Annotated in this window: 27 protein-coding genes; 10 read left to right on the forward strand and 17 right to left on the reverse strand. The window is 74.0% G+C overall.

Annotation, left to right across the window (positions count from 1 at the left end):
• Positions 1-57: 57 nt before the first annotated feature.
• From AB0B40_RS11735 to AB0B40_RS11755, 5 genes are all read right to left on the reverse strand, one after another.
• Complete coding sequence (locus AB0B40_RS11735; protein ID WP_362263796.1) at positions 58-636, reverse strand: hypothetical protein; 579 nt, start codon at positions 634-636, stop codon at positions 58-60.
• A gap of 124 nt (positions 637-760) precedes the next feature.
• A complete protein-coding gene (locus AB0B40_RS11740) occupies positions 761-1,963 on the reverse strand; it encodes a PP2C family protein-serine/threonine phosphatase (RefSeq protein WP_362263797.1) in 1,203 nt (400 codons plus the stop codon).
• A complete protein-coding gene (locus AB0B40_RS11745) occupies positions 1,960-3,063 on the reverse strand; it encodes an FUSC family protein (protein ID WP_362263798.1) in 1,104 nt (367 codons plus the stop codon). Before AB0B40_RS11745 ends, AB0B40_RS11740 begins: the two co-directional genes overlap by 4 nt.
• Positions 3,064-3,241: 178 nt before the next feature.
• Positions 3,242-3,655: an SRPBCC family protein gene (locus AB0B40_RS11750; protein ID WP_362263799.1), complete on the reverse strand. Its 414-nt coding sequence runs from the start codon at positions 3,653-3,655 to the stop codon at positions 3,242-3,244.
• A 122-nt stretch (positions 3,656-3,777) separates the two neighbouring features.
• Complete coding sequence (locus AB0B40_RS11755; protein WP_345055512.1) at positions 3,778-4,620, reverse strand: serine hydrolase; 843 nt, start codon at positions 4,618-4,620, stop codon at positions 3,778-3,780.
• Positions 4,621-4,847: 227 nt separating this feature from the next.
• Between AB0B40_RS11755 and AB0B40_RS11760 the strand changes: the two genes are divergently transcribed.
• The 4 genes from AB0B40_RS11760 (at position 4,848) to AB0B40_RS11775 (ending at position 8,722) form a co-directional block, all read left to right on the forward strand.
• Positions 4,848-5,885, forward strand: coding sequence for a permease (locus AB0B40_RS11760; RefSeq protein WP_345055514.1), 1,038 nt, complete (start codon positions 4,848-4,850; stop codon positions 5,883-5,885).
• Positions 5,882-6,733: a TIGR03943 family protein gene (locus AB0B40_RS11765; RefSeq protein WP_362263800.1), complete on the forward strand. Its 852-nt coding sequence runs from the start codon at positions 5,882-5,884 to the stop codon at positions 6,731-6,733. Before AB0B40_RS11760 ends, AB0B40_RS11765 begins: the two co-directional genes overlap by 4 nt.
• Before the next feature lie 129 nt (positions 6,734-6,862).
• A complete protein-coding gene (locus tag AB0B40_RS11770) occupies positions 6,863-7,465 on the forward strand; it encodes a hypothetical protein (RefSeq protein ID WP_345055518.1) in 603 nt (200 codons plus the stop codon).
• A gap of 192 nt (positions 7,466-7,657) precedes the next feature.
• Positions 7,658-8,722 (forward strand): YihY/virulence factor BrkB family protein, encoded by a 1,065-nt coding sequence (locus AB0B40_RS11775; RefSeq protein ID WP_362263801.1) that lies wholly within the window; start codon positions 7,658-7,660, stop codon positions 8,720-8,722.
• A 205-nt stretch (positions 8,723-8,927) separates the two neighbouring features.
• Here the strand turns inward: AB0B40_RS11775 and cpt are convergent, their stop codons facing one another.
• Positions 8,928-9,461, reverse strand: coding sequence for a chloramphenicol phosphotransferase CPT (gene cpt / locus AB0B40_RS11780; protein WP_345048033.1), 534 nt, complete (start codon positions 9,459-9,461; stop codon positions 8,928-8,930).
• Between the two features lie 241 nt (positions 9,462-9,702).
• Here cpt and AB0B40_RS11785 point away from each other — a divergent pair, with 241 nt between their 5' ends.
• On the forward strand, positions 9,703-10,599 hold the full coding sequence (locus AB0B40_RS11785) for an NAD(P)-dependent oxidoreductase (protein ID WP_362263802.1): 897 nt from the start codon (positions 9,703-9,705) through the stop codon (positions 10,597-10,599).
• 161 nt (positions 10,600-10,760) lie between these two features.
• Here AB0B40_RS11785 and AB0B40_RS11790 read toward each other — a convergent pair whose 3' ends face one another.
• Positions 10,761-11,390, reverse strand: a complete 630-nt coding sequence (locus AB0B40_RS11790; RefSeq protein WP_362263803.1) for a hypothetical protein — start codon at positions 11,388-11,390, stop codon at positions 10,761-10,763.
• Between the two features lie 432 nt (positions 11,391-11,822).
• Between AB0B40_RS11790 and AB0B40_RS11795 the strand changes: the two genes are divergently transcribed.
• Entirely contained in the window at positions 11,823-13,052 is a 1,230-nt protein-coding gene (locus AB0B40_RS11795) for a glycoside hydrolase family 88 protein (protein WP_345048037.1), read from the forward strand.
• Positions 13,053-13,181: 129 nt separating this feature from the next.
• Positions 13,182-13,808, forward strand: coding sequence for a pyridoxamine 5'-phosphate oxidase family protein (locus AB0B40_RS11800; RefSeq protein WP_345048038.1), 627 nt, complete (start codon positions 13,182-13,184; stop codon positions 13,806-13,808).
• 59 nt (positions 13,809-13,867) lie between these two features.
• On the opposite strand, the gene AB0B40_RS11805 is transcribed toward AB0B40_RS11800, so the two are convergent.
• The 10 genes from AB0B40_RS11805 to AB0B40_RS11850 all read right to left on the reverse strand — a co-directional run bounded on the left by AB0B40_RS11805 (position 13,868) and on the right by AB0B40_RS11850 (position 28,400).
• Positions 13,868-15,082 (reverse strand): M20 family metallopeptidase, encoded by a 1,215-nt coding sequence (locus AB0B40_RS11805; protein ID WP_362263804.1) that lies wholly within the window; start codon positions 15,080-15,082, stop codon positions 13,868-13,870.
• The gene (locus AB0B40_RS11810) at positions 15,079-16,134 is read right to left on the reverse strand and encodes a methyltransferase (protein WP_345048043.1); all 1,056 of its coding nucleotides are present in this window, start codon (positions 16,132-16,134) and stop codon (positions 15,079-15,081) included. The genes AB0B40_RS11805 and AB0B40_RS11810 overlap by 4 nt, the downstream gene beginning before the upstream one ends.
• Positions 16,131-16,895 (reverse strand): 4'-phosphopantetheinyl transferase superfamily protein, encoded by a 765-nt coding sequence (locus AB0B40_RS11815; protein ID WP_362263805.1) that lies wholly within the window; start codon positions 16,893-16,895, stop codon positions 16,131-16,133. The genes AB0B40_RS11810 and AB0B40_RS11815 overlap by 4 nt, the downstream gene beginning before the upstream one ends.
• A gap of 7 nt (positions 16,896-16,902) precedes the next feature.
• Positions 16,903-17,823: a DMT family transporter gene (locus AB0B40_RS11820; protein WP_345048045.1), complete on the reverse strand. Its 921-nt coding sequence runs from the start codon at positions 17,821-17,823 to the stop codon at positions 16,903-16,905.
• Positions 17,820-23,174, reverse strand: a complete 5,355-nt coding sequence (locus tag AB0B40_RS11825; protein WP_362263806.1) for an amino acid adenylation domain-containing protein — start codon at positions 23,172-23,174, stop codon at positions 17,820-17,822. Before AB0B40_RS11825 ends, AB0B40_RS11820 begins: the two co-directional genes overlap by 4 nt.
• Positions 23,171-24,019, reverse strand: coding sequence for an aminoacyl--tRNA ligase-related protein (locus AB0B40_RS11830; protein WP_345048048.1), 849 nt, complete (start codon positions 24,017-24,019; stop codon positions 23,171-23,173). The genes AB0B40_RS11825 and AB0B40_RS11830 overlap by 4 nt, the downstream gene beginning before the upstream one ends.
• Complete coding sequence (locus tag AB0B40_RS11835; RefSeq protein WP_362263807.1) at positions 24,012-24,278, reverse strand: acyl carrier protein; 267 nt, start codon at positions 24,276-24,278, stop codon at positions 24,012-24,014. The genes AB0B40_RS11830 and AB0B40_RS11835 overlap by 8 nt, the downstream gene beginning before the upstream one ends.
• Entirely contained in the window at positions 24,278-25,159 is an 882-nt protein-coding gene (locus AB0B40_RS11840) for a diiron oxygenase (protein WP_362263808.1), read from the reverse strand. The genes AB0B40_RS11835 and AB0B40_RS11840 overlap by 1 nt, the downstream gene beginning before the upstream one ends.
• A gap of 71 nt (positions 25,160-25,230) precedes the next feature.
• On the reverse strand, positions 25,231-27,231 hold the full coding sequence (locus AB0B40_RS11845) for an AMP-binding protein (protein WP_362263809.1): 2,001 nt from the start codon (positions 27,229-27,231) through the stop codon (positions 25,231-25,233).
• 482 nt (positions 27,232-27,713) lie between these two features.
• Positions 27,714-28,400 carry a GAF and ANTAR domain-containing protein gene (locus tag AB0B40_RS11850; protein WP_345048054.1) on the reverse strand — a complete coding sequence of 229 codons (687 nt, stop codon included), beginning with the start codon at positions 28,398-28,400 and terminating at the stop codon, positions 27,714-27,716.
• Positions 28,401-28,775: 375 nt separating this feature from the next.
• Here AB0B40_RS11850 and AB0B40_RS11855 point away from each other — a divergent pair, with 375 nt between their 5' ends.
• The 3 genes from AB0B40_RS11855 to AB0B40_RS11865 form a co-directional block, all read left to right on the forward strand.
• Entirely contained in the window at positions 28,776-34,235 is a 5,460-nt protein-coding gene (locus AB0B40_RS11855) for an SDR family NAD(P)-dependent oxidoreductase (RefSeq protein ID WP_362263810.1), read from the forward strand.
• Positions 34,235-38,989: a type I polyketide synthase gene (locus tag AB0B40_RS11860; protein WP_362263811.1), complete on the forward strand. Its 4,755-nt coding sequence runs from the start codon at positions 34,235-34,237 to the stop codon at positions 38,987-38,989. The genes AB0B40_RS11855 and AB0B40_RS11860 overlap by 1 nt, the downstream gene beginning before the upstream one ends.
• A gap of 67 nt (positions 38,990-39,056) precedes the next feature.
• The coding region (locus AB0B40_RS11865; RefSeq protein ID WP_362263812.1) for a type I polyketide synthase at positions 39,057-45,105 on the forward strand (6,049 nt) is incomplete at its 3' end.

Below are 45,105 nucleotides of genomic sequence, written 5' to 3' on the forward strand. Positions count from 1 at the left end.
GTGGTGGGTTGGCGGGGCTGGCGCCTGGGCCCCGGCGGTGGGCTGGCCGGGCCGGGCTCAGCGCAGCAGCAGGTAGTGCGTGACGAGGGACTGGGCCCGGTCCGCGCCGATGCCCAGGGCCCGGCCGAGCGCCTCCCATCGCTGGTCGCCGTTCTCCTCGAGCACGCAGGCCGCCTCCCGGCCGGCCCGCTGGCTCAGCCGGTCCAGCGCGGCGACGGCACGCAGCGCGGCGGCCGGCGCGTCCTCGGCCAGCGGGATCAGCCGGTCCTCCAGGGCGCTCAGCAGGTGGGCCAGGTCGGCCGGCAGCGGCACCGTCCGCCGCTCGACCGTCCGGATGTGCTCGTCCCAGTCCCGGCGCGGTCCCGACACGTCCAGGTCCTCCAGGCCGTCATCGGCCGGCTCGCCCCACGGGACCGGGATGCCCGGCCCCCGCCAGCCGCAGCTGCACGAGGCGCGTACGGCCGCCGCCTTCGGCCTGCCCATGGTGCCGTCGTACGCCCACCACTCGCTGGTCCGGTACGTCCCGGCGCCGCTGCCGAGGTCGAAGTACGCGTGCTTGGGTTCACTGCCGTCGTCCAGGACGGCGCCCACGATGCCCTCGTGGGACTCCCCGAACTCCTCGGTCGTCCAGCCCACGGCCGCACCCCTCCCCTCGCCGGCTACGCCCTGCCCATCATCGGCCCCAGCGCGCCCGGCCGGACGGCGGACGGGTGAAAGCGTCCGAAACCGGGCCTGTCACGGCCGGGGGCGCCGCCGCCGGTCACGGCTCGACCGGCGGCTCGGGCAGCCGTTCCAGCGCGACCAGCGCCGCGTCGTCGCCGAGGTCGCCGCGTGCATGGCGCACCAGGTCCCGGCGCAGACCGGCCACCATCGCCTCCAGGGGCCGGCCGGCGTGGGCCTCGGCACGGGCGGCCAGGTCGAGGAATCGGCCCCAGCGGTCCCGGGCCTCGATGAATCCGTCCGTGTACAGCAGCAGCCGGTCGCCGGGGCCGAACGGCACGCTCTGGACGGCAGGTGCCGTCTCCAGCAGGTCACCGAGCCCGAGCGGAGCGCCGGGCAGGTCGGGCAGCAGGCCGCGCACCCGGCCCGCGTGCACCAGGAACGGCTCGGGGTGCCCGCAGTGCACCAGCCGCGCCACGGGCTCGCCGGGCGGAAACTCCACCAGCAGCGCGGTCGCGAACCGCTCCGTGAACAGGGTCCCCGGCGCCCCGTCCGAAGGGTCGCCGTCCAGGATGTCGTCCACGGCCGCGATCTGCCGCTTGGCACGCTCGTCCAGCCGTTCGGCGACCCGGGTCAACGAGGCTTCCACCTGGGCCAGTTCACGGAACGCGCCGAGCAGGGCGGCCGAGGCCCCGACGGCGGGCAGCCCCTTGCCCCGGACGTCGCCGACCAGGATCCGGATGCCGTACGGCGTCCGCAGCGCCTCGTAGAAGTCGCCGCCGATCCTCGCCTCCGACTCGGCCGGCAGATACGCGCCACGCAGCGCCAGCGCGCCGAGCCGGTGGGGGAGGGGGTGCATCAGCGCCCGTTGCGCCGTCTCGGCCACGGAGCGGACCTGCTGCAACTGGCGTTCCCGGCGCCGGCGCAGGGAGCAGGTGGCGAGCGAGGTCAGCCCGACCACGAACAGGCTGATCAGCACCACGTCCGAGTCCGGTTGCCCCCACTGGCCCGCGACCGCCTGGAGCAGGGCGGTCACGGCCAGGGCGACGCAGCCCAGGGCGGCGGTGGCCCACAGCGGGAGCAGCACCGAGGCCAGGACGGGCACGGCGACCATGACCGGTGAGACGTGCAGCCAGCGGGGCGTGAGCAGGTCGGTGAGGGCGACGGCCGTCATCAGCAGGACGGGGGCCGCCGTCGACAGCGGACGGGAACCGGCGAGACGGTCGCGCGGGGTCCGGGCCGGCGGGCGCGGACCGGTGTCGGCGTGGGCGGTGGGCGCAGTGGTGGTGCGGTGGAAGGTCATCGGCGCAGGGAGGTCCGTAGCGGGTTGCGTACCCGGTGGGTGCGGAGGGGCGGGGCGGGTGCCGGGGCCGACAGGCAGGACAGGGCCGACTCCAGGTGGCGGAGCAGGCGGTCGGATCCGGCGTCGCCGGCCGGGGGACCGCAGCCGGCGGTGCCGAGCCGGGTCAGGGCCTGCCGTGCGGCGGGCAGGGCGGGGTGCGGCCGGCCGCCCCGGCAGGAGTAGGCGCACAGGGCGGTCGTCCGCAGCAACCGTGTGTACGGCCGCGCGAAGGCCCCGCCGGAGCCGCCGGCCGCCCCGGGGTGCGCGTCGAGGACCCGGCCCGTGGCGGTGAGCTGGTGTGCGACGTCGGTCAGGGCCCGCAGCACCCGGTGGTCCAGGTACCAGCGGCGGCGCCGGGCGGCCGGCCGGACGTTCCACCGCACGCTCTCGTGGGCCTCGTCCACCGCGGTGCGGGCGCGCTCCAGTGCCGTGCCGAGCTGTTGCTCCCAGCCGGGCCCGAGCACGTCGCGAGGCCGCTCGCGCCGTACGACCGTGTCGGCGAGGCCGTCGAGACAGCGGGCCACCAGCACCCGCAGCTCCTCCAGCGCCCGCTCGGCGGTCCGCACGCGCACCGCGGGCAGCAGCAGCGCGCTGCACGCCAGTCCGAAGGCGATGCCCAGCACGATCTCCGCCAGGTGGGAGGCCAGCTCACCGGGGTGACGGCCACGCACCAGGGCGAAGGTGACGAGCGCGGTCGCCGGCACATGCACGCCGTAGTGCCCGAGGAATCCGCGTCGGCCCAGCAGCACGGAGACGAGGACGACCAGGACCAGCCCCGCCATACCGGGGCGGGCGTACAGGGCGCCGGGTAGGGCGACGAGGACGCCGAGCAGGCAGCCCGCGCCGTACCGCACGGCGGCGGAGGCCGTGCGCACCACCGTCGTCTCGACGACGAGCAGCGCCGCGACGGCGCCCGCGTACGGGTCGGGTGTGTGCAGCAGCGTCGTACAGGTCTGCCATGTCAGCCCGGCGGCCACGGTCGCCCGGGCGGCCTCGGGGCCGTCGGCGCGTGCGACGCGTCGGATCCGTGCCGACAGGGCGGACCACCGTGCACCGCGCATGCCGTTCCTCGCCCCTTCCTCGTCGGTCCCGCAGGCCGCTCCGTCGGCCTGGCAAGGCCGCCCAGGATAATCGGACAAATGGGGCGTGAGGCAAATGGTGTCGGCGGTTCACACGGTGGCCCTGTTTCCAGGGCACGGTCGACGGGCGCGGCGGTTCGCGGGGCGACGCGGCGGGGTGTCAGCCGGCCGGGTTGTCGACCCGCATCCGCACCTGGTCCTCCAGTCGCCGCAGGCTGCCGTCCAGGGCGTCGTGGACCGCCTGTTCGCCCGGGTCGTGGCCGGCGTCGAAGAAGGACAGGTGCACGGTCACCTCGCTGACGCCGCTGCCGATGCCCGCCACCTGGAGCCAGCCGGTGTAGCTGCCCTGCTCGCGGGTGCCCCACTCCAGCCGCATCTGGTCCGGCTCGGACCGCAGGAGGGCGGCCGTGTCGTGGCCGGAACGGTCCTCGTGCACGGTCACGGAGGGCGGGTCCTCGACGGCCACGTGCAGGTCGTCCGGCAGCCAGGCGTCGAGCTGGTCCACATTGGCCGCCTGGTCGAAGACGTGCTCGGGCTGCGCGGGCATCGTGCGGGAACGTTCGTACTCGGCCATCGTGGGCACCGCCCTCCGGTCGGAAGTCGTACCCCGACCGCGTGCCCCTTCCGCGGCGGCCGAAAAGCCGGGGAGTGGTTCACCCCGGTGCTCCGCGTCCCCTCGGCCGGCGGCCGAGGCCCTCAGGCGACCGCCGAGCGCGCCGTGCGCTCCACCAGGCTCACGCCGTCGTTCATGGACGCGCTGCCGTCGGTCAGGACGGCGACGAGATACCGGTGCCCCTCGGCCGTGACCTGGCCGACGCTGTTGACGTCCCAGCGGCCGGTGGTGCTGCGCTGCAGCCAGCCGTTCTTCAGTGCCTTACCGGAGCCCGGGGCGCCGATCGCAGAGACGCCCCAGGTCTGCTCGGGCGCGACATGACTCATCAGGGTGCGCACATAGGTACGGGACTGCGCGTCGAGCCCGCCGGAGCCCGCGTGTGCCGCGCCGCCGGAGTCGAAGACGGCCCGCAGCAGCCGTATCTGGTCGCCGGCGGTCGTCCGGGTCAGGCCCCACTTGCCGCCCGGTCCGCCCGTCGTCGAACTCAGTCCCAGTCGCTTGTTGGCGGCCGCCAGCCCGGGGGCCCGGCCGATCTGCCGCCACAGGGTGTCGGCCGCCGTGTTGTCGCTGCGCCGGATCATCGGCTCGGCGAGATCCCGCTCCCGCGCGGAGAGGTGCCGTCCGGCGTCCTGCGCCTGGAGCAGCAGTGCCGCGAGGATGTCGACCTTGACGATGCTGGCGGTGTCGTACGCCCGGTCCACGCCGTGGATCACCGGGGTGCTGCCGGTGGCGTCCAGGTCGAGCACGGCCGCCGTGGCGTGTGCCGGGGCCTTGCCGGACGAAGGGGAGGTGACGGACGCGGCGGACGGTGCGGTCGCGGCGGCTGCCGGGGGCGGGTGCAGAAGGCCGGTGGAGAGGAGGGCGGCGGCCGCGGCCACGAGGGCGCCGGCCTGGGTCCGTGCGGTGCGGGAGGGGCGGGACGACATGGGTCACGAACGTAGACAAGAAGTGCGCCCGGCGACGTGGCCGCCGTCACCTCGGGCGCCTGTTCGCCCCGGTTTGTGAGAAGAGCCACCGAAAGGAAGGGCGCGAGGGGTGCGGGGCGACCGATGGGGCGCATTGTGCCGACGGGTCGTCTCCGCGGCGGCGTGTACGCGGGCCCGGGCCGCCCTCCTCGCCTATCGTCGGCCAGACACCGACATCCGGAGTGATCATGGAAAAAACGGATGACCTGGTTGGTGTGGCGGACGGCGTGGCGGCCGTACCCCTCGGTCCGTCCCTGCGCCGCGTCCGGCCGTGGCCACTCGGCGCCGCCTTCGCGCTCAGCGCCGCCGTCGCGGCCCTGCTCCTCCTGGCCGGCACCCAGTGGCTGAGCGACCCCGCCGTCCAGGCATGGCGCACCGTCAGCCTGGCCATCACCGTCCAGGCACTTCCCTTCCTGCTCCTCGGCACGGCACTGTCCGGCGCCATCAACGCCTTCGTCCCGGCCGACCTGTTCACCCGGGTGCTGCCGAAGCGGGCCGTCCTCGCCGTACCGGTCGCCGGTGCCGCCGGCGCGATCCTGCCGGGCTGCGAGTGCGCCTCCGTCCCCGTCGCCAGCAGCCTGATCCGCCGGGGGGTGACACCGGCCGCCGCCTTCTCCTTCCTGCTCTCCGCGCCGGCCATCAACCCCGTGGTGCTCACGGCCACCGCCGTCGCCTTCCCGGGCAACCCCGCGATGGTCGCCGCCCGGCTGATCGCCTCCCTCGCCACGGCGGCCGCCATGGGCTGGCTGTGGCTCTGGCTGGGCAGGGAGGAGTGGCTGCGCCCCCTGCTGCGACAGCGGCACACCGGCCACGAGCACGGTCACAGCCGCTGGACCGAGTTCCGGCTCGGCTTCCAGCACGACTTCCTGCACGCCGGCGGCTTCCTCGTACTCGGCGCCATGGCCGCCGCCACCTTCAATGTCACCGTGCCGGGTTCCGTCCTCGACGCCTTCTCCGGCTCGCCCTGGCTGTCGGTGCTCTTCCTGGCGGCCCTCGCGGTACTGCTGGCCGTCTGCTCCGAGGCCGACGCCTTCGTCGCGGCCTCTCTCACCGGCTTCTCGCCGACCGCCCGGCTGGCCTTCCTGGTGGTCGGCCCGATGGTGGACCTGAAGCTGATCGCGCTGCAGGCCGGTACCTTCGGCCGTGCCTTCGCCTGGCGGTTCTCCACGGCGACCACCGTCGTGGCGATCGCCGCGAGCGTCCTGATCGGAGGCGCGCTGCTGTGAGACGCCCTGTCCAGACCCTGCTCCTGGCGCTGACCGGCAGCGGCCTGCTCCACGTGGCACTCTTCACCGACACCTATCTGCGCTACGTCAAGGCCGGGTTGCGTCCGCTGCTGATCGTGTCCGGGGTCGTCCTGCTGCTGCTCGGCCTGGCGGCGGCGGTCACCCGCGTCGGACGGCGGCCCGCCTCCGGTGACGGCGACGGCGAGGAGCACGCGCGCGGGAACGGCCGCGTCCTCGCCGCCGACCACGCCCAGCCGCACGACCACCCCCACGGGCAGGGCGACGCGCACGGCCACGACCACGGGCAGGGCGACGCGCACGGCCACGACCACACCGGCACCCCGCGCATCGCCTGGCTGCTGTTCCTCCCCGCGTTCAGCCTGCTCTGCTACGCCCCGCCCGCGCTCGGCGCGTACACCGCGGCCCGCGCGAACAACAAGCCGGTCGCCGTGCAGAAGAAGGAGTTCGCCCCGCTGCCCGGTACCTCGCCCGTGCCACTGACCCTCACGGACTTCACCAGGCGCGTCCAGCAGGACCGCAGCCGTGCCGTCCAGGGCCGTACCGTACGGCTGACCGGCTTCGTCACCCCGGCCGGCGACGACGGGGGCTGGTACCTGACCCGCATCATCTTCTCCTGTTGCGCGGCGGACTCGCAGACGGTCAAGGTGCGTGTGTACGGCAGGGAGGCGCCGCCCGCCGACACCTGGCTGGCGGTGACCGGCACCTGGCACCCGCACGGCAGTCTGGGCACGCGGAGCGCGGAGCCGGCACTCGACGTGCGGGACGCCAGACCCGTCGCCCAGCCGGTGAACGCCTACACCGACGACCTTCCGCTCACCCCGTCCTAGCCTGCGGCGGACGACCGGCCGGGACAGGTGCACGATGGTGGGGTGACGCTCGCTCCGGGAGCGGGGCCAGGACACCTCGGGGGACCGCCCCGGTCTCGGGCCGCCGGTGCGCGAGAGGAGGCGGTGACGATGACACGGACACCTCCCACGACGGTCACCCGGGTGCGCCTGTGGCGATGGCGGCGCAACCCGCTCCGGCGGCACAGCGATGTCGTCGAAGCCTGGATCGTCCTCGCCGGCTGGGTGCTGGCCCTGGCCGTCGGGGTCCTCGCCGGTCTGCTGGCGGCCCGGACCTCCGAGTCGGGGTTCGCGGACCGGCAGGCCCGGGTGCACCCCGTGACCGCCGTGGTCACCGACGACGCGGCGCGGGCCCCGAGCGCCGGCAGCGGGTACGGCGACGGCCGGGTACGGGCCGCCGTGCGATGGACGGACGCGGACGGCTCGGTGCACACCGACCGGGCCAAGGTCTCCCCGGGCGTCCCCGCCGGAAGCCGCGTGACGGTGTGGACGAACCGGGCCGACCGGGTCGTGCCCGCCCCCCTCGCCGGATCGGCGGCCGACCTGCAGGCGGCCCTCACCGGCGCCCTCGTCGCCCCGGCGGCCGGCGCGCTGGTGTGGTGCGCGGGATGGCTGGTCCGCGGCCGGCTCATCCGGCGGCGGATGGCCGAGTGGGACGCGGAGTGGAGGCAGATCGGACCCCGGTGGGGGAATCTCAGCGGAGGCAGAGGCTGACCACGGCCGACGGCGCCGGACGGTCCCCCGGGGACCGGGTTCCCAACCCGGCGGGCCCGCACCGGCGTCGGCCCGCCGCCTCCCCGCCCCGGCGGCCGCGGAACCCCGGACCGGGTGCTTGAGGACGCCGGGCCGGGTGCTTGAGGACGCCTGCCGGGTTACGAGGACGCCCTGCCGGGTTACCCGGGCGGTATGGCGAAGCTGCACGTACCACTGCGACATCACCGCCAGGCCGCCGACGAGGCGCCGGCGCAGGCCGTACCCGCGCCGGAGGACGCCGGCCCCGGAGAGGAGGTCGAGCGGCGGGCGCCTGACACCCCCGTGAAGCTCCCCCGCGGGGCGTGGGCCGCGGCCTTCAAGGGCGCCCTGCGCGAGTTCAAGGACGACGAGCTGACCGACCGGGCCGCCGCACTCACCTACTACGCCGTCCTCGCCCTGTTCCCGGCCCTGCTCGTGCTGGTCTCCCTGCTGGCCGTCGCCGGCAGGTCGGTCACCGACCGGGTGCTGGCCAACCTGCGCAACCTCGCTCCCGGACCCGCCCGGGACATCGTCACCCGCTCCGTCGAGCAGCTGCAGGGCAGCGCCGGGACCGGCTCGATCGTGGCCCTGATCGGCATCGTGCTGGCCGTGTGGTCGGCGTCCGGCTATGTGGCCGCCTTCATCCGCGCCGCCAACGCCGTCTACGACATGCCCGAGGGCCGCCCGGTGTGGAAGATCCTCCCGGTGCGCGTCGGCGTCACGGTCGTCCTGATGGTCCTCGCCGTGGTCAGCGCGCTGATCGTGGTCTTCACCGGCGGCCTGGCCCGGCGCGCCGGGCAGGCGATCGGGGCCGGTGACGCGGCGCTGACGGCGTGGTCGATCGCGAAGTGGCCGGTGCTGGTCCTGCTCGTCACCGTGATGATCGCGATCCTGTACTGGGCGACCCCGAACGCCAAGGTCAAGGGCTTCACCTGGGTCACCCCCGGCAGCCTCCTCGCCCTGCTCATCTGGATGGCCGCCTCCGCCGGATTCGCCTTCTACGTCGCCAACTTCGCCTCCTACAACAAGACCTACGGCACCATGGCCGGCGTCATCGTCTTCCTGGTCTGGCTGTGGATCACCAACCTGGCCATCCTGCTGGGGCTGGAGTTCGACGCGGAGGCCGTACGGCAGCGGGCCATCGCCGGCGGCCATCCGCCCGAGGCCGAGCCCTACACCCAGCCGCGCGACACCAGGACGTGGAACGAGGAGGACGTGCGCCGCATGGACGGCACCTGACCGTACGACGGTCGCTCGCACCGGCGCCCCGGGGCGAGCGGCCGGCACGCGGGCACAGGCCGTCCGCCCGCTCCCCCGAACACCGGGGACGACGGGACGGTACGTGAGCCGCGGCGGGACATGACGGCTGCGCTCGGCCTCCCGGGGCTCGGGGTGGTGGCTGGTCTGGGCTCTTCGGGGGTCGCGGCGGTGGCCGGTCCGCGCGTCAGCCGACGTGCGCGGCGATGGTCAGCGCGCACTCCAGGGACTCGGCGCGGGTCGTGTCCACCTGGAGGTCGTAGGACACCCCCGCGTGCACCAGGCCGGCCTGGGATGCGGCCATGCCCTCGGCCCGGTCCCCCCGGGCGATCTCACGTCCCGCGGCGACCGCCGGATCGCAGCGGACGCCCACCCACAGCACGGACAGTCCGTCCAGGGCCCCGCGCCACCGGTCCTGGGAGGCCGCCCCGCCGAGGAAGACGTCGTCGACGACGACCTTGGCGCCCGCGCGGACGGTCGCCGCGACACCCTCCATCCACGCCGCCTCCAGCGCCCGGAACGCCGGCCCGACGTGCACCCCGCCGTCCGTGGCGAGCTCGATCCCGCCGTCCGGCCCGCGCAGCTTCGCGGGCAGGGCGTCGACGAGCGAGTCGATGCCGAACGCGAGCCACGGGTCCGGCAGTACGGCCTGCAGACAGCGCACGATCCCGGACTTCCCCGCGCTGGAACCACCGTTGAGAATGATCACTTGAGTCGTCACCGTGCCACGGTACGGAGGTCCATGGCGCGCCGGCCGTCCGGGTGGTGCGGTTCCGTGCCCTTCGCGTCCCGCGGAGGGCGGGGAGGGCGGCACGCCGGAGGAGCGGCCGACGCGCCCCGCACGGCCGGCCGGGGGAAGATCTGTCCGGTCGCCCGGATCCGTATCCTCACCAGGGGAGGCGGCCCGGCCGGCCCGCGCGCCCGGACCGCCCGAGCCCCGCAGACTCCAGGAAGTTGACGTCATGACCGACAAACGCACCGTAAGTGTCCTGGGCACCGGCATCATGGGTGCCGCCATGGCCCGCAATCTCGTGCGCGCCGGACACACCGTCCGCGCCTGGAACCGCACCCGCGCCAAGGCCGAACCGCTCGCCGCCGACGGCGCGCACGTCGCCGACACCCCCGCCGAGGCGGTCGAGGGCGCCGACGTCGTCCTGACCATGCTCTACGACGGTCAGGCCGCCCTGGACGTCATGCGCGAGGCCGCCCCCGCGCTGCGCTCCGGCGCCGCCTGGGTGCAGTCCACCACCGCCGGTATCGAGAGCGTCGGTGAGCTGGCCGCCTTCGCCCGCGAGCACGACCTCGTCTTCTTCGACGCGCCGGTACTCGGCACCCGTCAGCCGGCCGAGGCCGGTCAGCTCCTCGTCCTCGCCGCGGGGCCCGGTGAGCACCGCGCCGCCGCGACCCCGGTCTTCGACGCGGTCGGTACCCGCACGGTGTGGACCGGCGAGGACGGCGCGGCCGGTACCGCGACCCGGCTGAAACTCGTCGCCAACAGCTGGGTCATCGCGGCCACGGCCGCGGTCGGTGAGGTGCTGGCCCTGGCGCAGGCGCTGGGCGTGGACCCGCAGAAGTTCTTCGACGCCATCGGCGGCGGCCCGCTGGACATGGGGTACCTGCACGCCAAGGCGCAGCTCATCCTCGACGACCGGCTGACCCCGCCGCAGTTCGCCGTGACCACGGCCGCCAAGGATGCCCGGCTCATCGTCCGGGCGGGCGAGGAGAACGGGGTTCGCCTGGACGTGGCCGCCGCCGGCGCGGAACGTCTGGAGCGGGCCGCCGCGCAGGGCCACGGTGACGAGGACATGGCCGCCGCCTACTTCGCCAGCTTCGACACCACCGACCGGCCTGCCACCTGAGAGTGCCCGGGCACGTCCGAGCCGTGTCCGCCGCCGGCTGAACGGCCGCCGCACGCAACGGCGTCGTCTTCGCCGCCCGGCGCCGGCCCCCGCGAACACTGCGCCGCCGTCATCGGGCCGCGACACGACGTCCCGCCGGCGGGGGCGGGAGGCGGCCGGTCTCACTCGGTGGTGTCGGTGTCCTCCGGCTTCTCCCGGGTCGATTCGTCCGGCACGGTGTAGAAGACGGACGAGCCCTGCTTGCTGCGGTGGGCGAGGTTCCGGGCGACGAGGTTCTCCAGGGTCGTGCGGACGACCTTGGTCTGGACCCCGCGGTCGGGGTGTGCCCGGCCCAGCGCCTCGGCGACCTCGGCGGCGGAGCGCGGTTCGCTCTGCTCGGCAAGGTGCCGACGGACGAGTTCGATGAGCGTGGGCTGGGAGGTCTCAGAACCCGCCTTCGCCTTCGCCTTCGCCGCCTCCGGGTCGTTCGGCGCCACCGGTTTGCTGGCCGCCGCCGCCGTGCCGGCCGCCGCCGTGCCGGCCGCCACCTTGCCGGCCGCCGGTTTGGCCGCCGCCTTGCCGGCCGCCGCCTTCCTGGCTTCGGTGCGCCGTGTGCCGCCGCTCTTCTTCCGGGGAGACGGTACGGCCGCGCTGTCGGCCGGTGCGGTGATGCCGAGTGCCTGCCGCATGTTCAGCAGAATGGAGCGGTCGTGCTGCAGTGCGGTCAACTGCTCTTGCAGGGACGCGATTTCGGACGTGATGCGGTCCTGTTCCTTGAGGTTGCGATCGAGGTCGTTCGTCACCTGGCTCACGTACTGAGAGGCCAATTCGGTGACGGGTCCAGCGCTTTCCGGCATCTTTTCCTCCGCTTTCCCTCCCGCTCCTGACGGGGCGGCATCTGGATGATACGGGCGGGTCGACCTGTTTTCACCGTTGGTGAGGTCCGAACGACCGACCGACGGCCCACTCCGACGCGGGGAGTTGAACACGTGGCAAGTCGGCCGACCCCGCGCGGGTCGTAGCCGGCGGAGCCGAACCGCAGTCCGGCGTACTTCACCCACTGACCGGACATGTTCCCCCTCCGCTGTGGACGCCGTCATCGTGCCGCTCGATCGAGCGGAGGGGAAGGTCGCCGTTCTCGCTGTTCACATTCATGAATAATGCTCAGGTGGGTGTACACGCTCGGAGATGGTGTGCAAAGCTCGGCCGACTTCTCTCGGGCACGGCGGAGTTGGAGGGTGGGCATGAGTGTTTCCCGGCGGGTGTTGCTGGCCACGGTGGCAGGTGCGGCGACCGTGGGCGCGTCCGCGGTGCCGGCCGCGGGTGCGGCGGAACGGCAGGACGCGGGAGGGAGCCTGCAAACCCTCCGTGCCGCCGCGGACTACGCCGTGGAGAAGGTCCGGACCGTCGCACCCGGCGTGACGGGCTTTCCGGTCGGCACCAAGTTCGAGAAGTGGACGTACTCGCGCAACGGGGACTGGGTGGGCGGTTTCTGGCCCGGGACGCTGTGGATGGCGTGGCTGTACAGCGAGGACGACGCCTTCCGCGCCTGGGCGGTCGAGTCGGCCCGCAACCTCGCCCCGCGTCAGTACGACACGAGCACGCACGACCTCGGCTTCCTCTTCTACCCGTCCTGGGTCACCGCCTGGCGCCTGACCGGCGACGACGAGTGGCGCACGGGTGCGATCCGGGCGGCGGACTCCCTGATACGGCGGTACAACCCGCGCGGCAGGTTCATCCGGGCCTGGGGCGTCCTGACGGACACCGCCAACGCCGGCCGGGTCATCATGGACACGATCATGAACCTCGATCTGCTGGCCTTCGCGAGCCGGCAGACCGGCGACGACAGGTACCTGGACATCGCCGTGGAGCACGCGAGGACCGCCCAGCGCGTCTTCCCCCGCCCGGACGGATCCACCCCGCACGTGTACGACTTCGACCCGGACACCGGCAGGGCCATCGGTCCCGGCACGGTGCAGGGCTACAGCCCCGCCTCGTGCTGGTCGCGCGGACAGGCGTGGGGCATCTACGGCTTCACCACGATGTACCGCAGGACCGGTGAGACGGAGTTCCGCGACACCGCGCGCAGACTCGCGGACTTCGCCATCGGGGCACTGAGCGCGGATCACGTCCCGGTCTGGGACTACCGTGCGCCCCAGCAGCCGCACGACGTCAAGGACGCCTCCGCGGGCGCCGTCATGGCGTGCGGTCTGCTCGACCTGTACGCCGCGACGGGCCGGCCTGCCTACCGCGACGTGGCACTGCGGCTGCTCACCGCGCTGTCGGACACGTGTCTGACGCGGAACTCCTCCCGGGCCGAGGCGGTCGTGGCCCGCTGCACCCGCAACCGCCCGGCCGAGGACGGGATCGAGATCTCGCTGCCCTATGCCGACTACTACCTGCTCGAAGGGATCCTCCGCGTGCTCCGGCCCGCCGAGGTCGACCGGGCGATCGACCTGTCCCAGCACGGGTGACACCGAACGCCGACCCGTGTGACGGGTGTTCACCGAAGTCATGGAGACATCCGGGGCATCTGAACTACGCTGTGCTCCACCGCGCTTACCGCGTGCCGAGCTGTTTTCTCGGAATGGAGGCAGCGCCGCATGAGCCGCTACGCCCAGGTGGCCTTCACGCAGAACGTCCGACGTGTCCAGGAGGAGCGGGGAAGCGCCACCGCCATGGAGCGGCTTCTCACCGGAAACCCGGGGCGCGCCGACCGCATGGGTGTCGCGGAGGCTGAATTCATCGGCGCCCGCGACGGGTTCTATCTCGCCACCGTCAGTGAAACGGGCTGGCCGTACATCCAGTTCCGCGGCGGCCCGCCGGGATTCGTGCACGTCCTGGACGAGGCGACGCTGGCCTTGCTCGATGTGCGCGGGAACCGCCAGTACATCACGGCCGGAAACCTTCGCGGAAACGACCGGGTGGCGCTGTTCTTCATGGATTACGCACACCGTACCCGGCTGAAAGTCCTCGGCCGGGCCGAGATCCGTGATCCCGGGGAATTCCCCGAACTGCGCGGCCGGGCGGGGGACACGCGCACCGAAGGGCAGGTGGAGTCGCTTCTCGTCGTACGCGTCGAGGGTTTCGCCTGGAACTGCGCCAAGCACATCACCCCGCGGTTCTCCGAGGCCGAACTCGCGGGCGCGCTGGAGCGGGTGTACGAGCGCATCGACGAACTGGAGCAGGAGAACCGGGAACTGCGGTCGCGGCTCGGAGCACGGGACTGATCCGCGCCCCGAGCCGCAACGGCGTCCCCGGCTGTGCCGTCCGGCCCGGCCCGCCGATGTCAGCCGGCCGCGGCCAGCCGTTCCCCGGCCAGGGCGGCGAGGAGCCGGGCGCCGTCCCCGAGCACCTCACTGTCGAAGACGGCGTCCGGGCTGTGGTTGAAGCTCGCCTTCGCCGGGTCGCGGTCGGGCGGGCAGGCACCGAGGAAGAGCATGGCCCCCGGCACCTCATCGAGGACGAAGGAGAAGTCCTCCGAGGGACTCAGCGCGTTCGGCGCCCAGATGAGCCTGCCCGGCCCCAGCAGCCTCTCGACCGCACCGGCGGCGAAGTCCGCCTCGGCCGGGTCCACCACCGTGACCGGGTAGTCCATGGAGTGGTCCACCGTCACCGTGACCCCATGGGCCGCGGCGACCCCCTCCACCACCCGGGTCACCCCGTCGAGGACCTTCGCCTTGGCGGCCGGACCGAAGGTCCGGATGCCGATCTTCAACTCCGCCTCGTCCGGAATGACATTGGCCGACGTACCCGCGTGGATACTGCCGACCGACAGCAGCACCGGGTCGAAGGGGTCGAAGCCCCGGCTCGCGAACGTCTGCAGCGCCAGGGTCATCTCGCACGCGGCCGGAACCGGGTCCTTGAGCAGGTGCGGCTGGGAGTCGTGACCGCCCCGGCCCCGCACGGTCACGTTCAGCACGTCGCCACCCGCCAGCAGCGGGCCCTTGCGGGTCAGCAGCCATCCGGCCGGCAGCATCGAGGAGGCGACGTGGATCGCGTAGGCCGCGACCGGGCGCCGTCCGGCGGCGTCCAGCACCCCTTCCTCGATCATCAGCCGCGCACCGTGGTGTCCCTCCTCACCCGGCTGGAACATGAGGACCACGTCACCGCGCAGCCCGTCCCGCTCCCGGGCGAGCAGCCGGGCCGCGCCGACCAGCATGGCCGTGTGCAGGTCGTGCCCGCAGGCGTGCATCCGGCCCTCGGTCTTGGAGGCGTAGGGCACTCCGCTCGTCTCCGTCAGCGGCAGCGCGTCCATGTCGGCGCGCAGCAGCACCACGGGCCGGTCGCCGTGGCCCGCGTCCGCACCCCCGCCGCGCAGCACCGCGGTGACGGAGGACAGACCGGTGCCCGTCGTGATCTCCAGGGGCAGGCCGTCGAGCGCCGCGAGCACCTTCGCCTGCGTCCGCGGCAGTTCCAGCCCGAGTTCCGGCTCCCGGTGGAGGTCCTCACGCAGCCGTACGAGATCCTCCACCAGGCCCTGGTCGGGCTCCCGGGCGGTCACTTGACCGCCGTGACGATGCCGTGCGGGGTGATGGCCTCGGTGCAGCGGGTGCGCCGCACCTGGTCGAACCCGACCTCCTTCAGCGACTTCTCGTAGCCCTCCCAGGAGTAGAGCATCCCGCCCTCACCCGCCACCGCCGCGAAGAAGGGGCTGGCCAGGGCTGCCATGAGGGGACCGTCGTAGTTGTCCTCGGACATGGAGTTCAGGATCATCACCCGGCCGCCCTCGGGCAGCACGGCGTGCGCGTGGCCCAGCAGCACACGGATGCGGTCCTGCGGCCAGATCTGGAGCTGGTGCACGAACATCACCGTGTCGTGCCCCTCGGGATAGTCACCGGCGAAGATGTCGCCCTCGACGACCTTCACGCGGTCGCTGAGTCCCGCCTCCTCCACCCGCTTGCGGGCGAGGTCGACCACCTTCGGGATCTCCAGGACCGTGACCTCCACCTCCGGGTGGGCACTGGCCACCGCGATGGCCATCGTCGCGTCCCCGCCGCCGACGTCGAGGATGCGCCGGGAGGAGCTGAAGTCGCCGTACTTGATCAGGTGCTTGCTTGCCACGGCCGACCAGGTGCCCATGAAGTGGTAGAAGACCTTCAGCAGTTCGGGGTCCTGGCTGAGCCGGTGGTAGACCGTGGCGCCGTCGCCCGGGTACCGCCGCAGCCCGATGTTGCTGTTGGCCCGCAGCGACTCGGTGAAGTCGACGAGGCCCGGGTAGGTCACGTACGCCTCGAACCCGATGACCGCCTTGACGAGTTCCCAGTGGCCGCCGGTGAACAGGTCCGAGATGGACTTGGCGTTGGAGTACCCCTCCTCGGTCCGCTCCACCAGCCGCAGCGAGGTGACACCGAGCAGCAGGATGTCCAGGGAGCGCTCGGCGAGCCCCAGTTCGGTGCCGATCCGCTCACGAGGCGTACCGGGGTTGCGCTCCAGCAGGTCGAAGAGGCCGAGTTCGACCCCGGCGCGGGTGAACTGGAAGGCGTTGTGCCCGAGCAGCACGGTGGTCAGGGCGTCCGGGACGACGCTCTCGGGCTGGGTCTGTACCTCGGTCATGGTTCTTCTCCCTGGGATGCGAGGGTGTCGATCAGGTCGTCGAGGGTGAGCGACTGCATGCCGGAGGCGGCCGTGGGACCGGGGCCGGCCAGAGGACCGGGAGCGGTGACGGCGACCGCGCCGACCACATCGGCCGGCACGTCGGGCAGGTCGTACAGGAGGTGCCGGCCGAGCCGGTACGGCCGGTCCCGGCGGGCGGGGTGCGGCGGCAGGTGCGAGAGGTCCACGCCCGCCATCCCGGGCAGGCCCCGCGCGGTCAGCTTGACCAGCGCCTCCTTCCGTACCCACAGGCGCAGGAGCGCCGTGCGGGGAGCGGGCGAGCCGCGGACACGGTCGATCTCGCCGCCGGTCAGGAAGTGCCCGAACCCGCGATGGCCGGGCGCACCGCCGCGGGCGGCCGGTCCCGACAGCCGCTCGATGTCGATGCCGACGGGTTGATCGGCGGCCGAGGCCGCCACCACCCCGTCCGCGTACGAGAAGCTGACCGCGCAGCGGCCGTCCTTGACACGGGGCCGGCCGTGCGGGCCCGTACAGACCGGACACCGCTGCTCCAGTGCGACGTCCCGGGCGCGGCCGCCGGTCCGCCGTGCCACGCACAGCCGGGCCAGCAGGCGCGCGGCGAGGAAGTCCGCCCGCGCCCGCTCGGTGCGCGCGGCGGCGCGACGACGGCGCTCGGCGGCCGTCAGGACCGCCGCGTCCGCACCCGGCAGGGCCAGCAGCCGTTCCGTCTCCGTGACCGCGACGGTCAGGGCCGTCGTCACGGGTTCCTCACTTCTTGCGCTGGCTGTAGACGACACCGGCGAGCGACAGCGCGCCGCCGGCGACCGCCAGCCACGGCGGCGTCTCGTCGAGGATCAGCCAGGCCAGGGTCACCGCGATCGGCGGGGAGAGGTAGGTGAGCGCGCCCATCTTCCCCGCGGTGGAGCGGGCCAGCGCGTACCCCCAGGTGGTGAAGGCGACCGAGGTGGGGAAGACCCCGAGGTACAGCGTCCAGCCGATCGCCTTGCCGCTCGCGTGAGAGAGGTTGTCGATCAGCTGGGGCAGGAACGGCAGGCAGAGCACGGCGCCGACGACGCAGGCCAGCCAAGTGATCACCAGCGCCGAGCTGTTGGCCAGCAGCGGCTTCTCGGTGACCACGCCACCCGCGTAGGCGGCGGCGGCCAGCAGGGCCAGCGCGCTGCCCGCGCCGGCCTCCAGACCCTTGCTGGAGGTCGCGAAGCCGATCAGCACCACACCGGCCAGGGCGACGATCCCGCCGACGACCAGCGGGCGCGGGAAGCCCTCCCGGAGCAGGAAGCCGGCCAGTACGGCGATCAGCACCGGCCCCAGACTGATGATCATGGACGTGGTGCCCGCGTCGATGCGCTGCTCGGCGGCGTTGAGCGCGACGTTGTAGATGCCGAACCACAGCAGACCGCACAGGAAGAGCCGCGGCAGGTCCGCGCGGGGCGGCAGCGGGACCTTGCGGACCAGCACGACGGTGCCCAGCAGCACCGCCCCGATGAACAGCCGCGCCAACGTCAGCGCGCCGGGGTCGAGGTCCTTGCCGGCCGCGCGGATGCCGATGAACGCGGAAGCCCACAGGAAGACGGTGAGCAGCCCGGCGGCGACCGCGAGGGGTGGCGTGCCCGAGGACGGGGTGGGAGTCTCCGGTGAAGCGGTCCCCTGATTGGCTTGCGCAGAGGTCACGGATGTTCACTTCCTTGTCGGTCTAAGGGGACGGTTCGCTCGGATGTGTCCAGGGCCGCCGCCAGCCGCTCGGCGACCTGGGCGACGTGGGGCGGGCGCAGCAGGGTGAAGTGGTTGCCGGGGAGCGTCGTCTCCTCACGGACACCGCCCCGGGTCTGCCGTGCCCAGGACGCGCGGTGTGCGCGCAGCCGGTCGCGGGCCCACCAGAGCGTGAGGGGGGCGTCGACGACCGACGGCCGATGGGCGAGCACCAGGCGCTCGTGCCGTTCGGCCAGTTCCGCCTGCCGTAGCAGGGCCTCGGCGGGAAGCGCCCGCGAGCCGCGCTCCTCCGCCCAGCCGGCCAGCAGCTTCAGCCGCTCCGCCAGCGGCAGGCCGCGCAGCCGGTCGCGGAGGGCCGAGGTGTCCTCGGCGGTGACGTCGAGTCCGGCCAGCAGGTCCGCCAGGGCGACGGCCGGCGCGAGCAGCGGGTCGGGCTCGCCGTGCCCGGGGACGGCGGAGTCGAGCAGCGCGACCAGCCCGACCTGTTCGCCCGCGGCCTCCAGCCCGGCCGCCACCTCGACCGCCAGCGCTCCGCCCATGGACCAGCCCGCGAGGTGGTAGGGGCCGCCCGGCCGGCGCTCCCGGATGACGTCCACGTACTGGGCCGCCATCGCAGCGAGGCTGTCGGCCTCGGCCTCTCCCGACAGCGCACGCGACCGGATGCCCAGCACCTCCCGGCCGCCGGGCAGCAGCGCGACCAGCTGCCGGTACGCCATCACGTCCCCGCCCGCGGGGTGCAGCAGGAAGAGCGGCGCGGGTGTGACCGGCGCCCGCAGCGACAGGACCAGCGAGTGCTCGGAGCCCGCCGAGACCAGTTCGGCGAACCGGGCCACCGTGGGCGCCTCGAACAGCGCGGTGAGGGGCAGCCGTACGCCGAAACGGCGGGCCACCGCCGCCATGAGGCGCGCCGCGAGCAGTGAGTGGCCACCGAGTTCGAAGAAGTCGTCGTCTAGCCCGATGGTGTCCGGCTCGCGCCCGAGGAGTTCGGCCCACAGCCCGGCCACGGTGCGCTGGAGAGCGGTCCGTGCCGTGCGGCCCGGGGCACCCGCGGCGGATGCCGGGGCGGACGCCGGCAGCGCCGCGCGGTCGAGCTTGCCGTTGGCGGTCATGGGCAGGGCGGCCAGGGGCACGAAGGCGGAGGGCACCATGTAGTCCGGCAGGGAGCGTCCCAGGAAGGCGCGCAGCTCCCGCGGTTCGGGCGGCTCGCCGCCGGCCACCGGTACGACGTACGCCACCAGGCGGTCCTCGGCCAGGCGCACCGCGGCGGCCCGCACGGACGGGTGGGCGGCCAGCCGTGTCTCGATCTCGCCGAGTTCGACGCGGTAGCCGCGCAGCTTGACCTGGCCGTCGGCGCGGCCGATGAACTCAAGGGCGCCGTCGGTGCGTTGGCGTACCAGGTCACCGGTCCGGTACAGCCGGCCGCCGGGCCGGCGCGGGTCGGTCACGAACCGCCGCGCGGTCAGTTCGTCGCGGCCCCGGTAGCCGGCCGCGAGCTGCACCCCGCCGATGTGCAGCTCACCCGCGATGCCGGCGGGCAGCGGGGCCAGCCGGTCGTCGAGTACGTCCAGCGTGGTGTTGGCGACCGGGCGGCCGATGGGCACGGAGCCCGTGGCGTCCTCGGGCCGGCACTGCCACGCAGACACGTCGACGGAGGCCTCGGTGGGGCCGTACAGGTTGTGCAACTCCACGGCGGGCGGCGGGAAGACCTCGAAGAACCGCTGGACGAGGTCGGGCGGCAGCGCCTCGCCGCTGGCGATCACCCGGCGGAGGGAGCCGCAGCGGGAGGCCGCTGGGTCGGAGAGGAAGATCCGCAGCATGGACGGGACGAAGTGCACGGTCGTCACCGTCTCGCGGCGGATCACCTCGGCCAGGTAGCCCGGGTCCCGGTGGCCGCCGGGACGTGCCACGACGAGGCGCGCACCGGTCATGAGCGGCCAGAAGAACTCCCACACGGACACGTCGAAGGTGAACGGCGTCTTCTGCAGGACGGTGTCGGCCGCGGTGAGCCCGTACGTCTCCTGCATCCACAGCAGGCGGTTGCAGATGCCCCGGTGGGTCAGCATGACGCACTTGGGAGTGCCCGTGGACCCCGACGTGTAGATCAGGTAGGCCAGTTGGCCGGGCTCGACCACGGCCTCCGGCTCCCCGTCCTCCGGTTCCGGCTCCGCCTCCTCGGCGGCGTCCACCCGTAAGGCCGGGACGTCGCCGGGTATGTCGTCCGGTGACCCGGTGGTGAGCACCAGCCGGGCGCCCGCGTCGGAGAGCATGAACGCCGTGCGCTCGGCGGGGGTGGCCGGATCGAGCGGCAGATAGGCGCCGCCCGCCTTGAGGACCGCGAGGAGGCTGACGACCAGTTCCAGGGAGCGTTCCATGTGCACGGCCACCGTCGCACCGACCGTGCGGCGGCCGTCCCCGAGGGCCCGGCGGATCCGCCGGGCCAGCCGGCCGGCCGCCGAGTCCAGCTCCGCGTACGTGAGCGCGCGGTCCTCGAAGACGAGGGCGGTCGCGTCGGGGGTACGGCGTGCCTGCCGCTCGATGTGCGTGTGCAGCGGTGTGCCGAGGTCGTACGGCCGGGCGGTGTCGTTCCAGGAGTCGAGCTGCTTCAGTTCCTCGTCCGACAGCATCCGCGCAGCGCAGACCGCCGAATCGGGGCGGGTCAGCAGGGCGTCGAGCAGCGCGAGGTAGTGGCCTGTGGTGCGTTCGCGCCGGGTCTCGTCGAAGCAGGCGGTGTTGAAGTCGAAGTCGAGCACGAAGCGGGGCGGGGCGGTGGGTCCCCGGTGCAGCTCACGGACCTGCAGGGTGAGCCGGTCGGGGGAGTGCCCGGTGTCGATGAGGTCGAAGTCGACGGTGCCCCCGAAGCCTTCGAAGACCGCGTTCTGGTAGTTGAGGTAGACGTCGTAGAGGCGGGCGCCGCCGCGGTGCCGGGGTACGTGGTCCTGGTGGCGGGCCGCTTCCAGGAAGGCCCGCTGCGTCTCCCGGGCCAGCAGCCGCAGCGGGGTGTCGCCGGTGACCCGCAACTGCAGCGGCAGCACGTTCATGAACAGACCGGCCGTGCTCCGGAACTCGGCCGGCCGGTTGGCGAACGGGGTCCCCACCCGCAGGAGTTCGCCGCCGCCGATGCGATGGAGGTAGGCGAACAGGGCGGTGGCGAACGCGACGGCGGCCGAGGCGTGGCCCTCCGCGCGGGCGAACTCGGCGATACGGCCGCTGCGTTCGGCACCGAGGTCGAGGGTGAGCCGGGCGGTGCGGGTCGTGCCGGCCACGTCCTCCTCCCTGCCGTAGAACGCGAGCCGTTCCACCGGTTCGGCCAGCGTCCTGCGCCAGTGGCGTTCTGCCCTGCCGCGGCGGTCGGAGCCGCCCGGCGACCGCTCGTGGTCGACGTACGCCTGGAACGGCGGCAGCGGCGCGGCGGCGTCGAGGTCTCCCAGCCGGTCGAGGTCGTAGTACTCGGACAGGGTGCGCAGGAACAGGGACATCGACCAGGCGTCGCACACCAGGTGGTCCACATTGAGGTACCAGGCGTACACGGAGCCGCTCAGTCTGAGCAGCGCGGAGTCGAACACGGAGCGTTCCGGGTCGAGTCCTGAGGCGCTGCGCCGTCGTGCCCAGCGCAGGGCGGCCTCGCGGGGGTCCGGGTCGCCGGTCAGGTCCACCAGGGGTACCGGCGCCGCTGCCGCGTCGGCCACCCGCCGCAGCGGGACCCCGTCCACCTCGTGGAAGGTGCTGCGCAGAGCGTCGCTGTGGTCCACCAGGCGCTGGAAGGCACGCTGGAAGCGGTCGTGTTCCAGCGGGGCCGTGATGGTGTAGAGGGCGGTGACGTTCTCGTAGTACAGCCGGACGTCCCCGGCCGTCTTCTTCCCGAACCAGAGGGCGAGCTGACTGCCGGTCAGGTTGGTCTCGGGGGCCGGGCCGCCGGTGACGGCGACCGCGTCCGGTGAGCGGACGGCCTGGCGGACCGCCTCCTGGAACTCCTCGGCCCACCGGGAGACGGTGCCGGCGTCGAACAGGTCGGTGCGGTACTCGAAGCAGCCGAGCAACTCACCGTCCTGCTCGCGCATGTGCAGGCTGAGTTCGAGGGGCGACACACCGAGGTCGAAGTCGTCCGGAGCGGCCGGGGTGACGGACACGCCCCCCGCCCTCCGGCCTGCGATGACGGCGGGCTGGAGCGAGAAGGCGGTCTGGCGCAGCACCGTACGACCCGGCAGCCGGGGCGGGTTCGTCTCCCGCACGATGTCCCCGAACGGCATGTCGTGGGCCAGCGCACCGCTGAGCGCCTCACCGGTGTGCCGCGTCGTCCGCGCGAACGTCCCGCCGGGCCGCAGCCGCAACCGCAGCGGCAGGGTGTTCACGAAGAGACCGATCAGCCCCTCCTCGCCGGAGCCCCGGCGCTCGTCCACTGGGGCACCGACGACGAAGTCCAGCCCGCCGGTGATCCTGTGCAGGGTGACGGCGTACGCGGCGAGCAGGAGGCCGTACACGGTGGCCCGGTCACGGCCGGCCGCCGCGCGCAGCTCCTGGTGCAGGCCGGCGGGAATCCGGAAGCCGTGGCGGGCACCCCCGAACGCCTCCTGCACGGGCCGCGGGCGGTCGGTGGGGAGTTCGAGGACCGGAAGGGGGCCGGACAGCTCGCCACGCCAGTACGCGACCGACCGGTCACGCTCCTCCTCACCCGGGCGGCGCCGGCCGGCCGGCGGCGCGGGCGGGGGCGGCAGGGGGGACGGCTTCCCCTGCGAGAGGGCCCCGTAGAGCGCGGTGACTTCCGAGGTGAAGACGCCCATCGACCAGCCGTCGCAGACCAGATGGTGCGCGACGACCGTCAGGACGTGCCGCTCGGCCGTCAGCCGGTAGAGCGTGAAGCGCACCGGCGGGGCCAGGTCCAGTGCGAACGGGCGCCTGCCGTCCTCCGCGTGCAGGGCGCGCGCCCGGCGCTCCCGCTGCGTCGGTGGCAGCTCGCCGAGGTCCACCAGGGGAAGTTCGGCCGGCTGGGGCGCGACGACGTGCCGTACGGGGCGGCCGTCCTGTTCGCGGAAGGTGCTGCGCAGCGACTCGTGCCGGGCGGTGATCTCGGTCAGGGCGGTGCGCAGGGCCTCGATGTCGAGCGGCCCCTCCAGGTGCAGGGCGGCGGAGAGATGGTGGGCCGGGCTGCCGGGGGCGAGGCGCTGGAGCAGCCACAGCCGCTGCTGTGCGTCGGAGACGGCGGTGGGATCGGCGGGCCGGTCGGCGGGCGCGGCCGAGCGCTGCCGCAGCCGGGCCATGACGTGCGCGCGCTCCGGTCCGGACAGCTCCGCCAGGCGTCCCAGCAGATCGCTCACGAAGCCGCCCCCGCCACCCGCTCCATGATGTCGTCGATGTTCCCGTGCGTCTCCAGCAGTGCCGCGATCCACCGCTCCAGACCGAAGGCGACACACCCGGTGTAGGCCGCCGCGCCGTCGGCCAGCGAGATGCCGCAGCGCTCACCGAAGAAGTTGCGGTGGAAGTTCAGAGACCCGATGGCCAGCTCGCCCGCGTGCACGAACTCCTCCTTGACCGGGAAGAGCTGCGCGAGCAGGGCGCGCCCGCCGCCCTTCTCGAAGAAGGGGTCCGACGCCGGCTGGACCGCCAGGTCCAGCCCCAGCCGGGCGGCGAACTCCACCACCTTCGGCCGGAACGCGGCCAGATGGTCCGAGACGGCCTCCCGGGGCCCCAGACACACGATCTCCCGCATGGTGAAGCCGTGCAGCCGGCGCAGCCCGTCGTAGTGGTCCTCGTTGCGGAAGCACTTGGCGACGGTGGTGACATGGCGGGGGCCGGTGAGGGTGGCGGAGCGGTGGTGCAGGTAGACGTTGTAGCAGGCCGCGGAGACCAGCCCGTACCGGCTCTCGCCCAGGCGGCCGGCGGGCAGCGCCCCGCCGTCCCCGGCCATTTCCGCCTCTGGGGCCTTGGGCCCCTTCTCCGCCGGGAGTTGCAACGGAGCGGTCATCAGCGCGAGGTGCGGGAAGTTGTCGAAGTAGTCGATGGCGGCCAGGTCCGCGGTGCCGATGACCGCGGGGAACAGCATCGGGACGGCGCCGCACTCGCGGGCCCAGTCCTGGAACCGTTCGTCCAGCAGGTCCATGAGTCGGACGAGTTCCGGGCCGAGCGTGACGAGACCGCCCCGCGCCGTGTAGAGGTCACTCATGGCTCACCGTGTCCGCGCCGGGGGAGTCCGCCAGGACCCTGTCGCGGATGCCGCTCAGGGTCCGGAACGCGACGACGTTCTCCGCGGTCAGTTCCAGCTCGTGGCCGGCCAGCTCCTCCAACAGCAGCAGCAGCTGGGGGAAGTCGAGGGAGTCGATGAGACGGCTGTCGATGAGGTCCTCGTCCCAGCCGATCGCGGTGACCTCCGGATTGCGCGCCAGCAGCCAGGACCGCACCTGCTCGATCACGTCGGAACCCATCAGGCCACCGCCCCCTGGAACGGAGACCCGGTGATGATCTCCTGGCTCACCAGGAACCGGGTGACGCGCTTGAAGAACGTCTCGTGGTGGGCGACACGCGCCGGGTCCCGCAGCAACTCCTCACGGAAGGCGAAAGCCTCGGGGATTCCGGCGTCCCGGTACACCGTCGGGTTGTAGAGCGACTGCGCGCTCGCGGTGATGTAGCGCCGGAGGTACAGGTCGAGACGCGTCCGCAGCTCCTGGTCGCCGCGCGCCCGCAGGGGCTCGTACAGGAGCCCGACGAGCTTGCGTCCCATGATGATGTGCCGCCACTCGTCGTCGTGGTGAACCTGGTTGACCTCCCGGATCAGGGGGTGCAGCAGCGTGTCGCGCCCCATCCTGATGTTGAAGTGGTCGACCAGCTCCTCGAAGATGAGGATGCGGGCGAAGACGAGGAAGTTGGCCACAGCGGCGTCCTCCTCGGCCGTGGCGACCGGCAGCGACTTGTCCGGGTAGATCTTGCCGCCGTAGCGCAGACAGAACTGCGCGAAGAACCACATGTGTCCGTTCTCCTCGCCCAGGAAGCGGTGGAAGAACTCGGAGGGCAGCTCGAAGCCCCGGGTGTGGATACGCCGGGTGACCTCGATGAGCAGCTCACGTATGCCGTGGATGTTGAGGCTGAAGAAGTTGACGCTCTCCCACTTGCTCAGCCTCATGAGCACTTTGTCGTCCAGTTCCCGGGCGTGCCGTGTTCCCGCCACGGTGAGCAGGTCGGGCGTCATCCACCACTGCTCCTCGGCGAGTTCGTCGACCCAGTCGAAGCGCGTATAGGGGCTGTAGTGGTGGTCGGTTGAGTCGGCGACCAGTTTGTCCAGCGTTTCCACCACGTCCGTGGTATCCATGTGCTCCCCTGCCGGGATCGACGTGCGTCGGGAACGGTGAGCCCTCGGTCGAAGGCGTGTGCGTGCGCTGTTCAGCCGTTGTCACTGCGCGCGATCAGGCCGGTGACCTGTTCGTCGTCCACGGTCAGCGGTCTGCTCTCCAGCAGCTCGGCCAGCTTCGCGACCGTCGACGCCTGGAAGAGGTCGCCGGCCGTGACACGTACCGGCAGCTCCGCCTCGATGCGTACGGCGAGCTGGGACAGGAGGAGGGACTGCGCGCCCGAGGCGAAGAAGTCGTCGTGGATCCCGACCTCGGCCTGGCCGAGCAACTCGGCCCAGATACGGGCGATCAGCGACTCCAGGGGTGTGCGCGGAGGAACGGCGGCCTGCGCGCCGGGTGCCGTCGCGCCGCCGGGCCGCCAGCCGCCGGTCCGCGACAGGGTTCCGGACAGGTACGCCTCCCGTGTGGCGCGCCGCTGGATCTTGCCGCTGGAGGTCTTGGGGATACTGCGGGGCGGTATGAGCACGAGTTCGTGGAGGTCGGCATCGCAGTCCTCGCGCACCGCCTGGCGGGTGGCGAGGGCGACGGCCTCGGTGTCCGCGCCGTCCGCGGCCTCGAACACCAGGACCAGCCGCTCCTCACCGTCCACGGGAACGGTGAAGGCCGCCCCGCATCCGGGCCGCAGGGCGGGGTGACTCCGCTCGGCGGCGCCCTCCACGTCGTGCGGATACACATTGCGGCCACGCAGGATGAGCAGGTCCTTCAGCCGGCCCGTGACCGCGAGCGCGCCCTTCTCGTCCAGCGCGCCCAGGTCGCCGGTGCGCAGATACGGCCCGCGCCCGTCCGGCAGGGTGGCGCCGAACAGCGCCGTGCTCTCGGCGGGGCGGCCCCAGTAGCCCTGGGAGACGCTGGGCCCCGACACCCAGACCTCTCCGACCTGCCCGGCCGCGGCCGGCGCGAGGGTGGCGGTGTCCACCACGACGACGGACTGGTCGCCGCGAGCCGTGCCGCAGGCGATCCTGGACACGCCCTCGACCGGGAAGCGGCGCACCCCCTCACCGAGCGGGTCGGCGGTCACCAGCAGGGTCGCCTCCGCCAGGCCGTAACTGGGGCGGAAGGCAGCGGGATCGAAGCCGACAGGGGTGAACCGCTCGGTGAACCGCTCGACCGTCTCCACGCGGACCGGTTCCGCACCGTTCACCGCCGCACACCAGGACGACAAATCGAGTGACGCCCGCTGCCGGTCGTCGATCTTTCGCAGACACAGTTCGTATCCGAAATTCGGAGACGGGCTGATCGTGCCCCGGTGCACGGAGATTGCTTTCAGCCAGCGGTACGGCTTCTGAAGGAAATGCAGCGGAGACATGAGAACGCCGGGAAAGCCGCCGTAAAGAGGCTCCAATATGGCGCCGATAAGGCCCATGTCGTGATACGGGGGAAGCCAGCTGACCATGACGTCGTGAGCGGTCCCGGCAAACGACCGGTAGATGGCCCGCAGATTGTGGACGAGGTTCGCGTGCGTCAGCATGACGCCGCGCGGAAGGCGGGTCGAGCCGGAGGTGTACTGGAGGAAGGCCAGATCGCCCGGCCTCGCGGTGACGGGGTCGGAGCCGGCGCCGGACGCGCTCGGCGCACCCGCCCGCGGAACCCCGGTCCCCGTCGCGTCGGTCGCGATCCACTCCAGTGGGGCGTCCAGCGCGGACCGGGTGAGCGGCAGCAGATCCTTCGTGGTCAGGGCGATGCTCGCCCCGGCGTCGGCGACGATGGCGTTCAGCCGGCCGAGGCCGCGCGCGTCCTGGGGCGGGTAGGCCGGTACGGCCACGACGCCCGCGAGCAGACATCCGAAGAACGCGGTGATGTAGTCGAGGCCCGGAGGGAAGAGGAGCAGCGCCCGCTCGCCCGGCTCGTGCGCCGTGCGCAGCGTGCCCGCCACCTCCGCGGCGGCGGTGTACAGGTGCCGATAGCTGATCTCGCGTACGTCGTCCTCGCCGTCGGCGAGGAAAACGTATGCGGTGCCGTGAGGATTCCCTACTGCTCTGTCCCGGAGTATATGAACAAGAGTAGGAGGCGTCGGCGACGGGATTGCGGGCATACTGACCGCCCCTCCGGACGTGATAAGACCGTTTCGTTCAGTTACCTGCTGGCCGCACGAGGGGTCACACTAAAACCCGGTTCAGGCCGCGTCAATCCGGTGGCCGAGGCCGTGCGGAGCGGTCGCCGAAATTCTGCCACCCGAGTCGGCGAATAGATCTTGCTTGAACGTTGCCCGAATGTTTCGCGGCCCGCCGCGGGCACCCGTACCGCATTGCGGAGGGACTGGTGGGCACGGGGGTGCGAAGTGCCGTTCCCGCAGGCAGGGCCGACAGCCTTGGCCAACGGTGCGGGCACCGGACCTGTCTCCTCGCCGCTCCGCACGCTCCCGACGGGCCCGTATACGGCCCGTTCCGCACGTCCCACCCGGGTCAGGGGCATGTCTGAAACATGACAGGAGACCCGAGGGGGCGAGGTGTGCCCGTGGCTCACGAGTCCCGGGACGCGCCGGTGTCTTCAGGCCGGCGGACGCCGGGGCGCCGTCTACAAGCCACCCCGCTCGCACACCCGGCGGGCGACCTCCCGCAGTTTGATGTTCCGCTCCTGCGAGTAGCGGCGCAGCACGTCGAACGCCTGGTCCTCGCTGAGGTGGTGGCCGCCCATGAGGATGCCCATGGCCTCGCCGATCGTGTGGCGGGTGGCGACGGCCTGCTGCATCTGGGCATGGGTGCGCGCGCTGGAGAACGCGACCGCGGCATGGGAGGCCAGCAGCCAGCCGGCCGTCTCACTGACGTCGGTGAACGCACCGGCTCTGCGTGAGTAGCAGTTCAGCGCGCCGAGGTCCTCGTCCTCGGTGTAGAGCAGAAACCCCATCATGCTGCCCAGCCCGAGAGCCCGGGCCTGGGCGGAGAAGGCGGCCCAGCGGGGCTGTTCGGCCGTGAAGTCGGCGATGCGGAAGACGTGCTCGCCCGCCCGGCCGCGAGCGGCGTCGAAGCAGGGGCCCTCGCGCAGGCGCTCCTGCAGCCGGTCACTGTCGACGACCACCTGGTCGGTCGGGGCCAGCGTCTCCACCTCCAGCCCGCGCAGGACCAGGATGCCGGCCGCGTCGCACCCCTCCACCAGCTCGGTCGCCGACGACGTGATGCTCCGCAGCGTATCCGCGATCGACTTCTGTGCCAGCAGCGACCGCGCCATGGAAGCCATCTGCTGCGCGAACCCACACCAGTCCATGAGGTGCTCCGTCTCGCCCGCCGCGCCTGCCTCCGGCCACACTCTCACGCACCGTGCACACCACGCCCGGCGCCACGACCGCCCAGCGGTGCCGAGCGGGCGGGCAGACGGCCGGACCGGTCTGCGCGGGCGCCGCCATCGCGCTCGTCGCGCTGCGCTGACCCCGGAGTACGACCGCCGCGGCAGCCGCCGCGAGGAGATCGTCGCCCGGGACCCCTTACCCGGCCGCAGGGGTCCCCTGGGGGCCGTAGGGGTGTCTTGCGTCATCGCCGCCTGCCTAGCCTCCGACAACGGAGGGGAAGCGGACCGGAAACCGTCCGGAGGCGATCCGCACGGCCCAGGCCCTCACTTCGATCTCGATCGGATGGCGCGCTGGTGAACAACGAAGAGCAACTGCTCGACTACCTCAAGCGGACCACCGCGGAACTGCGGGAGGCACGGCGGCGGCTGCGTGAGAACGAACAACGCGCACACGGCCCCGTCGCCGTGGTCGGCATCGGCTGCCGCTACCCGGGTGGCGTCACCACTCCCGAGGAACTGTGGGACCTGGTCGCGTCCGGCACCGACGCGGTGTCCGACTTCCCGGCCGACCGGGGATGGGACGTGGACGCCCTCTACGACCCCGACCCGGAGCGGCCCGGCAGGACCTACGCCCGCACCGGCGGATTCCTGCACGACGCCGCCGACTTCGACTACGACTTCTTCGGCATCAGCCCCCGCGAGGCCCTCGCCATGGACCCGCAGCAGCGACTGCTGCTGGAGACCGCCCACGAGGCCTTCGAGCGGGCCGGCATCGTCCCGGCCGCCCTGCGCGGCAGCCGCACCGGCGTGTTCGCCGGCGTGATGTACAACGACTACGCCAACCGGCTCACCTCCGTACCCGACGACCTCGACGGCTACCTCGCCAACGGCAGCGCCGCCAGCATCGCCTCCGGGCGCGTCGCCTACACCTTCGGCCTCGAAGGCCCGGTGGTCACCGTCGACACCGCCTGTTCCTCCTCCCTGGTCGCCCTGCACTGGGCGGTGCGGGCGCTGCAGTCGGGCGAGTGCTCGCTCGCCCTCGCCGGCGGCGTCACCGTGATGTCCACGCCGGAGACGTTCATCGACTTCAGCCGCCAGCGCGGACTCGCCCCGGACGGGCGCTGCAAGGCGTTCGCGGCGGCGGCCGACGGCACCGGCTGGGGCGAGGGCGCCGGCATGCTGCTGCTGGAACGGCTCGCCGACGCCCAGCGCAACGGCCACCCGGTGCTCGCGGTCGTCCGGGGCAGCGCCGTCAACTCCGACGGCGCCAGCAGCCGCCTGACCGCGCCCAACGGCCCCTCCCAGCAGCGCGTCATCCGGCAGGCGCTGGCCGGTGCCGGGCTCACCGCCGCCGACGTCGACGTGGTCGAGGCACACGGCACCGGAACCTCCCTCGGTGACCCCATCGAGGCCCAGGCCCTGCTCGCAACCTACGGCCAGGACCGCGCGCAGCCGCTGCTGCTGGGCTCGGTCAAGTCCAACCTCGGGCACACCCAGGCCGCCGCGGGCGTCGCCGGGGTCATCAAGATGGTGCTGGCCATGCGGCACGGTGAAGTGCCCCCGACGCTCCACGTCGACGCCCCCACCGACCAGGTGGACTGGAGCGCGGGAGCCGTCGAGCTGGCCCTTGAGCGGCGCCCGTGGCCCGGCACCGGAAGGCCCCGCCGCGCCGCCGTCTCCTCCTTCGGCATCAGCGGCACCAACGCCCACGTCATCCTCGAACAGCCGCCCGCCGAGCCGGTTCCGGCCGAGGACGGGGGCGGCCGGCGCGCGCGGGACGGCGCCTGGCTTCCCTGGATCGTCTCGGGCCGTACCCGCCAGGCCCTCACCGGACAGATCGCCCGTCTCCGCGGCCACCTCGACGCGCACCCCGGCACCCGCCCGGCCGACCTGGGTCTGTCACTGGCCACCACCCGCGCCCGCTTCGAGCACCGCGCCGTCGCGGTCGGCCGGGACACCGGCGAACTGCTCGCCGGGCTCGCCGCCGCGGCGCCGCTCACCCGGGCGGGCGGCAAGACGGCCTTCCTGTTCACCGGCCAGGGAGCGCAGCGGCCCGGCATGGGCCGGGCCCTGCACCGGGCCTTCCCGGTGTACGCCGAGGCGTTCGACGCGGTGTGCGCGCTCGCCGACCGGAGCCTGGAGAAGCCGCTCGCCGAGGTGATCGACACCGACGCCGCCCTGCTGACCCGTACCGACTACGCGCAGATCGCCCTCTTCGCCACCGAAGTGGCCCTGTACCGCATGCTGGAGTCCTGGGGGGTGACCCCCGACTACCTGGCCGGACACTCCGTCGGCGAACTGTCCGCCGCCCATGTCGCCGGGGTGCTGTCCCTGCCGGACGCCGTCCGGCTCGTACTCGCTCGCGGCACCCTGATGGCGGCCCTGCCCGCGGGCGGCGCCATGGCGGCGCTGCGCGCCACCGAGGAGGACGTGGCTCCCCACCTGGACGACCGGGTCGGCCTCGCCGCCGTCAACGGCCCCCGCTCCGTGGTGATCTCCGGTGCCGAGGACGCCGTGGACGCCCTCGCGGCCCGCTTCGGCAACGGCAAGCGGCTGAAGGTCTCGCACGCCTTCCACTCGCCCCTGATGGAGCCGATGCTGGCCGACTTCGCCGAGGCCGCGGCCCGCTGCTCCTTCGAGGCGGCGCGGATCCCGATCGTCTCCACGCTCACCGGTGCCCTCGCCGACCCCGGCCTGACGGCCACCGCCGGCTACTGGGTCGAGCACGTCCGCCGGCCCGTCCGCTTCGCTCCCGCCATGACCGCCCTGCACGAGCTGGGCGTCCGGGCGTTCCTCGAAGTCGGCCCGGACGCCGCCCTCACCGCCCTGGCCGTGGACTGCGTGCCCGAGGACAGCGTGACCGTCGCCGGACTGCGCCGCGACGGCGACGAGGAACGGGACCTGGTCACGGCCGTGGCCCGGCTGCACGCGGCCGGCACCGCCGTGGACTGGGCGGCGTTCTTCGCCCCGCACGCCGCCCGGCACACCGGCCTGCCCACCTACGCCTTCCAGCGCGAACGCCTCTGGCTCGAGGCCACCGCCGGCGGCAGCGGCGACGCCGACGGCCTCGGGCAGAACGCCACCGGCCATCCGTTGCTGACCGCCGCGACCGATCTGCCCGACAGCGGGGGAGCGGTGCTCACCGGCCGGCTCTCCCGCGCCTCTCATCCGTGGCTCGCCGACCACGCCGTGCACGGCACGGTGCTGCTGCCCGGTACCGCCTTCGTCGAGATGGCGCTCCAGGCGGCGGAGCGCACCGGCTGCGACACCGTCGAGGAACTCACCCTGCACGCCCCGCTGATCCTGCCCGAGCAGGGCGCGCTGGCCGTGCAGGTGGCCGTAGGCGGCGAACGCGACGGACGGCGCGAGCTGACCGTCTGGTCCCGCCGTGCCGGCGCCCCCGACGCCGCGTGGACACGCAACGCCGCCGGCGTCGTGTCCGGGACGGACGAGGGGAGCCCGGTCTCCTTGACCGACTGGCCGCCCCAGGACGCCGAACCCGTGGACCTGGACGGCCTCTACCCCGGCCTGGCCCGCACCGGCTACGGCTACGGCGAGGTCTTCCAGGGCCTGCGCGCCATGTGGCGCCGGGGTGAGGAGCTGTTCGCCGAGGCGGCCCTGCCCGAGAGCGCCCGCGCCACCGCCACCGCCTTCGGGGTGCACCCGGCGCTCCTGGACGCGGTCCTGCACGTCAACCTGCTGGATCTGCCCGGGGGCCAGGCGGTACTGCCGTTCGCCTGGGGCGGTGTCACCCTGCACGCGGCCGGCACCGACACCCTGCGCCTGCGTCTGTCCCCGTCCGGCGCCGACGCCGTCACCCTCGCCCTCGCCGACGCCACCGGCGCGCCCGTCGCGACCGTGCGCAGCCTCGTGGCCCGCCCCGTCTCCGCCGAGCAGCTCGCCGGGGACGGTGACGACCCGCTGTACCGGGTCGACCTCGTCCCGGCGCCCACCCCGGCGACCGCCGCGGACACCCCCGCCCTGGCGGTGTGCGGCCTGCCGGACACCGGCACGGCCGACACCGGCCGCGGTGATACCGGCACGGCCGACACCGGTACGGCCGACACCGGCCTCGACGCGCCCCACCACGCCGACCTGGCCGCCCTCGCCGCCGCCGGCCCGGTGCCCGGCCTGGTGGTGCTGGCCGTACCGGCCGCCCCCGACGTCGTGCCGGACCTGCCCGGCCTGGTCCGGGAGCGGGTGAACGCCGCACTGGACACACTGCGCGCCTGGCCGGCCGACGAGCGCTGTGCCGACCGCCGGCTCGCCGTACTGCTGCGCACCGGCGACCTCACCCACGCCCCCCTCTACGGACTCGTACGCGCGGCCCAGGCCGAGAACCCCGGCCGCTTCCTGCTGATCGACACTGACGCCAGTGCCGCACCGGGCCCCGCCCTCGCCGCCGCGCTCGCCTCCGGCGAACCGGAGGTCGCGGTCCGGGACGGCGAGGTGCGGGTGCCGCGGCTGGCCCGCGCCAAGCCCGGCGGCCCGGCCGCCTGGGACCCGGACGGCACCGTCCTCATCACCGGCGGCACCGGCGGCCTCGGTGCCCTGATCGCCCGTCACCTGGTCACCGAGCACGGCGTACGGCGCCTGCTGCTGGCCGGCCGGCGCGGCGCGGACGCCCCCGGAGCCGCCGAACTGCGCGACAGCCTCGCGGAGTCGGGCGCCGAGGTCACACTCGCCCGGTGCGACGCCGCCGACCGCGGCGAGCTGGCCGCGCTGCTCGCCGGGCACGACGTACGGGCCGTGGTGCACGCCGCCGGCGTCGTCGACAACGGTGTGCTGGCCACCCTCGGCCCGGACAAGGTCGACCGGGTGCTGCGGCCCAAGGTGGACGCCGCCTGGAACCTGCACGAACTGACCCGCGACAAGGACCTGTCGGCGTTCGTCCTGCTGTCCTCCACCGCGGGTTGGCTGGTCGGCGGGGGCCAGGCCAACTACGCCGCCGCCAACACCTTCCTCGACGGCCTCGCCGCCCACCGCCGCTCGCTCGGACTGCCCGCCGTCTCCCTCGCCTACGGCCTGTGGTCCGGCTCCGGCGGCATGAGCGCCGGCATCGGCGCCGCCGACCTGGAACGGCTGCGCCGGCTCGGACTGCCGCCGCTGACGCCCGCCCAGGGACTGCGCACCTTCGACGCCGGCCTCGGCGCCGAGGACGCCGTACTGGTGCCCGTCCGCCTGGACGCCGCCGCGGTGCGCGCCCGGCCCGACGGCGTACCCGCGCTCCTGCGCGGCCTGGTACGGCCCGCCCGGCGACGCGGTGCCGAGCCCGGCGCGGGCGCCCCCGCCGACTCCTGGCGGGCCCGGCTGGCGCCGCTGGCCGACGCCGAACGCGACCGCGCCCTGCTGGAGCTGGTCCGCACCCACGTCGCCGGTGTGCTCGGGCACCCCTCGTCCGAATCGGTGGACCCCGGCCGCGCCTTCCAGGAGATGGGCTTCGACTCGCTCGCCGCCGTCGAACTGCGCAACCTCCTCGCCGGCGCCACCGGCCTCACCCTCCCGGCCACGCTGGTCTTCGACCAGCCCACGCCCCTCACCCTCGCCGCACACCTCAAGACCGCGCTCGTGCCCGGACCGGCCGACCAGGCCCGGTCCGCGCTGGCCGAGCTGGACCGCCTCGAGGCGGCCCTGCACGCCCTGCCCGACCAGGACGGCAGCCACACCCGCGTCACCGCCCGACTCGAAGCGCTGCTGCGCAGCTGGCAGGACACCCACGGACGGCACACCGCGCCCGAGGGACCGGAGGACTTCCGGGACGCCAGCGACGACGAACTCTTCGCCAGGATCGACAACGAACTGGGAGCCCAGTGATGGAAGACTCGGCCACGGCCGGCAAGCTCCGCGACTACCTCAAGCGGGCCACGACCGAGCTGGAGCGCAGCCGCCGCCGCGTACGGGAGCTGGAGGAGCAGGACCGCGAGCCCGTCGCCATCATCGGCATGGGCTGCCGCTACCCCGGCGGGGTGCGCACCCCGGAGGACCTGTGGCGGATCGTCGACGAGGGCATCGACGTCGTCACCGAGTTCCCCACCGACCGCGGCTGGGACGTCGAGGCGATCTACGACCCCGAGCCCGGCGCCCCCGGCAAGTCCTACGTCCGCCACGGCGGCTTCCTGCACGACGCCGCCGAGTGCGACCCCGCGTTCTTCGGCATCAGCCCCAAGGACGCGCCCGGCACCGACCCGCAGCAGCGGCTGCTGCTGGAGGTCACCTGGGAGGCGTTCGAGCGCGCGGGCATCGACCCCACCACGGTCAAGGGTTCCCCGACCGGTGTCTTCGTCGGGCTGATGCACCACGACTACATCGGCGGCACCATCTCCGGCAGCATCGTCTCCGGCCGCATCGCCTACACCCTGGGCCTGGAGGGCCCCGCGGTCACCATGGACACCGCCTGCTCCTCCTCCCTGGTCGCGCTGCACTCGGCGATCCAGTCGCTGCGCAAGGGGGAGTGCTCCCTGGCCCTGGCGGGCGGCGCCGCCGTCATGGCCAGCCCCGAGATGTTCATCGAGTTCAGCGAGCGCCGCGCGCTGTCCCCCGACGGCCGCTGCCACTCCTTCTCCGACGACGCGGCGGGCGCCGCCTGGGCCGAGGGCGCCGGCATGCTGCTCGTGGAGCGGCTCTCCGACGCGCTGCGCAACGGCCACGAGGTGCTCGCCGTCGTCCGCGGCTCAGCCGTCAACCAGGACGGCGCCTCCAACGGCCTGACCGCGCCCAGCGGCCCCGCCCAGATCAGGGTCATCCAGCAGGCCCTCGCCGACGCCCGGCTCGCCCCGCACCACATCGACGCGGTCGAGGCGCACGGCACCGGCACCACCCTCGGCGACCCCATCGAGGCCCAGGCCGTCATCGCCGCCTACGGGCAGGACCGGCCCGGGAACCAGCCGCTCTGGCTCGGCTCCATCAAGTCCAACATGGGCCACCCGCAGGCCGCCGCCGGTGTCGGCGCCGTCATCAAGATGGTCATGGCGATGCGCCACGGCACCCTGCCGCGCACCCTGCACGTCGAGACGCCGAGCACCGCCGTCGACTGGAGCGCGGGCGACGTCCGGCTGCTCACCGAGGCCCAGCCCTGGGACACCCCCGACGGACGCCCCCGGCGCGCCGGTGTCTCCTCCTTCGGCATCTCCGGCACCAACGCCCACACCATCCTGGAGCAGGCTCCGCCCGTCGCGACCGACCCGGCCGCCCCGGAGCGCGCCGCGCTGCCCGTCGTACCGTGGGTGCTGTCCGGCAAGGGCTCCGACGCCGTCCAGCGGCAGGCGGAGCGGCTGCTCGCCGCCGCCGCCGACCTCGACCCGTACGACGTCGGGCACTCACTGGCCACCACGCGCACCGTGTTCCCCCACCGGGCCGCCGTCACCGGCCGCGACCGGGACGAGCTGCTGGCCGGTCTGCGCGCCGTCGCCGACGGCACCCATGCCGCGGTGGCGGCCCCCGAACCCGGCCGCCTCGGCATGCTGTTCTCCGGCCAGGGCTCCCAGCGGCCCGGCATGGGCCGCACCCTGCACGCCGCGTTCCCGGTGTTCGCCGCCGCCTTCGACGAGATCTGCGCCGCCTTCGACGCCCACCTGGACCGTCCGCTGCGCGAGGTGATGTTTGACGAGGACGCCGACCCCGCCACGTCGCCGCTGAACCAGACCATGTACACCCAGGCGGCCCTGTTCACCTTCGAGACCGCCCTGTACCGGCTGCTGGAGCACTGGGGTGTCCGCCCGGACCTGCTCGCCGGGCACTCCATCGGCGAGGTCGTCGCCGCGCACGTCGCCGGCGTCCTGGAGCTGGCGGACGCGGTCGCCCTGGTCGCCGCCCGCGGCCGGCTGATGCAGGAACTCCCGGCCGGCGGCGCGATGGTGTCCCTGCTGGCCACCGAGGCCGAGATCACGCCGCTGCTCACCGACGGCGTCGACATCGCCGCCGTCAACGGCCCGCGCGCGGTGGTCGTCTCCGGTGACGAGGACGCCGTGCTCGCGGTCGCCGCGCGGGTGGAGAAGTCCACCCGGCTGAAGGTGTCGCACGCCTTCCACTCCCGCCGCATGGACCCCATGCTCGACGCCTTCCGTGAGGTGCTGTCGGGACTCACCTTCCACGAGCCCGCCCTGCCGGTCGTCTCCAACGTCACCGGCCGCATGGCCGACGAGCTGACGTCCCCCGACTACTGGGTACGGCACGTCCGCGAGGCCGTCCGCTTCCACGACGGCGTCACCTCGCTGGCCGCCGAGGGCGCCACCCGCTTCCTGGAGGTCGGCCCCGACGCGGTGCTCACCAACATGGCGCAGGACGTCGTGCCCGACGTCATCGGCACCCAGCGGCGCGACCGCGCCGAGGACGCCGCCCTCGTCGACGCCGTCTGCCGCCTGCACCTGACCGGCACCGGCCCCGACTGGTCGGTGGTGTTCGCCGGGGGCCGCAAGGTCGACCTGCCCACCTACCCCTTCCGCCGCGACCGGCACTGGGAGGACGCCCCCATCCTCCAGGCCGAGCGCTCGGCGGCGGCCCGTGCGGGCGGTGACGCCGCCGACCCGTTCTGGGAACTGGTCCGGGACCAGGACGTGCCCGCGGTCGCCGCCACGCTCGGTGTCGCCGACGAGACGTCCGTCGCCGCCGTCGTACCGGCCCTCGCGGCCTGGCACGAGCAGCGGCAGGCCCACGCCACCGCCGACCGCTGGCGGCACCGCGTCGCCTGGGAACCCCTGGCACCCGCCGCCACCCCGGCACTCGGCGGCCACTGGCTGGCGGTCGTCCCCGCCGGCGACGACCCCTGGACGACCGCTGTCCTGGCCGGACTCACCGACCACGGTCTCACCGTCGACACCCTCACGGCCCCCGGCACGGCCGGCCGCACGGAACTCGCCGGGCTGCTCGCCGGCCGCGGTGCCGCCGACGGCGTCCTGTCCCTGCTGGCGCCCGGCACCGAACCGGCCGCCACCGCCGCCCTCGTACAGGCCCTCGGGGACGCCGGGATCACCGCCCCGCTGTGGTGCGTCACGCGCGACGCCGTCGCCCACGGGCCCGCCGCCGCGGTCACCGGCTTCGCCCAGGCCCCCGTGTGGGGCCTCGGCCGGGTCGCCGCCCTGGAACACCCCGACCGCTGGGGCGGACTGGTCGACCTGCCCGCCGAGACCGGCCCGCAGACCATCGCCCGGCTGGCCGCGCTCCTCGGCGACGCCGGTGGCGAGGACCAGGTCGTCATCCGCGAGTCCGGTGCCTACGGCCGCCGGCTGGAGCACGCCCCGGCCCGCGCCGGCGCCCCCTGGAAGCCGTCCGGCACGGTACTGGTCACCGGTGCCACCGGAGCCGTCGGCGCGGCCGTCGCCCGGTGGCTCGCCGCCGAGGGCGCCGACCACCTGCTGCTGACCTCGCGCCGCGGCACGGACGCGCCCGGCGCCGCCGACCTCGTCCGCGAACTCACCGACAGCGGTGCCGAAGTGACCCTCGCCGCGTGCGACGTCGCCGACCGGCAGGCGCTGGCCGCGCTGCTGGACTCCGTACCCGAGGAGCACCCCCTCACCGCCGTGCTGCACCTGGCCGGCGTACTCGACGACGGTGTCCTGGACTCGCTCACCCCCGAACGGTTCACCGGCGTCCTCGCCCCCAAGGCGGACGCCGCCCGCCACCTGCACGAGCTGACCGCGGACCGGGACCTGACGGCGTTCGTGCTCTTCTCCTCCCTGACCGCCACCGTGGGCGGCGCGGGACAGGCCAACTACGCCGCCGCCAACGCCTTCCTCGACGCCCTCGCGGAGCACCGGCGCGCGGCCGGGCTGCCCGCCACCTCGGTGGCCTGGGGCCCGTGGGGCGGCGAGGGCATGGCCGCCCACGGCACCGTCCGCTCGGCCGCCCGCGCGATGGGCATGTCCCTCCTCGCCCCCGACCGGGCGCTCACCGCGCTGCAGCGCGCCCTGGACGGCGGCGACACCACCGTCACCGTCGCCGACGTCGACTGGTCCGTGTTCGCGCCCGCGTTCACCTCGTCCCGGCCCAGCGCCCTGCTGTCCTCCCTGCCCGAGACGCGGCGCGGCACGGGCGGCCCCGCCGACGCGGGGGCGGCCGACGGCTTCGCCGAGAAGCTCGCAGGCCTCACCGGCGGCGAACGCGAGCGCGCCCTGCAGGAGCTGGTGTGCGGCCAGGCCGCCGCGGTCCTCGGCTACGCCGGCGCCGACGCGGTCGAGCCGACCACCGCCTTCCGCGACCTCGGCTTCGACTCCCTCACCTCCGTCGACCTGCGCAACCGGATCAGCAGCGCCGCCGGGGTGCCGCTGCCGGCCACCCTCATCTTCGACTACGCCACCCCCGCCGCCCTCGCCAAGCACCTGGGCACCGAACTCGCGGGCGCCGACACCTCCGTGGACTCGGTCGTCGCCGAACTCGACCGGGTCGCCACCCGGCTCGGCGGCCTCACCGCCGAGGACATCGAGCAGGGCCGCATCACCACCCGCCTCCAGTCGCTGCTCACCGAGCTGAACAAGACCCTCGGCCAGGATGCCGCCGCCGTCGCCGGACGGCTGGAGGAAGCCTCCGCCGACGACGTCTTCGCCTTCATCGACAACGAACTCGGCTCGGCGTGAGGCGACCCTCCCACGACACCCCGGCCCCACCGCAGCCCACCTCTTCGCACAGGAGTGGCGACACCCGATGACCAACGACGAAAAGCTGCTCTCCTACCTCAAGCGGGTCTCCACCGATCTGGCCCAGACCCGTCAGCGGCTGCGCGAGGTGGAGACCCAGGACCGGGAACCCATCGCCATCGTCGGGATGAGCTGCCGCTTCCCCGGCGGCGTCACCACCCCGGAGGAGTTCTGGCGGCTCGTCCACGACGGCACCGACGCCATCGGTGACTTCCCCGACGACCGGGGCTGGGACGTCGACGCGCTCTACGACCCCGACCCGGACGCCACCGGCAAGAGCTACGTCACACGCGGCGGATTCCTCACCGAGGCGGCCGGATTCGAGCCGGACTTCTTCGGCATCAGCCCCCGCGAGGCGGTCGCGATGGACCCCCAGCAGCGGCTGTTGCTGGAGGTGTCGTGGGAGGCCCTGGAACGGGCCCGGATCGCCCCCGACTCGGCGCACGGCACCCGCGTCGGCGTGTTCGCGGGCACCAACGGCCAGGACTACAAGGACCTGCTGGCGAAGATGCCGGAGGACAGCGAGGCGGCCCTCGGCACCGGCGTGCTGGCCGCCGTCATCTCCGGCCGTATCTCCTACGCCCTCGGCCTGGAGGGCCCGGCCGTCACCATCGACACCGCCTGCTCCTCGGCGCTCGTCGCGGTGCACCTCGCCGTACAGGCACTGCGCAACAGGGAGTGCACCCTCGCCCTGGCGGGCGGCGCGACCGTGATGTCCACCCCGGGCAACTTCATCGCCTTCTCCCGGCAGCGCGGCCTCGCCCTGGACGGCCGCTGCAAGTCCTTCGCGGACGGCGCCGACGGCACCGGCTGGAGCGAGGGCGCCGGCATGCTGGCGCTGGAGCGGCTCAGCGACGCCCGGCGCAACGGCCATGAGGTACTGGCCGTCGTCCGCGGCTCCGCCGTCAACCAGGACGGCGCCTCCAACGGGCTGACCGCGCCCAACGGGCCGTCCCAGCAGCGCGTCATCCGGGCCGCGCTGGCGGGCGCGCAGCTCGGACCGGCCGACGTGGACCTGCTGGAGGCGCACGGCACCGGCACCACGCTGGGCGACCCGATCGAGGCGCAGGCGCTGCTGGCCACCTACGGCCAGGACCGGCCCGCGGACGCCCCGCTGTGGCTCGGGTCGGTCAAGTCCAACATCGGGCACACCCAGGCCGCGGCCGGCGTCGCCGGCATCATCAAGGCGGTCATGGCGATACGGCACCGTGTGCTGCCCAAGTCGCTGCACGCCGGCGAACCGTCCACCAAGATCGACTGGGACCAGGGCCAGGTCCGGCTGCTGACGGAGAACCGGCCCTGGACCGACCCCGGCCGGCCGCGCCGGGCCGCCGTGTCCTCCTTCGGCGCCAGCGGCACCAACGCGCACACCATCCTGGAGGAGGCCCCCGCCGAGGAAGCGGCGGAGAGCGGACCGCGTACCGCGCCGCCGCTCGTGCCCTGGGTCGTCTCCGGCCGTACCGAGCGCGCGCTGCGCGAGCAGGCCGCCCGCCTGGTCGCCGCCGCCGGCGAACTGGACCCGGTGGACGTCGCGCACTCCCTGGCCGCCACCCGCACCGCACACCGGTACCGGGCCGTGGTCCTCGGCGCCGACCGCGACGCGCTGGTCACGGCCATGACCGCTGTCGCCGAGGGCGGCCCGGGCGCGGCCCACGGCCGGGTCCGCAAGGGACAGACCGCCTTCCTCTTCACCGGGCAGGGATCGCAGCGCGCCGGCATGGGCCGGGAGCTGTCCGCGCACTTCCCGGTCTTCGCCCGCGTCTTCGACGAGATCTGCGCCCTGTCCGGCGACGACGGCCTGCGCGACCTCGTCCTCGGCGACGACCCCGAGCCGCTGAACCGCACCGCCCGCACCCAGACCGCGCTGTTCGCCTTCGAGGTCGCCCTGTACCGGCTGCTGGAGTCCTGGGGCCTCACCCCCGACTACCTGGCCGGACACTCCATCGGCGAGATCGCCGCCGCCCATGTCGCGGGGGTGCTGGACCTGAGGGACGCCACCACGCTGGTGGCCGCGCGCGGCCGGCTCATGCAGGCGCTGCCCGAGGGCGGCGCCATGATCGCCGTACGCGCCGCCGAGGACGAGGTCCGCCCCCTGCTCACCGAGCGGGTCGGCATCGCCGCCGTCAACGGTCCCGCGTCCGTGGTGATCTCCGGCGACGCCGCCGAGGCCGAGGCGATCGCCGCCCGCTTCGACAGGAGCCGGCGGCTGAAGGTCTCGCACGCCTTCCACTCGCCGCTCATGGAGCCGATGCTGGCCGACTTCCGCTCGGTCGTGCAGTCCCTGACCTTCCACCGGGCCGGTGTCCCGGTGGTCTCGAACGTCACCGGCGCTCTCGCCACCCAGGACATCGCCACCCCCGAGTACTGGGTGCGGCACGTGCGCGAGGCGGTCCGCTTCCACGACGGGATACGCGCCCTCGCCGCCGCGGGCGTCACCCGCTTCCTCGAGATCGGCCCGGACGCCGTGCTGACCGCCATGGCCCGCGAGTGCCTGGCCGCCGACGGCACGGACACCGACGCGGTGCTGGCCGCCGCCGGCCGCCGGGCACGCGACGAGACCGAGACGCTGCTCACCGCCGCGGCCCAGGTGTACACCGGCGGGGCGGCCGTGGACTGGACCGCGCTGTTCACCGGCGCCCGCACGGTCGGCCTGCCCACCACCGCCTTCCAGCGCGAGCGGTTCTGGCCCGAGACGGCCGCGCCGGTCGGTGACGTCGGCTCCGCCGGCCTGGACTCCGCCGACCACCCGCTGCTCGGCGCGGCCACCATGCTCGCCGGCTCCGACGGCGCCGTGCTCACCGGCCGGCTGTCCGTACGCAGCCACCCCTGGCTCGCCGACCACGTCGTGGGCGGCTCGGTCGTCGTCCCCGGCACCGCCATGGTCGAGCTGGCCGTCCGCGCCGGCGACCAGGTCGGCTGCGGACGCCTGGAGGAACTCGCCCTCGAGGTACCGCTGGTGCTGCCCCCCGACGACGGCGTGCGCGTCCAGGTCGCCGTCGGCGCACCCGACGCGTCCGGCGCCCGCCAGATCCACGTGTACGCCCGCGCCGAGAGCCTGCCCGCCGACGAACCCTGGACCCTGCACGCCTCCGGCCTCCTCACCGCCGCCACCGACACCCCGGGCACCCGCCTGGACGTCTGGCCCCCCGAGGACGCCGAACCCCTCGACACCGGCGGCCTGTACGAGCGGCACGCCGCCGCAGGCCTCGCGTACGGGCCCGTCTTCCAGGCCCTGACCGCCGCCTGGCGGCGCGACGGCGAGGTGTTCGCCGAGGTACGGCTGCCCGAGCGGCCCGCCGCCGACGCGCCACGCTTCGGACTGCACCCCGCCGCCTTCGACGCGGCCCTGCACTCCCTGGCCCTGCTCGGCGACGGATCCGCCGACGACACCGCCCGGCTGCCCTTCATGTTCGCGGGCGTCACCCTGCACGCCGTCGGCGCCTCCGTGCTGCGCGCCCGGCTGGTGCCCACCGGACCGCACGCCTTCGCCGTCGACCTCGCCGACGCCACCGGCGCCCCGGTCGCCACGGTCACCTCCCTCGCCTCGCGCCCGCTCACCCACCTGCGCAGCGCCCGCGACACCGGCGCCGACGCCCTGTTCACCCTCGACTGGCAGCCGCTGACCCTGGACACCGACGCCCCCGACACCGGCCACCGGGTACTGCGCACCGCGCCGGGGACGGACGCGGCCGCCGTACGGGAGGCGCTGCACAGCGCGCTCGCGGCCCTCCAGGACGACGACCCCCGCCCGCTCGCCGTCGTCACCGAGGGCGCGGTGAGCGTCGCGGGCGAGGACGTGCCGGACCTGGCCGGGGCGGCCGTATGGGGCCTGGTGCGGTCCGCGCAGTCGGAGAACCCGGACCGGTTCGTGCTGCTCGACCTCGAACCGGGCGAGGACGCCGACGCCGTACTGCCCGCCGTCCTGGCCTCCGGCGAACCGCAGCTCGCGGTGCGCGCCGGCACCGCCCGCGCCCCCCGGCTGGTGCGCGCCGAAGTCCCCTCCGACGCACCGGAGTCCGCCCTCGATCCCGAGGGCACGGTGCTGCTCACCGGTGCCACCGGCGGCCTCGGACCGGTGCTCGCCCGGCACCTGGTCACCGCGTACGGCGTCCGTCGCCTCGCGCTCGTCAGCCGGTCGGGCGCCGCCGGCGAACTGATCGCCGAACTCGCCGGACTCGGCGCCACGGCGACCGCACACGCCTGCGACACGGCCGACCGGGACGGCCTCGCCGCCGTCCTGGCGGACATCCCGGCCGACCACCCGCTCACCGCGGTCGTCCACGCCGCCGGCGTCCTCGACGACGGCGTGGTCGCCTCCCTCACCCCCGAGCGGATCGACACCGTCCTCGCGCCGAAGGCACTCGGCGCCCTCCACCTGCACGAACTGGTGGGCGACCGCGCGGCGTTCATCCTGTTCTCGTCCGTCGCCGGCACCGTCGGCGCCCCGGGCCAGGGCAACTACGCCGCCGCCAACGCCCTCTTGGACGCCCTCGCCGCCCACCGCCACGCCCAGGGAGCACCCGCGCTGTCCCTGGCATGGGGACCGTGGGCCCCGTCCGGCGGCATGACCAGCTCCCTCGACGAGGCCGACCGCGCCCGCATGGCGCGCGGCGGCATGACCGCGCTGTCGGCCGAGGAGGGCACCGCCCTGTTCGACCGGGCGCTGCGCGCGGGCCGGCCCGCGCTGGCACCGGTGCGGCTCAGCCTGCCCGCGCTGCGTGCCCAGGGCAGCGGCCTCGCGCCCGTCTTCCGCGCCCTGGCCGGCCGCCCGGTGCGCCGCGAGGCCGCCGCGGAGGGCGCCGGCGCCGGCTTCGCCGAGCGCATGGCCGCCCTGGGGGAGGAGGAGCGCGCCGAGGCGTTGCTGCACACCGTCCGCGCCCACGTCGCCGGCGTGCTCGGGCACGCGAACCCCGGCAGCGTCGAGACCGACCGGGCGTTCAAGGACCTCGGCTTCGACTCGCTCGCCGCCATCGAACTGCGCAACTCCCTCTCCGCCGAGCTGGACCGGCGGCTGAGCGCCACCCTCGTCTTCGACCATCCCTCGCCCGAGGCCCTCGCCGCCCACCTCGGCACCCTGGTCGGCGGCGCCCGGACCGCGGCGCGCCGGAGCGGCCGCCGGGGCGGCACGGCGCGTGCGGACGAGCCGCTGGCGATCGTGGGACTGGCGTGCCGGTACCCCGGCGGCGTCCGCACCCCGGAGGACCTGTGGCGGCTGGTCGCCGACGGCACCGACGCCATCAGCCCGTTCCCCGCCAACCGGGGCTGGGACGTGGACCGCATCGTCGACCCGACCCGGCAGCGCCCCGACACCTCCTACGTCGGCGAGGGCGGGTTCCTGCACGACGCGGGCGAGTTCGACGCCGCGTTCTTCGGCATCAGCCCGAAGGAGGCCCTCGTCATGGACCCGCAGCAGCGGCTGCTGCTGGAGGCGTCCTGGGAGGCGCTGGAGAGCGCGGGCATCGACCCGCACACCCTCAAGGGCAGCCGCACCGGCGTGTTCGCCGGGGTCCAGTACCACGACTACTTCGGCAGCTTCGGCTCCGGCAGCATCATCTCCGGCCGGATCGCCTACACCCTGGGCCTGGAGGGCCCCTCGCTGTCCGTCGACACCGCCTGCTCCTCCTCGCTGGTGGCGCTGCACCTGGCCGCCCAGTCGCTCCGGCAGGGCGAGTCCGGCCTCGCGCTGGTCGGCGGTGTGGCGGTCATGGCCACCCCGGAGACCTTCATCGAGTTCAGCAGGCAGGGCGCGCTGGCCGCCGACGCCCGCACCCGCGCCTTCGCCGACGCGGCGGGCGGCACCGTGTGGGGCGAGGGCGTCGGTGTCCTCGTCGTGGAACGGCTCTCCGACGCCCGCCGCAACGGCCACGAGGTGCTGGCCGTCGTCCGCGGCACCGCCGTCAACCAGGACGGCGCCTCCAACGGCCTGACCGCACCCAACGGCCCCTCCCAGGAACGCGTCATCCTCGAAGCGCTGGAGAACGCCCGCCTCACCACCGCCGACGTGGACGTGGTGGAGGCGCACGGGACGGGGACGACGCTGGGTGACCCGATCGAGG

This window comes from Streptomyces sp. NPDC042638, from assembly GCF_040647235.1.
GTDB lineage: Bacteria > Actinomycetota > Actinomycetes > Streptomycetales > Streptomycetaceae > Streptomyces > Streptomyces rameus.

Coding starts and splice junctions, on each gene's coding strand:
- AB0B40_RS11755 (WP_345055512.1), bottom strand. CDS start 4,620: ATGTCGTCCCGCCCCTCCCGCACCGCACGGACCCAGGCCGGCGCCCTC.
- AB0B40_RS11750 (WP_362263799.1), bottom strand. CDS start 3,655: ATGGCCGAGTACGAACGTTCCCGCACGATGCCCGCGCAGCCCGAGCAC.
- AB0B40_RS11845 (WP_362263809.1), bottom strand. CDS start 27,231: ATGCCCGCAATCCCGTCGCCGACGCCTCCTACTCTTGTTCATATACTC.
- AB0B40_RS11770 (WP_345055518.1), top strand. CDS start 6,863: ATGACACGGACACCTCCCACGACGGTCACCCGGGTGCGCCTGTGGCGA.
- AB0B40_RS11740 (WP_362263797.1), bottom strand. CDS start 1,963: ATGACCTTCCACCGCACCACCACTGCGCCCACCGCCCACGCCGACACC.
- AB0B40_RS11785 (WP_362263802.1), top strand. CDS start 9,703: ATGACCGACAAACGCACCGTAAGTGTCCTGGGCACCGGCATCATGGGT.
- AB0B40_RS11860 (WP_362263811.1), top strand. CDS start 34,235: ATGGAAGACTCGGCCACGGCCGGCAAGCTCCGCGACTACCTCAAGCGG.
- AB0B40_RS11800 (WP_345048038.1), top strand. CDS start 13,182: ATGAGCCGCTACGCCCAGGTGGCCTTCACGCAGAACGTCCGACGTGTC.
- AB0B40_RS11775 (WP_362263801.1), top strand. CDS start 7,658: ATGGCGAAGCTGCACGTACCACTGCGACATCACCGCCAGGCCGCCGAC.
- AB0B40_RS11810 (WP_345048043.1), bottom strand. CDS start 16,134: ATGACCGAGGTACAGACCCAGCCCGAGAGCGTCGTCCCGGACGCCCTG.
- AB0B40_RS11830 (WP_345048048.1), bottom strand. CDS start 24,019: ATGAGTGACCTCTACACGGCGCGGGGCGGTCTCGTCACGCTCGGCCCG.
- AB0B40_RS11760 (WP_345055514.1), top strand. CDS start 4,848: ATGGAAAAAACGGATGACCTGGTTGGTGTGGCGGACGGCGTGGCGGCC.
- AB0B40_RS11795 (WP_345048037.1), top strand. CDS start 11,823: ATGAGTGTTTCCCGGCGGGTGTTGCTGGCCACGGTGGCAGGTGCGGCG.
- AB0B40_RS11840 (WP_362263808.1), bottom strand. CDS start 25,159: ATGGATACCACGGACGTGGTGGAAACGCTGGACAAACTGGTCGCCGAC.
- AB0B40_RS11745 (WP_362263798.1), bottom strand. CDS start 3,063: ATGCGCGGTGCACGGTGGTCCGCCCTGTCGGCACGGATCCGACGCGTC.
- AB0B40_RS11850 (WP_345048054.1), bottom strand. CDS start 28,400: ATGGACTGGTGTGGGTTCGCGCAGCAGATGGCTTCCATGGCGCGGTCG.
- AB0B40_RS11835 (WP_362263807.1), bottom strand. CDS start 24,278: ATGGGTTCCGACGTGATCGAGCAGGTGCGGTCCTGGCTGCTGGCGCGC.